The organism is Cupriavidus gilardii (assembly GCF_013314895.1).
GTDB lineage: Bacteria > Pseudomonadota > Gammaproteobacteria > Burkholderiales > Burkholderiaceae > Cupriavidus > Cupriavidus gilardii_C.
In genome coordinates, this window is sequence record NZ_JABTYE010000011.1 from 56,823 (window position 1) to 113,384 (window position 56,562).

At 66.7% G+C, this 56,562-nt stretch carries 50 protein-coding genes and 2 pseudogenes (1 of these 52 cut by a window edge); 25 read left to right on the plus strand and 27 right to left on the minus strand.

Going from position 1 to position 56,562, the window contains the following annotated elements; all coding sequences use genetic code 11:
- Positions 1-384 (plus strand): annotated as a pseudogene (locus HTY53_RS12700) (phage integrase family protein) (its annotated part extends 1,029 nt beyond the left edge of the window); the annotation flags it as partial.
- Positions 385-405: 21 nt separating this feature from the next.
- On the opposite strand, the gene HTY53_RS12705 reads toward HTY53_RS12700, so the two are convergent.
- Positions 406-1,575, minus strand: coding sequence for an NAD(P)/FAD-dependent oxidoreductase (locus HTY53_RS12705; RefSeq protein ID WP_103519529.1), 1,170 nt, complete (start codon positions 1,573-1,575; stop codon positions 406-408).
- Positions 1,576-2,200: 625 nt separating this feature from the next.
- On the opposite strand from HTY53_RS12705, the gene HTY53_RS12710 reads away from it, so the two are divergent.
- Both HTY53_RS12710 and HTY53_RS12715 read left to right on the plus strand, forming a co-directional pair.
- Positions 2,201-2,527 carry a four-helix bundle copper-binding protein gene (locus HTY53_RS12710; protein ID WP_012435770.1) on the plus strand — a complete coding sequence of 109 codons (327 nt, stop codon included), beginning with the start codon at positions 2,201-2,203 and terminating at the stop codon, positions 2,525-2,527.
- Positions 2,454-2,744, plus strand: a complete 291-nt coding sequence (locus tag HTY53_RS12715) for a hypothetical protein (RefSeq protein ID WP_162491053.1) — start codon at positions 2,454-2,456, stop codon at positions 2,742-2,744. The genes HTY53_RS12710 and HTY53_RS12715 overlap by 74 nt, the downstream gene beginning before the upstream one ends.
- 426 nt (positions 2,745-3,170) lie before the next feature.
- Here the strand turns inward: HTY53_RS12715 and HTY53_RS12720 are convergent.
- Positions 3,171-3,296: pseudogene (locus HTY53_RS12720) on the minus strand (twin-arginine translocation signal domain-containing protein); the annotation flags it as partial.
- A 189-nt stretch (positions 3,297-3,485) separates the two neighbouring features.
- On the opposite strand from HTY53_RS12720, the gene HTY53_RS12725 reads away from it, so the two are divergent.
- From HTY53_RS12725 to HTY53_RS12735, 3 genes are all read left to right on the plus strand, one after another.
- Entirely contained in the window at positions 3,486-4,172 is a 687-nt protein-coding gene (locus HTY53_RS12725; protein WP_012435768.1) for a heavy metal response regulator transcription factor, read from the plus strand.
- A complete protein-coding gene (locus tag HTY53_RS12730; protein ID WP_012435767.1) occupies positions 4,169-5,554 on the plus strand; it encodes a heavy metal sensor histidine kinase in 1,386 nt (461 codons plus the stop codon). Before HTY53_RS12725 ends, HTY53_RS12730 begins: the two co-directional genes overlap by 4 nt.
- Positions 5,555-5,711: 157 nt before the next feature.
- Positions 5,712-7,442, plus strand: coding sequence for a phage integrase family protein (locus tag HTY53_RS12735; RefSeq protein ID WP_438820952.1), 1,731 nt, complete (start codon positions 5,712-5,714; stop codon positions 7,440-7,442).
- An 84-nt stretch (positions 7,443-7,526) separates the two neighbouring features.
- On the opposite strand, the gene HTY53_RS12740 is transcribed toward HTY53_RS12735, so the two are convergent.
- Entirely contained in the window at positions 7,527-8,153 is a 627-nt protein-coding gene (locus tag HTY53_RS12740; protein ID WP_174106896.1) for a hypothetical protein, read from the minus strand.
- Between the two features lie 429 nt (positions 8,154-8,582).
- Between HTY53_RS12740 and HTY53_RS12745 the strand changes: the two genes are divergently transcribed.
- Positions 8,583-9,947: an ISNCY family transposase gene (locus HTY53_RS12745; protein WP_438820955.1), complete on the plus strand. Its 1,365-nt coding sequence runs from the start codon at positions 8,583-8,585 to the stop codon at positions 9,945-9,947.
- Between the two features lie 223 nt (positions 9,948-10,170).
- Here the strand turns inward: HTY53_RS12745 and HTY53_RS12750 are convergent, their stop codons facing one another.
- On the minus strand, positions 10,171-10,767 hold the full coding sequence (locus HTY53_RS12750) for an alpha-ketoglutarate-dependent dioxygenase AlkB (protein WP_254599934.1): 597 nt from the start codon (positions 10,765-10,767) through the stop codon (positions 10,171-10,173).
- A 264-nt stretch (positions 10,768-11,031) separates the two neighbouring features.
- On the opposite strand from HTY53_RS12750, the gene HTY53_RS12755 reads away from it, so the two are divergent.
- Positions 11,032-11,814, plus strand: a complete 783-nt coding sequence (locus HTY53_RS12755; protein WP_174106897.1) for a transporter substrate-binding domain-containing protein — start codon at positions 11,032-11,034, stop codon at positions 11,812-11,814.
- An 18-nt stretch (positions 11,815-11,832) separates the two neighbouring features.
- Here the strand turns inward: HTY53_RS12755 and HTY53_RS12760 are convergent, their stop codons facing one another.
- The 3 genes from HTY53_RS12760 to HTY53_RS12770 are packed head-to-tail and all read right to left on the minus strand — an operon-like array spanning position 11,833 to position 12,927.
- Positions 11,833-12,153, minus strand: coding sequence for a hypothetical protein (locus tag HTY53_RS12760; RefSeq protein WP_174106898.1), 321 nt, complete (start codon positions 12,151-12,153; stop codon positions 11,833-11,835).
- Positions 12,150-12,488, minus strand: coding sequence for a YciI family protein (locus HTY53_RS12765; RefSeq protein WP_368040985.1), 339 nt, complete (start codon positions 12,486-12,488; stop codon positions 12,150-12,152). Before HTY53_RS12765 ends, HTY53_RS12760 begins: the two co-directional genes overlap by 4 nt.
- Before the next feature lie 40 nt (positions 12,489-12,528).
- Complete coding sequence (locus tag HTY53_RS12770; RefSeq protein ID WP_174106900.1) at positions 12,529-12,927, minus strand: DUF1801 domain-containing protein; 399 nt, start codon at positions 12,925-12,927, stop codon at positions 12,529-12,531.
- Positions 12,928-13,002: 75 nt separating this feature from the next.
- Between HTY53_RS12770 and HTY53_RS12775 the strand changes: the two genes are divergently transcribed.
- Entirely contained in the window at positions 13,003-13,380 is a 378-nt protein-coding gene (locus HTY53_RS12775; RefSeq protein WP_174106901.1) for a YnfA family protein, read from the plus strand.
- Positions 13,381-13,411: 31 nt separating this feature from the next.
- Here the strand turns inward: HTY53_RS12775 and HTY53_RS12780 are convergent, their stop codons facing one another.
- Entirely contained in the window at positions 13,412-14,845 is a 1,434-nt protein-coding gene (locus HTY53_RS12780) for a PepSY-associated TM helix domain-containing protein (protein ID WP_174106991.1), read from the minus strand.
- A gap of 221 nt (positions 14,846-15,066) precedes the next feature.
- On the opposite strand from HTY53_RS12780, the gene HTY53_RS12785 reads away from it, so the two are divergent.
- Positions 15,067-17,184 (plus strand): TonB-dependent receptor, encoded by a 2,118-nt coding sequence (locus tag HTY53_RS12785; protein WP_174106902.1) that lies wholly within the window; start codon positions 15,067-15,069, stop codon positions 17,182-17,184.
- A gap of 40 nt (positions 17,185-17,224) precedes the next feature.
- On the opposite strand, the gene HTY53_RS12790 is transcribed toward HTY53_RS12785, so the two are convergent.
- Complete coding sequence (locus HTY53_RS12790) at positions 17,225-17,908, minus strand: hypothetical protein (RefSeq protein ID WP_174106903.1); 684 nt, start codon at positions 17,906-17,908, stop codon at positions 17,225-17,227.
- A gap of 235 nt (positions 17,909-18,143) precedes the next feature.
- Here HTY53_RS12790 and HTY53_RS12795 point away from each other — a divergent pair, with 235 nt between their 5' ends.
- Positions 18,144-19,685 carry a phospholipase D family protein gene (locus HTY53_RS12795; RefSeq protein WP_174106904.1) on the plus strand — a complete coding sequence of 514 codons (1,542 nt, stop codon included), beginning with the start codon at positions 18,144-18,146 and terminating at the stop codon, positions 19,683-19,685.
- Between the two features lie 110 nt (positions 19,686-19,795).
- Here the strand turns inward: HTY53_RS12795 and HTY53_RS12800 are convergent, their stop codons facing one another.
- From HTY53_RS12800 to HTY53_RS12810, 3 genes are all read right to left on the minus strand, one after another.
- Complete coding sequence (locus HTY53_RS12800) at positions 19,796-20,218, minus strand: VOC family protein (protein WP_064573579.1); 423 nt, start codon at positions 20,216-20,218, stop codon at positions 19,796-19,798.
- Between the two features lie 19 nt (positions 20,219-20,237).
- Positions 20,238-21,425, minus strand: a complete 1,188-nt coding sequence (locus tag HTY53_RS12805) for a DJ-1/PfpI family protein (RefSeq protein WP_438820956.1) — start codon at positions 21,423-21,425, stop codon at positions 20,238-20,240.
- Positions 21,426-21,611: 186 nt separating this feature from the next.
- On the minus strand, positions 21,612-22,520 hold the full coding sequence (locus tag HTY53_RS12810; protein WP_174106906.1) for a MurR/RpiR family transcriptional regulator: 909 nt from the start codon (positions 22,518-22,520) through the stop codon (positions 21,612-21,614).
- A 150-nt stretch (positions 22,521-22,670) separates the two neighbouring features.
- On the opposite strand from HTY53_RS12810, the gene HTY53_RS12815 reads away from it, so the two are divergent.
- From HTY53_RS12815 to HTY53_RS12825, 3 genes are all read left to right on the plus strand, one after another.
- A complete protein-coding gene (locus tag HTY53_RS12815) occupies positions 22,671-23,831 on the plus strand; it encodes a M20 family metallopeptidase (protein WP_174106907.1) in 1,161 nt (386 codons plus the stop codon).
- A gap of 52 nt (positions 23,832-23,883) precedes the next feature.
- A complete protein-coding gene (locus HTY53_RS12820; protein ID WP_174106908.1) occupies positions 23,884-24,882 on the plus strand; it encodes a Bug family tripartite tricarboxylate transporter substrate binding protein in 999 nt (332 codons plus the stop codon).
- 245 nt (positions 24,883-25,127) lie between these two features.
- Positions 25,128-27,446, plus strand: a complete 2,319-nt coding sequence (locus tag HTY53_RS12825; protein WP_174106909.1) for a glycosyl hydrolase family 28-related protein — start codon at positions 25,128-25,130, stop codon at positions 27,444-27,446.
- Positions 27,447-27,479: 33 nt separating this feature from the next.
- Here the strand turns inward: HTY53_RS12825 and HTY53_RS12830 are convergent, their stop codons facing one another.
- From HTY53_RS12830 to HTY53_RS12855, 6 genes are all read right to left on the minus strand, one after another.
- Entirely contained in the window at positions 27,480-28,241 is a 762-nt protein-coding gene (locus HTY53_RS12830) for a hypothetical protein (RefSeq protein WP_174106910.1), read from the minus strand.
- Positions 28,242-28,322: 81 nt separating this feature from the next.
- Positions 28,323-29,015 (minus strand): DUF2894 domain-containing protein, encoded by a 693-nt coding sequence (locus tag HTY53_RS12835; protein ID WP_174106911.1) that lies wholly within the window; start codon positions 29,013-29,015, stop codon positions 28,323-28,325.
- On the minus strand, positions 29,008-29,655 hold the full coding sequence (locus tag HTY53_RS12840; RefSeq protein WP_174106912.1) for an OmpA family protein: 648 nt from the start codon (positions 29,653-29,655) through the stop codon (positions 29,008-29,010). Before HTY53_RS12840 ends, HTY53_RS12835 begins: the two co-directional genes overlap by 8 nt.
- Positions 29,652-31,931 (minus strand): DUF802 domain-containing protein, encoded by a 2,280-nt coding sequence (locus tag HTY53_RS12845; protein WP_174106913.1) that lies wholly within the window; start codon positions 31,929-31,931, stop codon positions 29,652-29,654. The genes HTY53_RS12840 and HTY53_RS12845 overlap by 4 nt, the downstream gene beginning before the upstream one ends.
- A gap of 10 nt (positions 31,932-31,941) precedes the next feature.
- Positions 31,942-32,763, minus strand: coding sequence for a DUF3348 domain-containing protein (locus tag HTY53_RS12850; RefSeq protein WP_174106914.1), 822 nt, complete (start codon positions 32,761-32,763; stop codon positions 31,942-31,944).
- A gap of 91 nt (positions 32,764-32,854) precedes the next feature.
- Complete coding sequence (locus HTY53_RS12855) at positions 32,855-33,757, minus strand: LysR family transcriptional regulator (protein ID WP_174106915.1); 903 nt, start codon at positions 33,755-33,757, stop codon at positions 32,855-32,857.
- 94 nt (positions 33,758-33,851) lie between these two features.
- Between HTY53_RS12855 and HTY53_RS12860 the strand changes: the two genes are divergently transcribed.
- Positions 33,852-35,162, plus strand: a complete 1,311-nt coding sequence (locus tag HTY53_RS12860; protein ID WP_368040988.1) for an amidase — start codon at positions 33,852-33,854, stop codon at positions 35,160-35,162.
- A gap of 14 nt (positions 35,163-35,176) precedes the next feature.
- Complete coding sequence (locus tag HTY53_RS12865) at positions 35,177-36,160, plus strand: Bug family tripartite tricarboxylate transporter substrate binding protein (protein ID WP_174106916.1); 984 nt, start codon at positions 35,177-35,179, stop codon at positions 36,158-36,160.
- 48 nt (positions 36,161-36,208) lie between these two features.
- On the opposite strand, the gene HTY53_RS12870 is transcribed toward HTY53_RS12865, so the two are convergent.
- Together HTY53_RS12870 and HTY53_RS12875 are read right to left on the minus strand one after the other, a co-directional pair.
- Positions 36,209-36,463: a hypothetical protein gene (locus HTY53_RS12870; protein WP_174106917.1), complete on the minus strand. Its 255-nt coding sequence runs from the start codon at positions 36,461-36,463 to the stop codon at positions 36,209-36,211.
- Between the two features lie 180 nt (positions 36,464-36,643).
- A complete protein-coding gene (locus HTY53_RS12875) occupies positions 36,644-37,399 on the minus strand; it encodes an NADPH-dependent F420 reductase (protein ID WP_438820957.1) in 756 nt (251 codons plus the stop codon).
- Positions 37,400-37,746: 347 nt separating this feature from the next.
- Between HTY53_RS12875 and HTY53_RS12880 the strand changes: the two genes are divergently transcribed.
- Entirely contained in the window at positions 37,747-39,165 is a 1,419-nt protein-coding gene (locus HTY53_RS12880) for a PLP-dependent aminotransferase family protein (RefSeq protein ID WP_174106918.1), read from the plus strand.
- 148 nt (positions 39,166-39,313) lie between these two features.
- Positions 39,314-40,528 carry an NAD(P)/FAD-dependent oxidoreductase gene (locus HTY53_RS12885; RefSeq protein ID WP_174106919.1) on the plus strand — a complete coding sequence of 405 codons (1,215 nt, stop codon included), beginning with the start codon at positions 39,314-39,316 and terminating at the stop codon, positions 40,526-40,528.
- Between the two features lie 34 nt (positions 40,529-40,562).
- Here HTY53_RS12885 and HTY53_RS12890 read toward each other — a convergent pair whose 3' ends face one another.
- Positions 40,563-40,916: a hypothetical protein gene (locus tag HTY53_RS12890; protein WP_174106920.1), complete on the minus strand. Its 354-nt coding sequence runs from the start codon at positions 40,914-40,916 to the stop codon at positions 40,563-40,565.
- Positions 40,917-41,258: 342 nt separating this feature from the next.
- Here HTY53_RS12890 and HTY53_RS12895 point away from each other — a divergent pair, with 342 nt between their 5' ends.
- Both HTY53_RS12895 and HTY53_RS12900 read left to right on the plus strand, forming a co-directional pair.
- Positions 41,259-42,080: a class I SAM-dependent methyltransferase gene (locus HTY53_RS12895; RefSeq protein ID WP_174106921.1), complete on the plus strand. Its 822-nt coding sequence runs from the start codon at positions 41,259-41,261 to the stop codon at positions 42,078-42,080.
- A 133-nt stretch (positions 42,081-42,213) separates the two neighbouring features.
- Positions 42,214-43,293, plus strand: coding sequence for a LacI family DNA-binding transcriptional regulator (locus HTY53_RS12900; protein WP_174106922.1), 1,080 nt, complete (start codon positions 42,214-42,216; stop codon positions 43,291-43,293).
- On the opposite strand, the gene HTY53_RS12905 is transcribed toward HTY53_RS12900, so the two are convergent.
- The 4 genes from HTY53_RS12905 to HTY53_RS12920 all read right to left on the minus strand — a co-directional run bounded on the left by HTY53_RS12905 (position 43,279) and on the right by HTY53_RS12920 (position 48,120).
- On the minus strand, positions 43,279-43,989 hold the full coding sequence (locus tag HTY53_RS12905; protein ID WP_438820958.1) for a sulfite exporter TauE/SafE family protein: 711 nt from the start codon (positions 43,987-43,989) through the stop codon (positions 43,279-43,281). The two genes, HTY53_RS12900 and HTY53_RS12905, sit on opposite strands and share 15 nt — an antisense overlap.
- Positions 43,989-45,455 carry an amidohydrolase family protein gene (locus HTY53_RS12910; RefSeq protein ID WP_174106924.1) on the minus strand — a complete coding sequence of 489 codons (1,467 nt, stop codon included), beginning with the start codon at positions 45,453-45,455 and terminating at the stop codon, positions 43,989-43,991. Before HTY53_RS12910 ends, HTY53_RS12905 begins: the two co-directional genes overlap by 1 nt.
- Before the next feature lie 201 nt (positions 45,456-45,656).
- Positions 45,657-46,988 carry a uracil-xanthine permease family protein gene (locus HTY53_RS12915; RefSeq protein WP_174106925.1) on the minus strand — a complete coding sequence of 444 codons (1,332 nt, stop codon included), beginning with the start codon at positions 46,986-46,988 and terminating at the stop codon, positions 45,657-45,659.
- A 250-nt stretch (positions 46,989-47,238) separates the two neighbouring features.
- On the minus strand, positions 47,239-48,120 hold the full coding sequence (locus HTY53_RS12920; protein ID WP_174106926.1) for a LysR substrate-binding domain-containing protein: 882 nt from the start codon (positions 48,118-48,120) through the stop codon (positions 47,239-47,241).
- Positions 48,121-48,229: 109 nt separating this feature from the next.
- On the opposite strand from HTY53_RS12920, the gene HTY53_RS12925 reads away from it, so the two are divergent.
- The 4 genes from HTY53_RS12925 to metC all read left to right on the plus strand — a co-directional run bounded on the left by HTY53_RS12925 (position 48,230) and on the right by metC (position 52,834).
- Positions 48,230-48,829 (plus strand): cysteine dioxygenase family protein, encoded by a 600-nt coding sequence (locus HTY53_RS12925; RefSeq protein ID WP_174106927.1) that lies wholly within the window; start codon positions 48,230-48,232, stop codon positions 48,827-48,829.
- Positions 48,830-49,013: 184 nt separating this feature from the next.
- Positions 49,014-50,597, plus strand: a complete 1,584-nt coding sequence (locus tag HTY53_RS12930; protein WP_174106928.1) for a rhodanese-like domain-containing protein — start codon at positions 49,014-49,016, stop codon at positions 50,595-50,597.
- Positions 50,598-50,647: 50 nt separating this feature from the next.
- Positions 50,648-51,628, plus strand: a complete 981-nt coding sequence (locus tag HTY53_RS12935) for a Bug family tripartite tricarboxylate transporter substrate binding protein (RefSeq protein WP_174106994.1) — start codon at positions 50,648-50,650, stop codon at positions 51,626-51,628.
- Positions 51,629-51,649: 21 nt separating this feature from the next.
- Positions 51,650-52,834, plus strand: coding sequence for a cystathionine beta-lyase (metC, locus tag HTY53_RS12940; protein WP_174106929.1), 1,185 nt, complete (start codon positions 51,650-51,652; stop codon positions 52,832-52,834).
- Between the two features lie 98 nt (positions 52,835-52,932).
- Here the strand turns inward: metC and HTY53_RS12945 are convergent, their stop codons facing one another.
- Positions 52,933-53,934 carry a tripartite tricarboxylate transporter substrate-binding protein gene (locus HTY53_RS12945; protein WP_174106930.1) on the minus strand — a complete coding sequence of 334 codons (1,002 nt, stop codon included), beginning with the start codon at positions 53,932-53,934 and terminating at the stop codon, positions 52,933-52,935.
- Between HTY53_RS12945 and HTY53_RS12950 the strand changes: the two genes are divergently transcribed.
- The gene (locus tag HTY53_RS12950) at positions 53,933-55,570 is read left to right on the plus strand and encodes an NAD(P)/FAD-dependent oxidoreductase (RefSeq protein ID WP_254599940.1); all 1,638 of its coding nucleotides are present in this window, start codon (positions 53,933-53,935) and stop codon (positions 55,568-55,570) included. The genes HTY53_RS12945 and HTY53_RS12950 overlap by 2 nt on opposite strands.
- Here the strand turns inward: HTY53_RS12950 and HTY53_RS12955 are convergent.
- The gene (locus tag HTY53_RS12955) at positions 55,546-56,469 is read right to left on the minus strand and encodes a LysR substrate-binding domain-containing protein (protein ID WP_174106932.1); all 924 of its coding nucleotides are present in this window, start codon (positions 56,467-56,469) and stop codon (positions 55,546-55,548) included. The genes HTY53_RS12950 and HTY53_RS12955 overlap by 25 nt on opposite strands.
- Positions 56,470-56,562 lie beyond the last annotated feature (93 nt).

The window sequence follows — 56,562 nt, forward strand, 5'->3', positions numbered from 1 at the left end:
GCACTCGATCAGCATCTTGTACAGCGCGGACTGCCGGTGACACCAGCCCGTTGGGACCCCAGGACACCCTTGATCGCCAGCCTGGAGCAGGACAGCGTCACTAACATCACCGGCACCCGGCTGTGGATGGTAATGCGGCGCTTCTTTGGCCAGGCCGCGGACATCATCGCCGGCGACCACCCGACACTCGCCGAAAAGCTGCGCCGAGCCAGTCCCCACTGGACGCGGCATACCCACGCTACACACGCCCTCGCTCGCGGCGCGGAACTGACCACCGTGCGCGATAACCTACGCCACGCGTCGGTGGCCACCACCTCGATTTACTTGCAAAGCGACGAAGTCAAGCGGGCACACCAAATAGGTCAGGCCTTTGCCGCTCGGTAGCCGACGTCCGTGCCGACTGGCTTAGCGTGCAATATTTTCCGTTTTCTGAAGCGACCCCAGGTACAGCGAACTCCAACGGCTCTGCGCGCCGATGATCTGATCAGTAATGATGTGGGCCGCGACTGTGCCGTACACCAGCCCGTCGGTGGAGAAACCAGTGGCGATGAAAGCCCCTGACTCGTCCCGGCCGATGTAGGGAAGGCCGTCCGGAGAATGAAAGTGTTGTGCCGACCAGCGCTGAACGGGTGAACCGACAGCCAGGTATTCCTGCGCGGCCCGTTCAAGTTGAGCGAGTGCCGCGGCTGCATCATGCCTTCCCGTTTCGTGGTGTTCACCGATGCAAAGCAAGTAATGCTTGCCGTTTGCCTCCAATCCGCGGACCGATAGCCTGGGATGGGCCTGCGCCCAGAAGATGCCAGCCGGAACGGCTTGTTCGTGGAAGGCCAAACCATATTCGCGGCGCACAGCCATGCCGGCTTGCACCAAGTGAAAACCCAGCGGGGAATGGGTGGCCAGCACAATATGGTGGCCGAAGGCGGTACCGGTCCGTGTGCGAACGACGCCGACTTCCAGGTCCAGCTCGAGGGCAGGGGAGTTTTCGAAGAGGCGGGCGCCGGCGTGTTCGGCTTGCAGGGCCAAGGCGTGCAGATAGCCGATCGGATGGAACTGCGCTTGTGCCGAAAGCAGAAGCACCGCGCCCTTTGCGGCGGGCAAGCCGGGGGGCATCTCAGAGGCCAACTGCGCGTCCAGACCTGCTGCGCGCAATGCCTTCAGCTCCCCCAGTATGGTCGGCTCGGCATCCGGGCTTAGCGGATACTGGTACATCGGGCAGCGGCGGAAGCCGCTGCTCGGCCCCATCGCCTGCGCTTGCTGCTCGATCCAGGCGATCGCTTCCCCGCGAGACGCTACGACGGCGCGGGCGGTGTCCGCTTCGCACTTAGCCGCCAGCGTTTCGAGGCCACCGGTGACGGTCTGATACAGGTTACCGGTGGAGCCGCCGCTATCACCCGCGCCTACGGCACGGGCTTCGATCGCCGCCACCGACCGGGCGGTCTTTGCGAGCAGCAGGGCGGCGGTCAGGCCCGTGATGCCGGCACCGACGATCACCACGTCGACGCGCAGGTCGCCCTCAAGGGCCGGTCGAGGCCGACGCGGGCGCGTGGCCGCCCAGATGGAGATCGAGCCCATCATGCCTCCTTGTACCGAGTTTCATGGCGGCACAGGTTATCGGCGCAGGCGTCCAGGACTTCCCGACATCGCGGGTCAACGCCATGGTGCTTGCGTGCGCCGGGCGCCGTCCCTTGGTGGCGCGGCGGCACTGGCAGCCCAACAGATAGCAAAGCAGATAGCAAAGCGCGTGCCGTGATTGGATAGCCCGCGCGTGAATGCTGGTCTCAAATTGAGCGCCGGGCATCGCGCGGGAGAACGCTCGTCGGCGAAGGCAACGCGAGAAGAGGCGCGTGTGCGGGACGAACTGGTCAGCCCGAGCAATGTTGGCATCGCCCCTCCCAAGGAAGCGAATCAAACGGAGTCATCCGCGCATGACCAGCGAAATACTAAGTCGCCATAAACTCGAAGTGCCGGCAGGCCACGACATTACCGGGCTGTAATCAACGCGCAAGCTTATTCCTGAAAGATATTCCTCGCCTTGTAATTTGGCCTCAATCTTTAAGCGGAAATGAGCGCGGTCATAGCACCGTCGCGAGCAAAGGGAGGGCAAAACGTGCGAGCGCTGCGGCCTCGCGGTGCGGCCGGTCCAAATATTGCTGTGACGACAGCGGCGCCGACGTGGCGTCATCACTTCAAGGAGCCGACCATGCCGCATCAGAATTTTCAACACTGTATCGACGAGTGCAATGCTTGCGCAGTGGCATGCGAGCACTGCGCCGCCTCGTGTCTAAGTGAGCCGAACGTACACGAGATGGCCGAGTGCATTCGCCTGGATCTCGATTGCGCCGCAATGTGCCGGATGGCCAGCGCCTATATGGCGCGGGGAAGTCGCTTCGCCAAGGATCTGTGCAACCTTTGCGCGACCGCTTGCGAAGCATGCGGTGCCGAGTGCGAGCGACATGCGGCTCAGCATTGCCAGGAATGCGCTCAAGCGTGCCGGCGTTGTGCGCAGGCATGCCGCGCCATGGCGTAGCACGATCGGCTGCCAACGGCAGAACGGCCATGACGCTAACTTTTTGGCTCTCTACGGTCACGCGAAAGCCCGCGCGGACTACAGGACTGCAACGTCGCTGTCATTAAACGCGTCGGTTCTTCCGGCCGCCACCAGCGGCGACGGGATGCCGTCTCAGCGTCCGGTCGAGCATGGCGAAGACATCCCTAGCGTCGATTCGTTGCGCCGTCACCGTTGACGAAGTCGCTCATTCGTGCCGGCGGCTGCGGCGTGCCACCCATCGCGGGTCCATCGGAAGAGCCGCCTCCGTGCGAGTTGTGTGCACAATCATCTGCGTGATTGCCATCCTGGCTGTGGTAGGCATGCTGTTGATGCATAAGCGCATGATGGGCGGGCTAAGTTGTTGCTGGACCGGCGGCCGCGTAGTGCGCCGGATAAGGGCGGTGGCCGCCTAGTTGATGCCCGCCCGGAGATCGCTCCGGCGACCGCGCGCACGCAGCGCACCGGAGAGCGGCTGGGTTACTTGGTCTGATCCATCATTTCGCGACACTTTTGCATCATGGCGTCATGGTGGCGCAACATCGCCTTGGAGTCGTCCGGCTTCTGTGGCTTGTGTTGCTGCGCTTCAGCCCGTTTGGCGGTACGAGCGCGGCTTGTCTGATGCTTGGGCCCACGCGATGCCCCCAAGACCGGACAATCCTGCCATCACACCCCCCGCAGCCAGACCCTGCACGAAGCGGCGGCGCGGTAGGTTGGCCAGCACAATGCCAGACTGTCGATCACGTCCCATGAAATAGTCCTTTTTGCTTGAATGGCCGCATCGGACAGCGGCAAAGAGAGAGTAACGAGGACGAGGCTACCGACAACTTACCTGAACATTACATTCCGGTAATGTCCGGGCCACTCGGAGCAGGGCTGCGTAGACTCGCCATGGGCTGACCCAAGCGCAGCCATACAATCGGAAAAAGGAAGCTCGAACATGAAACTGCTCGTCGTAGAGGACGAATCCAAGACAGGCCAGTACCTGCGCCAGGGATTGACCGAGGCCGGATTCGTTGTCGACCTGGTTGGCAACGGGCTTGATGGACAACACCTGGCGCTCAACGAGTCTTACGATCTGATTATTCTCGACGTCATGCTGCCGGACCTCGATGGCTGGAGAATTCTGCTGAGCCTGCGCGCGGCCGAGAGCGCGGTTCCGGTCTTGTTCCTTACTGCCCGCGACAGCGTCGCTGATCGGGTCAAGGGACTGGAGCTCGGCGCGGACGATTACCTGGTAAAGCCATTTGCATTCTCCGAACTGTTGGCTCGCGTCCGGACGCTGCTGCGCCGCGGCACTGTGCAGATGGGGCTGGACCGCATTCAGGTGGGCGACCTGGTGCTTGATCTTAGTCGACGTCGCGCTTCGCGCGGAGGTCGCCGGATAGCGCTGACCAGCAAGGAGTTTGCGCTGCTCGAACTGCTCGCCCGCAGGCGGGGAGAAGTTCTGCCCCGCTCGTTGATTGCGTCCCAGGTGTGGGATATGAACTTCGACAGCGACAGCAATGTGATCGACGTTGCGATTCGCCGCTTGCGAGCCAAGATCGACGACGACTTCGACGCCAAGCTGATTCAGACGGTGCGAGGCATGGGGTACGTGCTGGAAGCGCCCGAGGGGCAAGAATGAAGCGCCGTATGTCGCTGACCATGCGGCTGACGTTGTTGTTTTCTCTGACGTCGGCATTGGTGCTACTTGGCCTCGGAATACTGATCTGGCTTTCCATGGACCGGCATTTTGCCGACGAAGATTATGTGGTGCTTGGGGACAACGTTCGTCTGATTCAAAAGATCGCTCAGGAGCAATCCAGCACGCACCTGCCGAGCCGTCTTGCGGAAATGGTGGAACATCACCCCGGTTTTGTCGCCCATGTGAGCACCGCGAAAGGTGACGTCATTTACCGCACCAATGGGTTCGATTTTGGCGCCATGCTCAACGTTATTGGCCGGCTTGGACCGGATGAGACGACCTTGAGCTGGCAGCAGGGAGACAAGGAATACCGAGGTATGCGCGCGCACGCGACAGTGCCCGGCGAGTCGGTGCCCTTGGCGGTGATGGTCGGCATGGACACCGAAATCCATGCCCACTTTATGCACGCGTTTCGTCGCTCGCTGGCCTTCTATACCACGTTGGCGGTGCTCGCCAGCGGCTTGTTCGGCTGGTGGGCAGCCAGGCGCGGTCTGGCGCCGTTGCGAACGATGGCCTCTCGCGCCAAGGGTGTCACGTCGAATCACCTTGACGCCCGCATGCCCGTGGAGACCGTGCCGGTGGAGATGGCCGATCTGGCGGCGACGCTGAATGCCATGCTCGAGCGCTTGCAGGACGATTTCCGGCGATTGTCCGAATTCTCGTCCGACCTGGCTCACGAATTGCGCACGCCGATCACCAACCTGATGACCCAGACCCATGTCGTGTTGTCGCAGCCGCGCGAGGCCGCCAAGTACCGCGACGTGTTGGCCTCCAACGCCGAGGAGCTGCTGCGCCTTGGCCGCATGGTGTCCGATATGCTTTACTTGGCCAAGATGGAGCACGGCATCACGCTGCCCAACGAGGAGTCGATCCATGTCGGCGACGAGGCCCGCGCGCTGTTTGATTTCTACGACGCCTTGGCCGAGGACAAGGGTGTGCAGCTGCGCCTGCAGGGCGACGCCAGCATCGTGGGCGATCGCCTGATGTTGCGCCGCGCACTGAGCAATCTGCTGTCGAACGCACTGCGGTATACGCCCAGCGGCAAAGCGATTGTGATCAAGGCATGCGAGCAAGACGGCGGCGCCACCATCGTGGTCGAGAACCAGGGCGAGGGGATCGATCCCGAGCTGTTGCCGTCGTTGTTCGACCGGTTCTTTCGGGCCGACAAGTCCAGGGCGCGCGCTGATTCGGACAGCGTGGGGCTTGGCTTGTCGATCACGCAAGCCATCATGGTGGCGCACCGCGGTGGAATCTCGGCTGAGTCGTCAGGCGGTCTCACCCGCTTTATTCTGACCTTCCCGCGGCGCCAGCCACGAGCTTAGGGAGGCCGGTCCCCCATGGCGAGCTGCGAGGCACGTGCTGATGCCAGCAAGATCGGCATACTGTTAGGCCATGTGCCGGATCCCGCTGCCAATAGCGACGCTATTGAGATAAGTGTTCTTATCGTAATAGCTATTTTGCTGCGCTAAACTGGCGCCCATGAAAGCGCGCCTGACCCTACCGAGCCCCGCATCTGCCGCCAGCACGGGTATGGATACGTCCTCCGCCGATGCCTGCACGGCATTTCCCGATGCCGCCTCCCTGGCCGCGCTGCGCGCCTGGCATGCCGGCCTGAGCTCCCGGCAAGCCGTGGCGCAATACCTGGGGCAGGAGAGGGCGCGCGGCCAATCCTCGCGCGCCGTGCTGGGCCGCATTCGCCGCCAGCTGGCCGCGCTGGCACGCGAGCGCGGCCGCGACGATCTGGCCTCGTTGTTCGAGATGCCGGCGTCGGCGCGGGTGGCGCAGGGCAGGGCGGCTGACCGTGCCATCGAGGTCTTGCGCACGCTGCCGCCGCCACAGCCTGCGATCACCGACGACATCGGCCGCTGGCTGCCGGCCCGCGCCGTCGCCGCCTTGCGCGCCCACGGCATCGAGACGCTGGCGGCGCTGACGGTGCGCGTGCCCAGGCGTCGACGCTGGTGGGCAGCCATCCCAGGGCTGGGCGCTACCGGTGCCAGACAGATCGAGGCGTTCTTCGCCGCGCATCCCGAGTTGACCGAGCGGGCCCGCGCGCTGATCGTGCAGGAGCGGCGCAGCAGCGTCGTGCCGTGGGAGCAGCTGCGCTTGCCCCATCAGGTCGACGGCTCCGAAGGGCGCTTTCGCGCCCCGCGCGCGACGTGCACCTTGACCGCGGACAACGACTACGAGGCGGTGCAGGCCTGGCTGGCACTGCACGAGTCGCCCGCCACTCATCGCACCTACCGCAAGGAAGCGGAACGGCTGATGCTGTGGGCCATCGTCGAGCGTCAGCGGCCGCTGTCGTCGTTGACCACCGAAGACGCCGTGGCCTACCGCACCTTCCTGCGGCGGCCCATGCCGCGAGAGCGGTGGGTCGGGCCCCCACGCCCGCGCTCGTCGCCGGACTGGCGGCCGTTCACCGGTGCGCTGGCCGCACGCTCGGTCGCCCATGCGCTGTCGATCCTTGGGGCGATGTTCCGCTGGCTGGTCGAGCAACGCTACGTGCTGGCCAATCCCTTCGCCGGCATCAAGGTGCGCGGCGGCGGCCGCACCGCGGCGCTGGACAATTCGCGCGCCTTTACCGACGGAGAATGGAAGTTAGTGCGGACCATTGCTGACGGGCTCGAATGGTCCCACGGCTGGGAGGCCGCCGCGGCGCAGCGCCTGCGCTTCGTGCTGGATTTTGCCTATGCGACGGGGCTACGTCGCAGCGAGCTGGTAGGGGCCACGCTCGGGGATATCTGGACCGACGCGCAAGGCGACGAATGGCTCGAGCTGACCGGGAAGGGCGGGCGCATCGGCAAGGTGGCCTTGCCGCCGTTGGCCCGGCGGGCCTTGGAGCGCTATCTGTCCGAACGCGGTTTGCCCATCAGCCGGCGCTTGTGGCGTCCGGAGATTCGCCTGGTCGGTGACCTGAGCGACGAGTCCGGCTCAGGAATCACGAGCACGCGCCTTTGGCAGGTCGTGAGGCGGTTCTTCAAGCTGGCCGCTGACATCATTGGTTCGGACCATCCTGCGGCTGCGGACAAGCTGCGCCGTGCCAGTCCGCACTGGATGCGGCATACGCACGCCACGCACGCTCTGGATCGGGGCGCCGAGTTGACCATCGTCCGGGACAATCTGCGGCATGCGTCGGTGTCGACGACTTCGGTCTACCTGCATAGCGATGAAGTCAAACGGGCTCGGCAGATCGGAGAGGCATTTGGGGCTTAAATGACACCGCAAGGGCGCCACAGCGGGCTGTACGGACGAACAAGGGGGGCGCAATCTTGCCCTTAGTTGCCGAGCGGTTCTGGCTCAAAACACGGAGTCCTTCAAGCCGAATCCCCTAGTTGGCATCACGGCGATCGTCATGCTGTCGGCGTGCGGCCCCGCCGCGCACAGGGCGATCGCGCGCCGTGCATGGTGACGACTGCGCAGATCGACGAACTCGAGCATCAGAAAGGCCAAGCAGATGGCCGCCAGCACCAAACCGCCCACGCCGCCGGAAGTCTTGCCATAGGTGAATGCCGCGACGGCCAGGCTGAACATGGTCACGGTGCCAAAGCAAAATGCCCAGAAGCTAGGCGTCACCTGACCTGGTCGGAGCTCGACGTAAGTGGGCCCGGCGGTAAAGCCAAGGTCCTCATTGAACCGCAGATAAGGCCAACCGGAGGCCGCCCAGCGCGCCAGCAACAGCGCTGCCGAATGCTGCGCGATGTAGCGCAGTTGGGCGACCGAAAAGCTCCGGCCATAGGCTGCATACATCCGCCCGCAATCGGCCAGCGTCGGTGCGGCAGGGGCCATCACCTCCCACGCGCGCGATACCGCATCCGGATTTCGCAGACATGGCTCGCGCGCCAGCCAAGACAGTAATTGCACGCCCTGTGACCAGGGCTCCGCCGAAGATTCCATGTCCGCCCCCGGAATTGTCTGCCACGCCACGGCAGTGTCCTAAAGTAACTTTGCGTCACTTTACACGGCTAGCAAAGAGGCCGACAACTCGGACAGGGGTATCTCGCAGACGGGGGCGCGAGCACGTGCAAACGGTAGAGAGAGCACACGGTGCTCCCGGCATAGTCGCCGGCTGTGCCGTCATCGAAACTGCCAGCCTCCGAAAGGTGAGCGCCTAGGGGCGGGTAACAAATTTATGCAAAAACCGGTAACAAATTTATGCAAATTAACGGGACCAGGACCGCACGCGCTGTGGCGATATCCGTCATTTAACATAACAAACATTATCGGAAGTACGGATGTTGAGGCCAGATGCTAATGTCCTGATTCAGCTAGATAGAGATGTCCGATCTTTGGTGTCAAGGTCCCTCTTTGGCAGAAGCCATAGAGGCAGCGATGACCAATCGGGACTTAGTGACGATGAGCGGCCGCGAGCTGGACCGGTTCAAAGTAATCGAGGCGGTTGTCCGGGGCGAATTGAAGCCATGGCGGGCCGCCGAGAAGCTGGGCTTGAGTACCCGGCAGATTGGCCGATTGGCCAACCGCTTCCGAACGGACGGGGCTGCGGGTCTGGTCTCTCGCAAACGTGGCTGTATGCCAGGCAATCGGGCATTGCCACGCGGCTTGGAGACGCGCGTACGCGGCCTGATTCGCGACACCTACGCCGATTTCGGTCCCACGCTGGCCTGCGAGAAGCTGCGCGAGCGGCATGGCATTGACTTGGCCAAGGAGACGGTGCGCCGGATCATGATCGACGCCGGCTTCTGGGTCCCAAGGAAGCTGCGCCAGCCCAAGGTCTACCAGCCGCGGCACCGGCGCGCCTGTTATGGCGAGCTGATCCAGATCGACGGCAGCGACCACCGCTGGTTCGAGGATCGGGCGCCGGCCTGCACGCTGCTGGTGTACGTCGATGACGCCACCGGGCAGGTGATGCAGCTGTCGTTTGTGCCGACCGAATCGACCTTCGCGTACTTCGAGGCGACGCGCGCCTACGTGGAACGCCACGGCAAGCCGGTGGCGTTCTACAGCGACAAGGCCGGCATCTTCCGCGTCAATGCCAAGGACGGCCCCGATGGGCGCGGCTATACGCAGTTCGGGCGTGCGCTGTTCGAGCTGAACATCGACATCCTGTGCGCCAATTCGAGTCAGGCCAAGGGGCGCGTCGAACGGATGCACGGCGTGCTGCAGGACCGGCTGGTCAAGGAGCTGCGGCTGCGCGGTATTGCCACCCTGCCCGCCGCCAACGCGTTTGCCGCGAGCTTCATGGCCGAATTCAATGCGCGCTTTGCCAAGGTGCCCAGGAGCGAGTTCAATGCGCACCGGCCGGTGCGCGCCGATGAAGACCTCGAGCGGATCTTTACCTGGCGCGAATGGCGCAAGGTCTCGCAGAGCCTGACCTTGCAGTACGACAAGGTGGTCTATCTGCTGGCCAACGTACCCGAACATCGCCGGCTGATGGGCCGCACCATCGAGGTAGCCGAGTATCCCGATGGACGGATCGAGCTATGGGCCGATGGCACGGCCCTGCCCTACAGCGTGTTCGATCCGAGGGAAACCATCCGGCAAGGCGACATCGTTGCGCACAAGCGGCTGGGGCATGTGCTGGACATCGCGGCCAAGGTGCAGGCGCTCAGAGATGACCGGCAGACCGCGGGGCCGTCGCGCACGCTCAGTGGCCAGGCCCCGACGTCAACCAAAGCGGCACCCCATACCAAGCGCAAGCGACAGATCAATCGGCTGGATCTGGAGCGGGCGATCGCCAGCACGACCGCCCCACCTTGTTGAGTCGGCATCGAGAAGCGGCCAGCTTGACTGCGTTACGGACAGCCCACAAAAAGCACGGTCGGACTGACATTTGAAAGTAGCCAGCGCTCAGACCTTTGAAAACCGGCTGGACAACGGACGTTAGGCATGAATAGAAATGTCCGCTTCCGGATGATTAGAGATGTCATGTCCGAACTCCCTGGCCCGCCTCAGCCAAATGCACGCCGGATCTTCCCCGCGATCCTCAGCGCCCACGTACCACGCCGCGCCGTTCCCGGAACGTGATCGACCAGCGCAATTCCTTGGTTGGCTCGACGCTGTGTTGCCACTGCCAGCGTGCGTCGCCTTCTATCCGGTAGATCGATCTGGGCTCCACGTCGAGCGCCACAATTTGGCGTCGTAGCGACGTGCTGTATGGATAAGGACGGAAGCGCAGTCGCGCGACACCACCGAGCGATACGCCGAAGATGCGCTCGAAATCGGGCACGTCACGGTGCCAGCCCAAGGGAGTGTCCGGCGCGTATTCCGCCACCAGGGCATGGGCCAAACGTTCGGGCGACATTCCGGCCCATTGCGCGACGCGTCCGCGCAGCGGCAGCAGCCGTGCGTCAAGAGGCTGCGCGGGCAGCAGCTCGTTGCTGTCGAAGTCGTAGCTGCCGCCGAAGCTGACCACCCGGCGCCGGGCCAGATAGCCCTTGTACCGCGCGGCCTTCAAAGGCAGAGATCGAATGATGTCGATCAGGGACGCTTCTTCATCGGGCGAAAGGAAATCGGGCTGGTAAATCAGCCCAGGAATCGAGGCCTCGATCGGGCCCTCGCCGAACAGGCTGAATTGATCCATCACGTTCCTTTTGAATCCCGCTGCCGCATGCGCGGCGGACCGCCGTTTCGCGCCCATGGGGGCGATGCAGGTCAAAAAAGGTTAGCACGTCGCGTCGCCTCGATTCGGCCGGGTCGGCTTCGATCTCTGCCTCGCCGATTCCACTTCGCCAGCCAGCCAATAAGGATCGCTATGAAAGTGTGGCGATGGCCGCCGTGGCGTGTTCCGTTTCGTGCACAATCGCGCTTCGAATACCGCAAAAGCCGCCGCCGAGGAGATTCCACGATGAAGAGAACCCAAAACGCCCTGGCCGTCCTTGCCTTGGTCTGCCTGCCCTGCTCTGCCTTGGCCCAGCCGGCCAATTCGACCTTGAACCGCATCAAGGACAGCGGCACGCTGCGGATCTGCACGCCTGGCGATTACAAGCCATTCAGTTTCGAGAAGGCGCCCGGCACGTTCGAAGGTCTCGATGTCGATCTGATGCAGACGCTGGCCACGGCCCTGCAAGCCAGGCCGCAATACGTCAAGACGAGCTGGGCGAACCTGATGCCGGATTTCGTCGCCGGCAAGTGCGATATCGCCGTCGGCGGTATTTCGGTCACGCTGGAACGCCAGCGCCAGGCTTATTTCAGTGCCCCTTACATGATCAACGGCAAGACGCCGTTGACCCGCTGCGAGAACGCCGCCAGGTTCCACACGATCGAATCGATCAATCAGCCGGCAGTGCGCGTCATTGCCAATCCGGGCGGAAGCAACGAGCGCTTTGCGCGAACGCATTTCGATCGGGCCCAATTGAAGATCCATTCCGACAACCTGACGATCTTCGACGAGGTCATCAAGAAGAATGCCGACGTCTTTGTCACGGAAGCCGCGGAAGCGATCGTGCAAAGCAAGGCGCATCCCGAATTGTGCGCGGTCAATCCGCAGAAGCCGCTGCAGTATGCGGAGATGGCTTATCTGCTGCCGCAGGGCGACGAGGTGTTCAAGCACTTCGTCGACCAGTGGCTGCATCTGAGCACCGCTAGCGGCGATTTCGGTCGTGTGCGAGCCAGGTGGCTGCCTGAGTAAGAGGCGGTCCGTGGATGGTCAGCCGCGACGGACTACAAACTGGTCCAATCTGCCTCTTCGCTCGTAAAGGAGCCCGATCTCATCGCTGACGACCTTCATCAGGCCGACTGGAGAAAGGGGATGCGTCGCAAAAACGCTGTTGTTATTGTCGGACGAAAGACGAAGTCTGATCTGGTTCACCGTTTCGCCGGGGCCTTCTACGCGAAGTACTCTCGTCGTCGACCCCGGCCTCCAGTCCACCTGTTTCAGGAAGTAGGTCTTGCCATTGCCGCGTTCGATTGGGTCGACGACAAGATCGAAGGTGGATGTCAGAAATTCGTGTAGCTCTGACTTGGTCATATCGTGACGGGGTCAGAGAATGCCCGATGCCATGAATGAATCTCGACCTTTTCTCGCAAACCATGCACCCAGAATGGGTCTGACTGTATCAATGCTTCGACCTCCAGCTTGTTTGGCGCGCTAACGATCCATAGGCCCCCGATCGGAGCTTCACTGCCAGCCTCTCTTAGGGAGCCCGCAATGAGGATCTGGTCGCGATTCCGGTCAAGCCAATCAATGTGGGCTTTGAAGTGGGTGGTTCGGACGCGTGCTTGTCCGGGAATATCATGAAAGCGCACTGCGAATAGCACTTTGCCTCCTTCCCTTTTATGTGTTCTGGAATTCGTTAGCTGCACCGATCGAAGGATCGCGGCTCGCCTCCGGCTTGATGATTACCTACTTCTTTGCCTTTGCGCTGTTCAACACAACCGCCGCCCGCACCAGCTCCTTCAACGCCTTCTCGTCGATGTGCGCGCCTTGCTGAAAATCGATCGCACGCCTGGTATTGCCGTCCAGGCTTGCATTGAACAGCCCGGCGGGATCCGGCAACGCCGCCCCTTTGGCGAAGGTCATTTTCACGACGCTCTTGTAGGTCTCGCCGGTGCAGAGGATGCCGTTGTGCGACCACACGGGAACGCCGCGCCATTTCCATTCTTCGATGACGTCGGGAGCGGCTTCCTTGATCAAGGCGCGGAGTCTGGCAAGCAATTCGCCTCGCCAGTCGCCCAGCTCGTCGATGCGTGCATCGATCAGCGCCGACGCGGATGGGTCTTGCGGTAATTCGTTGTTCTTCATATCGGATTCTCTTCAAACTCGCAGCGCGCCGAGCGCGGTGTTCGGGCGGCCGGGGCACGGCATCGCCGTGGGACAATGCGGACCACTGCCACCCTGCCCGCTTCGACCGTGACCTTTCTTGCCTATACGGCGCTGTTCGTGCTGACCGCGTTGGCCGAAATCGTCGGCTGCTATTTGCCCTACCTGGTATTAAAGCAGGAAAAGAGTCCGCTGCTGCTGATTCCCGCGGCGCTGGCATTGGCGGCGTTTGCCTGGTTGCTGTCCTTGCATCCCACGGCCGCGGGGCGCACGTATGCAGCCTATGGCGGCGTCTATATTGCGGTCGCGCTGCTGTGGCTTCGCATCGTGGATGGGCTGCCGTTGACACGTTGGGACGTCCTGGGCGCGGCTGTCGCGTTGGCCGGCATGGCCATTATTGTGCTGCAGCCGACGCCGGGCGCCGGCACGGGTTGACTGCCGCTCGCGCTGCGGCATCCGATTCCGATCATCGCCGTAACGGTTGCGACGGCACGCCGGCTGTCCTGGCAACAAGCCGATCGATCATCCAGACGACCAGCATCGTGATCCCCATCAGCGGGAATATCGCACCCAATACCGCCAGCCCTGCCACCCATGCACGCATCGGTGGCGGGCTTGCCGGGCGGGACGGCGCCCCCAGCGCATTGGCCGGTTTCCGCTTGATCCACATGATGAAGCCCGTGATCGCCAACGCCATCAGGCCCAGCGAAATCACCGCGCATGCGATCTGATTGGCGAGACCGAAATACCGGCCCATATGGAGCGAGGTGCCGTACGACACGGCCTTGGCGATGGGGCCGTAGTCGTCGTAGCGGATATCGCGGACGATGTTTCCGCCGTGCGGATCGATATGCAGCGTTCGTTCTCCCCTGGGATCGTTGGGGAAGCAGGAAACCGCGTAGACCGAGCCGGTGCCTGCCGGCAGCGCGACCTGGCATCCCGGACCGGCACCGCGCGCGCGGACGATGGCCAGTACCCGATCCAGCCCGATGGCTGCATGGCCGGTGGAGGCGACGGAACTGGCTGGCACGGCGGTCAATCCCGTTGCCCATGGCACATCGCCAAGCGGCAGCGACTCCATGGTCTTCGTGTGGCCCCGATGGTCTTCCTGGCCGGCATCGCCCCCATTGCTTCGATCGCGGGCCGGTGCATGCATGTGCCCCGCTCCGCCATCGGCCGGCCGTCCCAGATTCGCCGCGGTGGTGATGGCCTTGAATTGCTTGCCCCAGAGAGCGGTCCACGGCAGACCGGACAGCACGAACAGCAGCGCGCCGATCGCGAGCGACACGCCGAGCAGTAGATGGATTTCCTTCCACCGCCCTCGCCTTCCGCTTGCCGGCCGCATCCGAAACGCGGCAATGCCTGATTCGCGCAAGCGCGGCCACCACATCGCCAGGCCGGTGGCGATCATCACCAGCGTCCAGCATCCGGCCAGTTCCATCAGCACTTCGCCGGGCTTGCCCGCGAGCAATGCGCGATGCAGCATGCGGACCTGCTTCATCAAGCGGTCCTCGACGCTGAGGCTGCCCAGCGCCGCGCCGGAGTAAGGGTTCAGATAGAGGCTTTCGCTGTTGCCCGAGGGGAGCCGGAAGATGAATTCGGCGCTGGCGCGCGGGTCATTGCGCAACGTGTAAGTCGTGGCGACTGCCCCAGCCGGCGCGGCCGCTCTCGCCCGCTCCAGCAGCGCTTGCGCCGGAAGCGGTTCGCCCTGCGGCGTTACGCGCAATAACTGCGGATACAGCCATGGCTCGATTTGCGGTTGGAAGCAATAGATCGTGCCGGTGATTGCCAGCACGATCAGAAACGGCATCACGAACAGGCCGGCATAAAAATGCCAGCGCCAAAGCGTGCGGTGGGCGGCAGAGGTTCCGGTACGGGTTTGCGAAATCGATACGGGCATCGGAGCGCGGTGATGGCATGAATCTCTTGCGGATTGCGCCATTGCGGCGCCATTGCGGCGCGATTTCGGCGCGAGTGCGTACTTTGCGACGAAAACCTGCGCGGGTCCTGCGGCATGGTGTCGCATGTACCGCTAAAGGCGTGGCAAATAGAATCGGGCAGCAAAAAAACAACCGCCCTCTCTTGGTCGCGCGCCTTTTCCGCCGACACATCCATTTGCCCATGGCCCGATTTCTTCCACGCGAGGTGGCGCTAGCCGCTGCCGCCGTTTGCCTGTCCGCGCAAGCCGCCGACCCATCGCCCGAGGTCCACGAACTGGCACCGGTCACCGTCCATGCCGCCGGCCAGACCACGCTGGACGAACCGGCTTCCACCGGCTCGAATCTCGGCCTGACGCCGATGCAGACGCCGGCCAGCGTGGACGTCATCGCCCGCGATCAGCTCGAGATCCGAGGCGATGTGTCGCTGGTCGATGCCATTACCCGCGCCCCGGGGCTGTCCGGGCTTGGCCATCCCGGCAATGGCGGCGCTTCGCTATCCGCGCGCGGCTTTACCGATGCGGCTTCGGTCATGCGGCTCTACGATGGCGTGCGCCAATACGGCGGCATCGGTGTCACCTATCCGTTCGACACCTGGTCGGTGGAACGCATCGAGGTGCTGCGCGGTCCTGCCTCGGTGATCTATGGCGAGGGAGCGATCGGCGGCGTCGTCAACGTGGTGCCGAAAAAACCGACGCGCGGGCCAATCGAGAACGAAGTCCAGGCCACGATTGGCACGGACAACACCCAGTGGCTGGCCTTCGGCAGCGGCGGCGCCATCGACGAACGCTGGTCATATCGCTTCGATGTCAGCGGCAATCGCACCGATGGGTCGGTGGATTTCGGGGATTCGCGCAATCTGTCGGTGTCGGGCGCGCTGCAATGGGATCCGACGCCCGAGCTTGCGCTCAAGCTGAGTTACGCCAAGGGCTGGCAGCAGCCGGCCCGCTACTTCGGCGTGCCGCTGGTCAATGGACGCCAGGACCCGTCCTTGCGAACGCGAAACTACAACGTCAGCGACAGCCGCATCCAGTACGACGACCAGTGGACCGAACTGTCGGCGCGGTGGACGCCGAGCGCCGATCTGACGGTTCGCTCGCGGGCCTACTACATCGACAGCAAACGCCATTGGCGCAATGCCGAGTACTACGACTATCTGCCGGCGAGCGGCCTGATCCAGCGCTCGTCCTATGTCGAGATCCTTCATGACCAGTGGCAGGTCGGCAATACGACCGACGTGGTCTATCGCCATGCGCTGTTCGGCATGAACAACAGCCTGTCGGTCGGCTTCGACATCAATCGGGCATCGTTTCGCCATACCAACAATTCCCCCTACTCCGGCAGCACCGTCGTCGATCCCTACACGTTCGAGCGCGGCCAGTTCATCAACGTGGCCGGCACAGCGCCGCGCTACAGCAACGAGGCGGTCCAGTACGCCTTGTTTGCCGAGAATCGGCTCGAAATCACGCCGCGCTGGTCGGTGTTGGGCGGTTTGCGCTATGACCATGCGAGGATCGAACGCCACGATCTGATGGCCCATCGCGAGGCGTTCGACAGGACCTTTTCGCACGTCGGCTGGCGCGCCGGAACGGTCTACAACCTGACGCCGAATCTCGCGCTCTACGCGCAATACTCGGAAGCCGCCGATCCCGTCAGCGCGCTGCTGATGCTGTCGTCCTCCAACAGCAATTTCGACCTGTCCACCGGCCGCCAGATCGAAGCCGGCGTCAAGCAGGACTTCTGGAACGGCAAAGGGGAATGGACTGTCGCGGCTTATCACATCGTCAAAAAGAAGCTGGTCACCCGCGACGCAGCCAATCCCGCGCAAAGCGTACAGGTCGGCGAACAATCGTCGCGTGGAATCGAGGCCAGCGTCGGCGTCGAATTCCTGCCCGGCTGGCGGCTCGATGCCAATGCGGCGCTGCTGCAGGCACGCTATGACGACTTCACGGAATCGGTGAATGGCACGGCGGTCTCACGGGCCGGCAACGTGCCGACCGACGTGCCCGAGCGGCTGGCCAATGCCTGGCTGACCTGGCGCTTCTTGCCGGAATGGACAGCAGGCGCCGGCATCCGCTATGTCGGCCGCCGTTTTGCCGACCGAGCCAATACGCTGGAAATGCCGACCTACACCACCACGGATCTGCTGCTGCAATGGCGGCCCCGCAAGAACACCACGCTGTCGCTGCGCGGCTTCAATGTGTTCGACCGGCACTATGTCGCGACGGCTTACTACAACCCCACGCAGTGGCTGCAGGGGGCAGGACGGCGGGTCGAATTAACGGTCAATCACCGGTTCTGAGTCGTCGTACGGTTGCAGCCGGTCCGTCGGAACGCCGAGCCTAATACCGGACCAATTCCACAATCGAAGTGCCCATCCAGCTATGGCGGATCACGGCTCTGTACTCGTCCTCGTTGAAGCCGGGCGGGCGGACGCGGCCCCAGGAAGAGGCCGACTCAGTCGTGTCGAACTCCAGGCCTTTTGCCGGGCCATCGACAATCTCGAAGGTCCATGAGTTTGTCCGGTGACGCCCCTGCTTGGAGATGGAGGTACTGGTCTTGATCAACCGTGCCTTGGCCGTTATGGGGGCAGCCCAGCTGGCATTGTAGACGTCTACTAGATGGTGACCTGCAAAGGCGATGACGACGACGAAATAAATCGGAAGCATCCCGGCAATCATGTCTATTGTCGATCCATTGGACTTGCTTTGAATGCCGCAAAGGCTCAAGACGATCATCAGTCCGATCACGGCCAAAAGAGCGATGCCAAAGCCAAGCGGGAGGCGAAGCAGGATCCAGAACCAGCTTGAGTCCGCGTCCATCGGATAAGGATCAATCGTGGCCAATGCGACCCAGAAGATGGCAGAGAACAGGAAACAAAGGACTATGTCCAAATAATCATCGCCATCTGATTTTTCTCTGCTCACGACCGCATCGGCGCTGCCGGCTCCAGCGTCGATGGAGATAGGCGCATCGCCTTGTACGCTTTGAGAATCGGCATTGTCTCGTAAGGACGGTGGCTGCATAGCAAAGTATTGCAATGGCGATACGGCATCATAATGCTTGGGCGCGGAAGAAAAAACCTACCGCAGATGGGCCTGGCCCCTCCCATGCGGAGACCATGGGGCCGAGGCTGGCGGGAACCATGCGCGTGGCACTATCGACCGTATCGCCTAGTCTCAGTCCATCGGAATCGCGTCCCTCATGGCTTCCCTGTTTGATCGTGTCCTTGCGCCTTTGTGCTTCATCGCCGTTCCCGCCATGGCAACGCTGCTGCTCGGCGGATGCGCCCTGCCACCGCTCGAGGACCGGACGCCTTCCCACGCACTGACACCAGAGCAGTCCCGCGCTACCGCACTCGGGCGTGCCTTGGCGCCGGCCCTGTCCCAGCGCCCGGGTCTATCGGGCATTCACGCACTGGCCGATCCGCGCGAGGCCTTCGCCGCGCGGGTCCATGGCGCCCGGATGGCCGAGCGCACGCTGGACGTGCAGTACTACATCTGGCGCCGCGACACCACGGGCACGCTGCTGCTCGATGCGCTGCATGAAGCGGCCCAGCGCGGCGTGCGGGTGCGTCTGCTGCTGGACGACAACGGTATTTCGGGGCTGGACGAGATCCTGTCCGCGCTGGATGCCCATCCCAACATCGAGGTCCGCCTCTTCAATCCATTCGTGGTGCGGTCGCCGAAATTCATCGGCTATCTGACCGACTTTCCTCGCCTGAACCGGCGCATGCACAATAAATCGTTCACCGTGGATGCGCAGGCCACCATCGTTGGCGGTCGCAACGTCGGCGACGAATATTTCGGCGCCACCGATGGCGTGCTGTTTTCCGACCTGGATGTGCTGGCCGTTGGGCCGATTGCGGCCGATGTCGAACGGGAGTTCGATCGCTACTGGGCCAGCGCCAGTGCCTATCCGGTCAATGCGATCGTGCCACCTGTCGCTCCGGACAGGCTCGAGCAGCTGACCCGGGAGGCGGCCGTCGCGCGGCGCGACCCGGCCGCCGAGGCCTACATGAACGCCCTGAAGGCGATGCCGGCATACCGCCGCATCCTCGATGGCACCTTGGCGTTCGAGTGGGCAAAGACGCGGATTGTCAGCGACGATCCCGCCAAGGTCCTGGGCAAGGCGCCGCGCCATGCGCTGATCGGGCACCAGCTGATGGAGACCATCGGCGTGCCGGCGCGGGAACTCGATCTGGTATCCCCCTACTTCGTTCCGACCAAGTCCGGCGCCAACGCCTTCGCGAACCTGGCGGCCAAGGGGGTCAATGTGCGCGTGCTGACCAATGCGGCCGAGGCGACGGACGTCAAGGTAGTGCACTCCGGCTATGTCAAATGGCGCCGTGCGTTGCTGGAATCCGGCGTGCAGTTGTTCGAGTTGAAGCGCGAGATTGCGGCGCCGGCGGACAAGGCCGATACCACGCCGCCGACCAGGCCAGAGGAGCGCGCCGGACCGTTCGGCAGCTCCGGCGCGAGCCTGCACGCGAAGACGTTCGCCGTGGACGCGCAGCGTGTCTTTGTCGGCTCGCTGAACTTCGATCCCCGCTCGGCGAATCTGAATACCGAACTGGGCTTCGTGATCGAGAACCCCACGCTGGCGGGCCGCATTGAATCGGCGTTTGGCACCAGCGTCCCGCAGAACGCCTACGAGGTCCGGCTGTCCGACAACGGCAGCCTGTACTGGCTGGAACGGCGCGGCAACGACACGATTCGCCACGATACCGAGCCCAACACCAGCTGGCTGGAGCGCGTCTGGATCCGCGGGCTGTCGTGGTTGCCGATCGACTGGATGTTATGACGGTGTGATAGGCGAGCACTGACGGTAGCGTGCAAGGCCGCTACGGCGGGAATCCCTGCGAGCGGCCGCCGCATTGCGCCAATGGGCTATTGCGCTGTTGCGCTACTGCCCTATTGCGCGCCCTGCTCGCCCATCATCGCGTCCGGATTCATCCATACCGGCTCGAACAGATGGCCGTCCGGGTCTTCAAACGTGCGCAGATACATGAACCCCATGTCCTGCGGTTCACGAATGTCCGCGCGGCCGCCAGCCGATTTCGCGGCCTCGACGATGGCGTCCACATCCTCGCGATTGTCGATTGTCAGCGCGATCAGCATGGCGCTGGTTTCGCGCCCATCGGCGATCGGCTTGCTGGTGAAGGTCCCGTAATAGGCGTGCGTCATCAGATGGAACGTGATGGTGTCCGACCACACCATCGACGACGTCTGGTGGTCGCTGAACTGCTCGTTCTTGACGCAGCCGATCGCCTCGTAGAACCGCGTCGCCGCGGCGAGATCGCGGACCGGCAGGTTCAGGAAAATCATCTTTGCCATCGTGTCTCCTCCGTTGGTTTTACTGCAGGGGGCGCGTGCGCGCCTCGGGTTGCTGATGTCCGCCTGGATTCTCGCGGGGATATTCGAGCTGCATCGCGACCAGGGATTCGGTTCGCGCGCCATAGCGCTGGCCGATGCCGTTCAGCGCCTCGTCCAGCGCCCGCGCCGGCTGCGATTCCGCGGCGAGCGCTATGGTCCGGCCTCGATCCCAGTCCGTGCCGACGTGCTCGGGCACCAGGCGAATGCCGTTTCTCGTCTGGATCGGCCCCGCCCGCTGGGCGAACGATACGGCCTGCGAACGGTATGTCCGCGACCACGCGTCGGCCACCAGCGCCAGCGACACCTCGTCGACGCCAGGCCGTAGCGCGATGCCCAGCCGCTCGCGATTCCAGAACGCCATCGTATTGCCGATCGCCGTCAAGGCGAATGGGCGCGTAAAGGTGAAGGCATCGCTGTCGTGGCGCGCATCCCAATGCGGCAGGCCCAGGTCGCGGGCCACGGCCTGTGCCCTGTCGCGGCCCGCCACGGCTTCGATCAGCGTCAACGTCATTGGCATCGACGCGGAAATGCCGGTGGTCGTGGCGACACGGCCATCGACGACGATGCGCCGGTCGGCAACGTAGCGCACGGTCGGATGCTTGTCGAGCAAGTCTTCCAGGTAGTACCAATGGGTGGTGGCGCGCTTGCCGTCGAGCAGCCCAGCCGCGGCCACGACCTTGGCGCCGGCGCAGATGCCGATGACCGTTGCGCCTTTGGCCGCCTGGCTGCGGATCCATTGCAGCACGGCCGGATCGTCGTCGCGGCTCATCGCCGGCACCAGCACGTAGTCGGCGCCCTGGGGATGCTGTGCGTCGAACTGCGCGATCGTCGCGTCCGGCTCGACCTGCAGCACGGGATAGAGCTTGACCGGCCCCGGCTGCGTCGCCAAGGCAGTCACCTCCCCGATGTCGGCGCGGCGCAGGATGCCGTAGGGCATCAGATAGTCGGTGGTCTCGGTCGCGTCATTGATGCCGACGATGGCAATCACCGGGCGCGGCCGCTTCTGGGGCTTCAGAGCGGCCAGCGTGGCTGTCCGCTCCGCTTCGGCGATCGCCGGCGGTTCAGCGGGAGCGGTGGCGGGCGGCAGGGACAGCAGCCACGCCGCGCCGGCGGCCAGCGCGACGGCCGCGATACCGAGCGCGATCCATGCTGCCAGACGTAGGTTCAGCAGGTTCAGCGGGTTCAGCCGGTTCCACCGGTTCATCGTCGTGGTCTCCTCCTTGGCTTGAGCCAGACCACTAGCTTAGGCGGAGGGAATCCCGACGCCAAGCCACGCCAAAGTGTCCACATTGGGCGAGATCGGCCGATGCCGGCATGGCGCGTCGGCAGACGGTAGCCGTTGCGCCATCGCGCCCTACCCCTTTCGCAATCCTTCCACCGGGTCGGTCTCGAACGCCTGCCACAGCGCATCGCGCCGCTGCAGCGCCTCGATCACGGCAGGCTGGCGTAACTGCGCGACGGCGGATACCAGTGCATTGCACAAGAAAAACGCGGCGGTGTACGAATCGAATGGCGATGCGTTGGCGGTGCGTACCAGCAGATGGTGATCGGACAGCGGCACCAGCGGCGCGGCCGGGCTGTCGCAGATCGCGACGACGCGGGCGCCCCGTTCGCGGAAAGCACGGGCGATGCTGACCGGCGCGCTCGAATAGCGCCGGACGCTGAAGGTCAGCAGCACGTCTTCGGGCTGGACCCACAGCATGGCGTCGGTGGCCGTCACCGCGCCGGCCCCGAGCTCCTGCACATTGGGCCGGCACATGTTCAGATGCAGCGCCAGCCAGGCGCTGACCGGTGCGCTGTTCTTCTGCGCCAGGATGTACAGGCGCCCTTTTCCTCCGGCCAGCAGCCGCGCGATCGCTTCGAACGCGGCGATGTCGAGCGATTCGTGCGTGGCCGTCAGGTTGTGCTGGTCATGCATCAACGCGTCGTCGAGGCACGCCCGCAAGGTTCGCTTGCCGCCGATCAGCGCTGGTGCGCGCTGACCCGCGGTCGGCAGCGCGGCAGTCACGCTCGCCCGCGCTTCGCGCTGGGCGTCGGCATAGCTGGCATAGCCGAGCTTGGCGAACAACCGCACCACGGTCGACGCGCTGGTGCCGTGCTGCCCCGCCAGCGCGGTCGCCGATTCGAGCAGCACGTGCGGATAGCCGCGCGTCAATGCATCGGCCAGTTCGCGCTCGCGCGCGGTCAGCGTGGCCGCCTCGCGCGCCAGCCGGTCCAGCAGCGTGGCGCCATGATCGGCGGTCTCCTTGCGGGAATTCGTCATATTGACACCATGCAATGCGTATTGCATGATGATATCACCATTGCAACGATCGTTTCATCGCCTGTTACCCGGCCCATTCACGCACGTTGCACAACGCGTTTCATCACGCCTTTCATCGCGTACCGTTCCCCGGCCGCGAACAGGAACCCCATGCAGGATAGAGAAGTAGCCCAGGGCGAACAGGCCCTGCTGGACTGGCTGCAAGGCCAGCAACAGGCGATGCAGGACTTGCTGCAGAAGATTGTCGACATCGACAGCGGCAGCCGCCATGAAGCCGGCGTGCAGGCCGTGGCCGAGGCGCTGCGCGCGCATCTGGAAGCGGCCGGCATTGCCGTGCATTTCCATGCGGTGCCCGGATACGGCGTCTGCCTCGATGCGCAGGTGTCCGGCTCCGGCGAGGGCCTGCCGGTCCTGCTGATGGGGCATATGGATACGGTCTATCCCGAAGGCACCGCGGCCAGGCGGCCCTTCCGCGTAGAGGACGGACGCGCCTATGGTCCCGGCGTCGCCGACATGAAATCCGGCCTGGTGCTCAATGTGTTCGTTGCCGAGGCGCTGGCGCGGCTGGGCCGCCAGGCGCCGCCGGTGCGGCTGTTCTTCTCGTGCGACGAGGAGATCGGTTCGCCGGCGACCCGCGAGCGGATCATGGCGGTTGCCCGTGAAGTTCGCGCCGTGTTCAACGCCGAGCCGGGCCGCGTCAGCGGCAACCTGGTGACGGGTCGCAAGGGTTCGATGGTGGTCAAGTTCGAGGTCGAGGGTGTGGCCGCGCACTCCGGCATCAACCACGCCCATGGCGCGAGCGCGATCGATGCGCTGGCGCGCAAGGTTCTCGAACTGCATGCGCTGACCGACCCATCCTCCGGCGTCACCACCAATGTCGGTTGCGTGCAGGGCGGCATCGTGCCGAACATGGTGGCGCCGCATGCCAAGGCACAGCTCGATGTGCGGTTCACCGCGGAAACCGATATGGACGCGCTTTACGGGCGCATCCGCGACATCATCGAAGCCGAGTCGATCCCGCGCACGCGCGGCCGCATCACCGACATGCGCCGCACGATGCCGATGGCGACGACGCCCGCGTTCCTGCTGTCGCTGTATCAGCGCAGTGCCGAACGTGTCGGCTTCACCGTCGACGGCGAGTTCACCGGCGGCGCGGCCGACAGCGGCCTGACCAGCTCGGCCGGCACGCCGACGCTGTGCGGCACCGGCCCGGTCGGCGGCCATCCGCACACCGAGCGCGAATACTGCGAACTCTCCACCTTCGTGCCACGGGCCCAGGCTCTGGCGCTTGCCGTTCTCGGACTCCGATGAGCGGCAGGCCCGCCTTCGAGCCAATTCACAAAACCATCCTGCCTTTCTGATCATGCAGAATCTGCCCTTCTCCCGCCGCCGTTTCGTTTTCGGCCTGAGCGCCGCCGCCATTGCCGCCGCCGTGCCGCTTGGCGCCGTGGCGCAGGAAACCTGGCCCTCGCGTCCGATTACGCTGGTGGTCCCCTTCCCGCCCGGCGGATCGGTAGACATCATGGCGCGCCAGTATTCGGAGCCGCTGTCGCGCATTCTCGGCGTGCCCGTGGTCGTCGACAATCGTCCCGGCGCGGGCGGCTCGGTCGCGACCCAGGCGGTGGCCCGCAGCAAGCCTGACGGCTATACGCTGGTCGTCTCGTCCCAGAGCAGCCATCTGGCCAATCCGCTGACCCAGCCGCGGATCGGCTACGACCCGATCAAGGACTTCGAGAACATCGCGATCCTGGGCCGTCAGCCCAACGCGCTGGTCGTGCATTCCAGCCTGCCGGTGCGCACGTTCGCCGAGTTCGTCGCCTATTCGAAGAAGAACCCGGGCAAGCTGGACTACGGCAGCGGCGGTGTCGGCAGCATGGGGCAGCTGAACGTCGAAATGTTCAAGGCCAGCACCGGTGCCGTTGCCACCCACATCCCCTACCGCGGCGGCTCGCAGCTGATCACCGCGGTGCTGAGCAACGAGGTGCAGTTCATTCTCGACAACCTGGTCATCATGCTGCCGCACGTCAAGGACGGCAAAGTCCGCGCGCTGGCAGTGGCCTCCGAGCAGCGGCTCGAGCAGCTGCCCGACGTGCCGACGCTCGCCGAACTGGGCCATCCGGAACTGAACCTGAGCTCGTGGACCGGCATCGCGGCCCCTGCCGGCACGCCGCAGCCGGTGGTGCAGAAGATCTACCAGGCGGTGCGCAAGGCCGCCAGCGATCCCGCCATGCAGGCCGCCCTGCGCTCGCGCGGCGTGGTGCCGCCGGAAGACATGGCGCCGGCCGCCTTCGAGCGCATGATGGCCGACCGGCTGCAGCGTTACGGCGAGGTGGTCAAGCGGGCGAAGATTTCGGCGGAGTAATTGCAATCGGCCCGGAAACGGGCCGATGTCCGTATGTCGTCGTGTGCCACAGCATCGTGGTCAAACGACGATGCCGATATCTCGCATCAGCCCTATTACCGGACTTGGCCCGGCGGCCTGTGTGTCGTTTCGCACCGTCCTCGCCTTGATGATCTGGCTTCAATAGCGAGTGGCCATGGAAAGGCAGAACCGGGGGACTCATGAAGCCAGCGTTTCGGATGCGACACCACGTGTGGACAGCCGCCTTGGCGCTGCTCGGGTGCTGGCAAGCGGTGGCAAGTGGCGCCGAGCCCCGCGCGGCTTCGGCGCCCGCCGTCGCGCCGGGCACGACGGTCTCGCCGATCACCGAAGCCGGCACGCTGACCGGTTGTACCAATCCGATGATCGGCAGGAACGGCGACACCGGCAGCGGCAAGCGGGCGGTGTTCGTCGACGTCAACCGGATGCGGCCGGACAGCGATCCGGTTTACGAGAAGAACGCCATTTTCTGGATCTCCCGAGAAAACCGGCCGGGCCAGAGCGTGTTGATGAGCGGCGCGTTTACCGCGAACCGCAAGACCGTGCGTCTGGTCGCCCTGACACCCGGGATGACCGACTGGCGCACCGCGGTCCGTGCCAGCGCGATCACGGTGCCGGCGGTCAATCTGAGTTCGACGGGTTTGACCTTCACCATCCCGGTCAATCTGAAATACGGTCCCTACGCCTACCGCATCGAGGACCAGGACCGCGCGGTGCCGGCGCTGGAAGGCATCGTCAATCGGCCGGAGATCCAGTGGATTCTCGGCACGCCCGATACCGATTCCAGTCTGGAGGCGCCGGCGCATGAACTGGTCAATTGCGGCGCCGAGGCCGGCGGCAAGCTGCGGCTGTTCGGCAAGAACTTCAACGGCAGCAAGGAGGCCTATCTGCAATCGGCCGACAACCGGCTTTATCCGCTGGCCGTCGAGCACGCGGACGATACGGCGTTGGTGGCGGGCGTGCCCGCCGGCATGGCGCCCGGTTCCTACCACGTCTGGATCGGCTCACAGCACAAGGACCTGACCGCCGCGCTGCCGGTGCCGATCCGCATCCAACCCGCGCCAAAGCCGCCTGCCGTGGTGTCGTGCCCCGGACTGACGGGCGATGGTGTCACCGACAACGCCGTCGTGCTGCAAAGCTGTCTCGACAAGAACCGCAGCAATGGCGTGCGCACCGTCTTCAAGCTGCCGGCCGGGCAGTTCGCGATCTCGAGGACGATCGTCTTGCGTCGCTATCAGTATCTGGCCGGCGAGTCGGAGGACACAACCACCCTGCTTGGCAAGGCGAACAGCGCGGCGGCCACCCCCGCGTCATGGATCACGGGCGAGAGCCATTTCGGCATCGCCTCGCTGACGCTGCGCGCGCCGCATCGCGAAACGATGCTGCGGGCCGCCGATCTGGGCAGCGACCCGCGCGCGAACGGCCATATCCTGATCCAGCGCGTCAATTTCGTCGTGTCGGCCGACTACACCAACGGCGCGCAAGGCGCGCAGCTGATCAAGATTGCCGGCCCGGACCTGCGCATCGTCAATTCGACGTTGAGCTCGCGCAAGACGATGTCGATCGACTACGGCGACGGCGTGCTGATCATCGGCAACCGGGCGACCAAGGGCGATTACGGCATCGCCAACAGCCAGAACGTCGTCGTGACCAAGAACCTGTTCGGCGCCCAGGACGAAATCAACGAGGGCGTGGTGATCGGCGCGAGCCGCCCGATGATCAGCGGCACCACGGCCAACGCCACGCGCAACTTCTATCTCGGCTACAACCTGTTCCGCAACATGACCTACACGCCGACCAACCAGTTCTTCACGACGGACGGCGGCGGCGGCGCGTATCTGGGCAGGCTCGCCGCCAGCTCGGCCAGTTCGGTGACGCTGGCGCGCGATCCGAACTGGGACATGGTCGGCACCAGCAATCCGGAAAACGTCGTGATGTCGATCGTCGCCGGCACCGGAGTCGGCCAGTACCGGCATCTGAAATCGATCAAGGGCCGCATGATGGAATTGGCGGCGCCATGGGATGTGGTGCCCGATTCGTCCTCTGTGGTCAACATCACCACGGGCTATCTGCGCATCACCGTCAGCCATAACGAGTTCCGCAACATGCATGGCCGTGCGCTGAATTCGATCCTGTTCTTCGGTGGCGTGTTCGACAGCGTGATCGACCACAACTACAACATGAACGCCGGCGACGGCATCGCCATCGCGGCCTATGGGCCGTATGGCGACAACACCTATCTGCCGACCTTCAATATCGATTGCCTCGATAACACCGTCGCCGAGGATGGCGACCCGGTCTTCGTGATGCGCACGGCCGCGCGCAACGTCACGCGCGGGCTGGCGGTGCAAGGCATGCCGGGGGCGACACTGTCCGGCATTCTGGTTCGGGGCAATCGGGTCGCCAGTCCCGGCATGATCTTTTTCCCGAACAGCTTCAAGGACAATTACTCGATTCTGGTCGAACAGAACCAGGCGCGGGTCGAGCCGTGGTTCGGCGGGTCGAGCGGGCCGCCGGGGGCGATGATCCGGAACAACCGGCCTTGAGCGCGGGCGCCCTGCCCTCGGCGAACGCCTTGCTTACGGCTGCGCCGCGGTGGTGCCGGCCGCTTGCGTGCGCATCGCGGTCAGCGCCCCCAGCGACAAGTGTGCGAACCAATAAACGAGAAACAGCATCCCTAGCACGCGGCCGATGGTGACGCCGGCAAAGGCTGCCGGTCCGGGCATCAGGAATGCGATCGCGCCGGAGATGGCCGCGGCGATCAGGCCGCTGAGGACGATGCCGGCCAAGGCGACGCCGGCAAACGGCAGCCGCCACTGTTTCGTCAGCGCCGCAAATTCGCTGGCCGACGCGCGCCGGCGCAGCGCGACGTATGGCAGCAAGCGCATTGCCAGCCAGGCCTGCGCAGCGAGGTTGGCCGCCGCGTACAGCAGCGGAAAGTTGCCCAGAAACTGAATCAGCGCACACAGCACGATATAGGTGCCGATGTTGTTCGCCATCGCGCCGCGCAGGCCCGGCATGGCCTCCGGGGACCGAGTCGCCCCCGGGTAGTTGCGGTCGATCTGCGCCATGGCGCCCGGCATCGTCCATAGCGCTACCAGCAGGATCAGCCCCAACTGGTACAGCACCACCAGCAGTGTCTGGGCGACCCCGCCCGCGCCGCCGTACAGCGCCTGGAGCCACGGCGGCACGACACCGGTCATCAGCATGACCAGCGGCAAGCCCACATAGAGCGCACCGGCAATCAGCAGCACCACGACCGGGCCGAGGGCAAGCCTCAGCGCGCTCGAACTGACGAAACTGGCAAGCGCGGCACGAAAGGCGGCGAGCGAGGGCTGCATTGGCAAAAGCTTCAAGGGCAAAGTGCGGGAGCCTAGCACATCGGCTCTGCTCCAACGCTGGCGAGCGAGCCGTGCGGCGCCCTAATCTTTCGGCTGCGTCGCTGGCCTGGCGCGCGATGGGCGCGTCTTGCCGCGCACAGCCTTGGCCGGCCCATTGGCCGGCGGTGGGCCCCTGGTGTCGGCCGCACTGTCCCCCTGCAAGCGCTCCAGCCGCGACAGCGTATCGACATAGGACAACAAGTGCTGCAGATAGCCGGGCGACAGCTCGCGCATTGCCGACAGCGCGCGGTGGATCAGGTGGTTCGAGTTCAGCGGTCCGGCGTTTTCCGGCACGCGTTCGAGCGACTGCCGCCAGGCGCGGTCGGCGCTGAGTCGGGTCCAGGTCCGACGGACATAATCGACCAGCTCCGGGTCGGGCTCAGGCGGGTGCCGGGGCGCGCTGGCGCCTGCTGCCGTGTTCGGGTCCTGCTTATCGGCGTCGCCTCGGAGTTCGCGCACCAATGCCGCCAGAGGACCGGCCGCGCGCCGGTTTTGCGCCGGCACCTGCTCTGGCTGGGCCGACTTGCCTGCCGCGCGATCCAGCACGGCCTGATAGTCTTGTACGAGACCGCTCAACTTGTCCTCGAGCCGGCGCCGCGCCTCGCCGCTGTGGGCCGGTACACGGCGGGCCAGTGCCTCGAGCAGGCGAAAGTGGACCGGGTCCGCCCGATCGGCGCCGCTGTCGCGCCATGCCGCGATCCGCGCGAGCATGTCGTCGATGCCGAGGCTAGCCACCGGACTTCCCTGTTCCCATCGACACGCGCGGGATCGGCGCGATCTCGACGCGGCGATTGCGCGCGCGGCCCTGGGCGTCCTTGTTGGAGGCAACCGGCTGCTGCGAGCCGAACGCCGCGGAAAAGACCAGCGACGCCGGCACGCCGGCATCGATCAGCGCGCGGGTCACGGTCAGTGCGCGCTGGGCCGACAGCTCCCAGTTGTCCGCGAACTGGCGATTGCCGTCGCGCACCTGGCGGTCGTCGGTGAAGCCGCTGACCATCAGGATCTCGTCTCGATTGCGCAGGTAGGTCTTCAAGGGTGCGGCCAGGCTCTTGAGCACCTCCTGGCCTTCCGGCTGCAATTCGGCCGAGTTCAGTTCGAACAGCACGCTGCCGCTGATGCCGATGCGCCCGTTGACCAGCGTCACGCGCCCCGCCGCCAGCGGCCCGGCCAGCGCCTTTTCCAGGCTTTCGCGGCGATGCATTTCCTGCTGGCGCTGCTTGACCTCGTTGTCCAGGCGCGAGGCGAGTTCGAGCTGGATGCCGATCACGCCAAGCAGAATCAGCACGAAGGCGCCGAGCACCACCGACATCAGGTCGCCGAAGACGGCCCATGTCGGTACGGTCGGCTCGACGCCGGCGTCGATCTCCTCTCTCATGCCGCCTCTGCGTTCGGTGCCCGTTGGCCGGCGACCTGCTGCAGGTCTTCGAGGATCTGCTTCTGCGAACGCATGCTCAGGTCGACCACTTCGCGGGCCTGCGCCACGTAGTAGGCCAGCTGTTCGTCGCTGCGGGCCATCGACTTGTCGAGCGCGGACTCGATGCGCTGCAGGTGTGCGACCAGCTTGTCGTTGGACTCGCTGAACAGCTGCACCGCCGCGCCGAACGCTTCGCCCAGGCTGGCGACCTCGACCGCGCTGCCGGTGACCTGCGCCGCGACGTCGGTCAGCTTGCCGGTCTGCGCCTCCACCTTGTCGGTGAAGCGCGAGCCGATGCGCACCAGCAGTTCGGCGCTGGTGCCGACCAGCGCATCGATCGCCTCGCGTTGCGAGGTGGAGGCCCGATTGACGCTGTCGAGCAGCGTGGACAGGCTCTCCATCAGGCGCGTGCGCTCCTCGAGCATCGCGTTGTCGCGCGCCATTTCATCGGAGAGCTTGCGCCGCAGTTCGGCGATGGCGTCCGCCGCCACGCGGGGCGCTTCGCCGGCGACCTGCGCCAGCTGCGCGACCTCTGCAATGGTGGCGCTGGCCTGGGCCTGCGTCTGGGCGGTGATTTCCTGTGCGGTGCGCTCCAGCGTTTCGCAGATCTGTTGCTGCCGGCTCGCGATGTCTGCACCAGTCTGTTCCCATTGCTGGCGCAGTCCGGCGGCGATGCCGTCCAGCGTCGCGCTCCAGTTGGCGAGCCGCTGTTCGTCCTGCGCGGCCAGTTGCGCGCGCAGTTCGGCCTGCGCCTGTGCGACCGCGGTCAGCAGCGCGCCGGCATTCCGTTCGAAGGCGCCGGCCGCGGTCGCCAGCGCCTGCTGGTTCTCGGTGGCGATCGCCCCGATGGCGCGTTCGTGGCTGGACAGCGTCGCGCCCCAGTTGGCCAGACGTTGTTCGTCCTGCGCGGCCAGCTGCGCGCGCAGCTCGGCCTGCGCCTGCGCGACCGTGGTCAGCAGCGCGCCGGCATTCTGTTCGAAAGCGCTGGCCGCGGTCGCGAGCGCGTGCTGGTTCCCGGCCGCGATCACGCCCACCGTGCGTTCGTGCTCCGACAGCGCCTCCTTCCAGCGCGCCGAGGTATCCGCTGCCGCGGTGTCCATGCGCTGGGCGACCTGTTCCAGCAGGCCGGTCGAGCGCTGCTCGAAGTTGGCGGCGAAACCGTCCAGCGTCTTGCGCAGATCGCTGGCCAGTACCGCGCTGGCGCTCCGATGCTCGGTCAGCGCCTCGTTCCAGAGGCCGGCCACCTGCGTGGTGGTGGCATCGAAGCGGGACGCCAGGGCTTCCAGTTGCTGCCGCATCGACTCGGTGACGGTCTCGCGCAGACCGGCAGCCTCGCGCGCCAGGCCGCTCATGGTGGCTTCCACCGCCGGCTGGATCGCCGCGCTGGCGGCACGCGCGCTCTGGGCGACGCCGTCCTTCAGCGATTGCTCGACGGATGCTGCCAGGCGCGTGTAGACCGCTTCGGTCTTGCCGTGGAACGCGTCCTGGCTGGCGGCGAGCCGTTCTGTCAGCGCCTGGCTCTGCTGCTCCATCGCGGCCATCATCGCGTTCAGCCGGTCGACCAGTACCGGCATCGTCTCGGCCTGGCGCTGCATCAGCTTGAACGCCTGCTCCCGCTGATGGACGCGCGAGTGGACGCGCAAGGTCGTCGCGATATGGACGTCCAGCGCCTGCGCCGCCTCGATCCGCTCGCGCCGGCACAGCGCCGACAGCAGCCCCAGCATGGCCGAGGTCGCCACGCCCGCTACCGAGGTGCCGAAGGCGAAGCCCAGGCCCTTGACCGGCGCGGCCAGCGAGGCGCGGATCGCCTGCAGATCGGTCGCGGTTTCCAGCGCCAGGCCGGTGCCCTTCAGCGTGGCGACCATGCCCAGAAAGGTGCCCAGCATGCCGAGCAGCACCAGCAGGCCGACGAAATACGAGGTGAGCGCGGGTCCCGGCAAGGCGACGCGTTCGCCTTCGACGCGCAGCCGGACGGCCTGGCGCAGGCCCGGATCGATGCGATCGAGCCAGGGGCCGAGGCTCGCCGGCGTCTCCGACAGGCCGCCGACAGCCTGCGTCAGGCTCGCCGTTGCGCGGCGATAGCGTTGCAGCTCGTAGGCGCCCCCGACATAGAAGCCGCCGATCAGCAGCGTCACGGCGAACGCCAGCGCATTCGAGCCCGCATAGCCGGCACCGATCCAGCAGACGGCCAGCAGGCCGGCCAGGAACACAACAAGTTGAATAGGAAATCGGGTCATGATGTTCTGGTTAGCTGCCGGATCGATTGGCCCCAAGGGCCGCGACCAATCCCTCGACGGGTTGGAAACGCAAGTCCAGTTCGGCCAGCAGCAGGTCTTCCATATCGCGGCGGAACACGCGGCGCCATGCGCCGGGCGTGACAGTCGCCGCCACGCCGGCCGGCTCGGGCCTTTCGGTGGTGTGGGCGGTTCCGGCGGCGTCGGCCGTATTGTCGGTATTGGCGGTGTTGACGCTCGCGGCCTGGGCCAGCGCGCTTTCCTCCGCCCGCCGCAGCCGCTGGTAGTGCGCCTCGAGCAGGGTCGGGACGTTCGCCAGCAACGCCTGCTCGCGCGCGCCCATCACACGTTCCATCACCGTATCGAGCATGGCCAGCCTGCCCTGGCCGGGACGCCGGGCCAGCGCCGCGCGCAGGCGGCTGCGCAGATCGCCGATGGCGGTCTCCATGCGCTGCTGCAGCGTCTGATAGCGCTGGCGATAGATCGCGAAGTCGGCCGACGCATCGAGCGCCTCCTGCGGCAAGGGCCGGACCGGACTGCGCCGCCCCCTGGCCGAGGCCCGGTCGTCGCGGATGGCGTCGGCGAGCATCGCCCGCACCCGCGCGCTGTCGCCGGCTTCGTCGCTGACGGCCGCACGCGCGCCGGCCGTGGGTACGGCCGGCGGATTGCCGTTGAGCGCCGACGACAACGCGATCGCGTCGGTCCAGCCCAGCCATTGGCTCAACTGGCCCGACAGCGATGGGGCCGATTCGGGGGCCTGGGCTTCGGTCAGGTGCGCAAGCAGCCGGATCAGCGTCTGTCCGCCGGGGCCTGCGTTCGGGGGCACTTGCAACATAGCGCCTGAGTGAAAAACCCCGCAGTTTACACTGCCGGGGCGGCGTTTCGGACGCGCCGCGGGCAAGCCGGCCGCGAGCATCGTCCCTCGCTCATTCACGGGCCGGCCGGCGGTCCGCCTGGCGCAGCGCGGCGCGGAAATGATCGACGGCCGGATTGGCACGCCCGTGCAGGCTCGCGACCACGATGGTGGCCATCGCATGGGACGGGTCCTGCAGCGGCACGAAGGCGAGCGACTCGCTGCGCAGGCGCGACAGCGAGCGCGGCACGATGGCGGCGCCGACGCCGATCTCGACCAGCGTCAGCACCGTCGGTATCACGCTGTCCTGCACGAAGCGCGGCGACTTGCCCGCGTCCGCGAACATCGCCTGCAGCATGCCGCGGAAGTACGGCGACGCCTGCTGCGAATAGCCGATCAGCGGCAACGTCGCCGCCTCGCCGACGCTGACGCGGCGGCGGCCGGCCCATGGATGGTCCCGCCGCAGCGCCAGCATCATCGGTTCGCGGAAGACCTCCACGCGATCGAACTCCGGATCCATCGACATCGGCCGCATCACCGCGACATCGATCGTCTGCGCGCGCAGCATCGCCTCCATCGTCACCGAGTTCATCTCGCGCAGGTCCAGGGTAACCTGCGGATGCGCCACGCGATAACGGTACAGCGCCTCGGCGACGGGCGAATATGCGGCGGTCGGCGCGATGCCGACCACCAGGGAGCCGCCCTCGCCTTCGGCCGCCTGCCGCACCGCGCGCAGCATCACGCGAGTCTGCCCCGCGATGGTGCGGGCGTGCTGGTACATGACCTCGCCGGCCGGCGTCAGCCGGACCGACCGCGTGGTACGCACGAACAGCGGCGCGCCGACCATGGCCTCGAGGCGCTTGATCTGCTGGCTGAACGGCGGCTGACTCATGAACAGGCGCGCGGCGGCACGGCCGAAATGCAGTTCCTCGGCCGCCGCGCAGAAGCAGGCCAGCAATCGGTCGTCGAGAAACATTATGTCGCTGCTGGTCATAATTCAGGCTGGATTTGGAATTGGACGATACACAGTAGTGTAACTAGCATTGGGGCATCTTTTTTGGTGTCCCATCGTGAATCGCTATTCCGTTCCGCCCGTTTCTCCCTTCCCTGCCCTCGTCGACGCCGACGATCTGTCGCGCTGGGTCCGCCGCGTGGCCGAGCAGGATCGCGCCTTGCATGCCTGGGTTCGGCTGGCCGGCGATGCCGCGCTTCGCGACGCCGGCTTGCGGTCCGGCCCGCTGCAAGGCCTGCCCTTCGGCGTCAAGGACGTGCTCGACGTTGCCGGCATGCCGACACGGTGCGGCTCGCCCGCCAGTCCGGACGACCCTGCGCCGGCCGACGCCGATTGCGTGGCGCGCCTGCGCGCGGCAGGCGCCGTGCCGATCGGCAAGACGGTGACTGCGGAGTTCGCCCATGTGACACCCGGGCCGACAAGCAATCCGGCCAATCCCGGCCACACGCCGGGCGGCTCGTCGAGCGGATCGGCGGCGGCGGTCGCGGCCGGCATGGTTCCGTTTGCGCTTGGCACGCAAACCGGCGGGTCAATGATCCGGCCCGCTGCGTTCTGTGGGGTGGTGGGTTTCAAGCCGACTTACGGCATGCTGTCGCGCCGCGGCATGCGCGTGATGTGCCCCTCCTTGGACGTGATCGGCTGGCATGCCGACACCGTGGATACCGCCGGGCGCGTTGGTGCCGTGCTGCTGCCGGGCGGCGACGACACGGCCGACGCGACCGCTGATGTCGAGCGCCGATGTGCATTGCGCATCGGCTTCCTGCCCGAGCCGCCCGGATATCGGCTCGAACGGGAAGCCGCCAACGTTCTCGAGCAGGCGCGTCGCGACCTGCTCGAACGAGGCCATGCAGTGCCGGCCGTTGCCCCGCCGCCATCGTCGGCGCAGCTGCTGGACGCGCACGGCGTGCTGGTGGCCTATGAGATGGCGCGCCGACTGGCGCCCATCGCAACCGCTTGTGGCGCGCTGCTGAGCCCGGCGCTGCGCGACACGATCCGCCGCGGCCTGTCGCTGTCCGATGCCGATCATGCGCAGGCGCGACGCCTGCAGGAATCCGCGCGCGATAGCTGGGAGCATGGCTTCGGCGACATCGACCTGGTACTGACCAGCAGCGCACTGGGTCCGGCACCGGCCGGCCTCTCGCACACCGGCAATTCCGGCTTCAACAAGGCCTGGTCAGTGCTGGGCTGGCCCTGCCTGCATCTGCCCGTGACCGTCGATGCCGCAGGGTTGCCGCTCGGCCTGCTGGTGGTGGCCCGGCCTGGCGCCGACCGGCAACTATTGGCCTGGGCCCGCGGCCTGCATGCGGCGATCGACCGGCGCGGCACCGCGCTGCATACCAACCATCACGCTGACGCTTCCCTACCTTGACGGAGACCTCGACCATGATCCATGCCATCCGAAAACTGGCCGGCCATGTCGCCCTGCTGGCGACCGCCGCGCTGACCGTTGCAGCACCCGCCGCGCTTGCCGCCTATCCGGAGCGCCCCATCGCCATCACCGTGCCTACGGCGCCGGGTGGCACCGTTGACATCGTTGCGCGCATCATGGCGGAGCAGCTCGGCGGCACGCTGGGTCAGCCCCTGGTGGTCAACAACAAGGCGGGCGCCGGCGGCGTGGTGGGCACGCAAGCAGCCAGGCGGGAAGCGGCAGACGGCTACAACCTGCTGTTCACCGCCAACAGCAATCAGCTGATCGTGCCGTGGGTCTACAAGAAGCCGGGCTTCGATCCGATCAAGGACTTCGTGCCGATCGCTGCGGTCGGGGTGGTGCCCAACGTGCTGTGCGTCCATCCGTCGTTTCCCGCCAGGGACCTGAAGGGCTTCCTGGCCGAAGTGAAGGCGAATCCAGACAAGTACCGTTATGCCTCCGCCGGCAGCGGCACGCTGAATCATCTGCTGGGCGAGATGATGAACGAGAAAGGCGGCCTCAAGATGCAGCACATCCCCTACAAGGGTGTCGCGCCGGCGATGACGGACGTGATGGGCAATCAGGTGCCGATGCTGTTCGCCAGCCTGCCTTCCGCGGTGGAGGCGGTGAAGGCCGGCAAGCTGCGGGCCATCGGCGTCAGCAGCGCGACGCGTGCCCCGCTGCTGCCCGACGTACCGGCAATCGCCGAGCAGATCCCGGGCTTCAGCGGGGACCTGTGGGTCGCCTTCTACGCGCCGCGCGGGACGCCGCAGCCGGTGGTCGACAAGCTGCATGCCGCGATCAAAAGCGCGCTGGCATCGCCGGCCTTGCAGCAGCGCTTTCAGCAATTGGGCGTGACCGTGCTGCGCGATGGCCCCGAGCAGCTTGCAGCGCGGCAGCAGAAGGAATTCGCGCAATGGAAGCAGATCGTCGAGCGGTCCGGCGCCGCGGTGGACTGAGCGGGCGGCGCGGGCGTGGGCGTCGCCGGCGGTGCAGGCCGGTGACCGCTACGGACGGGTTTGCGCCTTGAGCTGGTCGTTCGCCAGTTCGAGCATGCGCAGCGCTTCGTCGAAGACGCCGGCGGTGCGTGGATCGGCCAGCCCCTGCGCTTGCGCGCCGTCCCGGTCCGCCGCGACACCGCGCATCAGCGCATCGAGCATGCCGGGCTGCTGCTGTTCCGCGCGCTGCAGCAGCATGTGCAGCAGATAAACGCAGGCGCCGAGGCGGCGCTCGTCGGGGTGCTGGGGAATTGGGGCGCTCATCGTCATCCTCCCTGGTCGGTGTCGCCGGAAATCTGGCCGTTGAGACGGACCGGTCCGGCGTGCAGGCATTCTATCGTCGCGCGGCACGGATCCACCTGCTTGCAACGGTCACCGTGCGCAATCGGACAGGTCCGCCGGTGGGATCGTCAGCGTCCCGGTATCGGCTCTGATGGCCGAGCGCTAGCGCCCGGCAGGCTCCGCCGGCACTGCGGCCCTCGCCTTCTGCCGCAGGTCCTCGGCGCTGCCGACCTGGCGGAACAGCGGCCCGCCGGGCGCGAAGCTGTCGGCGATCTTCAACGGACCGACGACGACGGGCTCGAAGCCGGCGGCCCGCACCAGGTCGGAGGCAGTGTCGAGCGCAACCCGGTCGTCGCCCGCGATCGGTATCGCGATCCGCGGCTCCTGATGGTGGCGGGTCGCGAAGTCGTTGGCGCTGGTGAAATTGAAGGCGCGCACGATGCGCGTGCCGGGCAGGTATTTTGCCGTGGTCGCACCGATGCCATTGGCCAGCGCCTCCTCGCCGGCGGCGCCATCGCGATGGCGATAGGCGTTGGTGGCGTCCAGCACCACCTTGCCGGCCATTGCGCGCCCATGCTCCTTGCCGATCTCGGGCAGCGCGCCGTAGGGCACGGCAACGAACAGCACGTCGCCGAAAGCGACCGCCTCTGCCACGGTGCCTGCCCGGGCGAGCGGACCTAGTCCGTCGACCAGCGGCTTCAGCTGCTCCGGATGCCGCGACGAGAACAAGACCGGATAGCCAGCCTTGACCCATAGCCCGCCGACGGTGCCGCCAATCCGGCCGCTACCGATCACGCCGATCTGCATCGGCTTGCTGCCAGATGGCCGGGGCACGGACTGTTGTGGCGATGGGGATGGCGATTGCGCCGAGGCCAGCCCAGGCCATGCCGCGGGCAGCAGCATCGCGCCGCCAGCCATCGTCAGCAGCCGGCGGCGACGCGGATCGAGCCGGCGGGCAGGGATTCGATGCAAGGGCAGCAAGATCGGCAACAGGCGCGGCAGCCGACGCAACAACGGACGGTCCATGGCGATGTCCTCCGAACGGCAGGCGGTGCAGGAAGCGATGCAGGGAGAGCGGCGCGTACGAAGCCCTCGGCGCGGCCACTGTCGCCACTCTAGGCCAAAACGCCGCCGCTCTCCATGTCCCCCCACCATGTCGCCCCATCATGTCGGCCCCACGATGGCTGGGGCTTAGAATGCCTGTCCCGAGCCGGCCCGTCGCGATGCGGCCCGGCACCGAGCGAAACACCGATCCATTCCCTCGCATGGACCCACGCCTCGATGTCAGCCTCGACCGATCGTCATCGGAACCCCTGAGCGCCCAGATCGCCAGCAATCTGCGCGTGGCGATCCGCGATGGACGGCTGGCGCCCGGCGCACGGCTGCCATCGTGGCGTGATCTGGCGGCCCGGCTTGGCGTCGGCCGCGGCACCGTCCGCAGCGCCTACGAGCGGCTGCTCGACGAGCGGCTGATCGTCACGGCTGGAGCCGCCGGCACGCGCGTGGTCGCGCAGCCGGCACGCGTCGATTCAGCGCCGCCGCCGGCGCCGACGCCGGCACTGAACGCTCCGCTGAGCGGCATCCTGCACGACTTTTCCGCCCCGCCGTTGCCGTTCGAGATGGGTGTGCCCGCGCAGGACGCGTTTCCGGCCAAGCTGTGGTCGCGGCTGCGCGCGCGTGCGCTGCGCACCGGCGCGATGTCGCCGGTCACCTATCCCGATCCGCGCGGCGCGGCGACGCTGCGCGCGCAGCTGGCCAGCTATCTGGCGATCGCACGCGGCATCCATTGCGCGCCGGATCAGATCATCCTGACCGCGGGCTATCGCGGCGGACTGGGGCTGACGCTGACGGCGCTGCAGCTCGCCGGCCGCACCGCATGGATCGAAGAGCCCGGCTATATGGTCACGCGCAGCGGCCTGGAGCTGGCCGGGGTTCGCGCGGTGCCAATACCGGTCGACGCGCACGGAATCGACGCGGAACGCGGCCTCGCACTGGCGCCGGACGCCGCGCTCGCGGTCGTCACGCCCGGCCAGCAGGCACCGACCGGCGTGCCAATGTCGCCGGCACGGCGCCAGGCGCTGCTGCGCTGGGCCGTCCGCGCGCAGGCATGGATCGTCGAGGACGACTATCTGAGCGAACTGCAATTGCAAGGGCGCGTGACGCCGGCACTGGCGGCCGGCGATCGGCATGGCCGCGTGATCCATATCGGGACCTTCAGCAAGACCATGAGTCCGTCGTTGGGGCTGGGCTTCGTGGTGGCGCCGCTGGCGCTGGCGGAACGCTTCGCCGAGGTCGCGGGCTGCCTGGCCCCCGCGCCGAATCTGGCCACACAACTTGCCTTCGCCGAGTTCATGGCCGAGGGCCACTATCTGCGCCATCTGCGTCATATGAAGGCCCTGTACGCACAGCGGCGCGATGCGCTGCTGGCCCGCCTCGGCCCGCACGCCGACATCGACGCGATGGGCGGGCTGGCGGTGCGGCTTCGTCTGCCGTCCGGCTGCGACGACCGCGCGATCGCCGCCGAAGCGGTGCGCCGGGGTATGGCGCCCTCGCCCGTGTCGCGGTGGTATGCGCACCCGCAGCAGCACGAGCGCGGCCTGTTGCTGGGCATCACCAATCTGAGCGAGGCCCGTCTGGCGCCGGCCTGCGACACGTTGATGGCGCTGCTGGCCGACATGCGCTGAGCCCCGGCCGCGGCGGTATCGTGCGCCTCGGCCCGATGGTGCCTGCATTTCGTCAGATCTTGGTACTGTTCCCGCGCACCTTGCCGCCCCTACCATCCCCACGTACCGTTCCGACCGGATCCTCTGTCGTAGCCAATCGTGGGGTGTCATGAGCAAGCAAGTCGTTATCGTTGGGGCCGGTTTTGCCGGCATGTATGCGGCGCTGGCCGCCGCCAGACTGCGCGATCGCCACGGCGTCGCGCCGGATGCCATCGAGATCGTGGTGGTGGCGCCCGAAGCGGCCCTCACACTGCGGCCCCGTCTCTATGAAAGCGCGCCGGCGCGGATGGCGGCGCCGCTCGATGCGCTGTTCGACACGGTGGGCGTGCGCTTCGTCGAAGGCTGGGTGGAAACCATCGACACGACCGCGAGCCGCATTGCGCTGCGCGATGGCGAAGGCCAGCGGGGCGAGATCGGCTACGACCGCTTGGTGCTGGCCGCCGGCAGCCGCCTGGCGATGCCGGCGGTGCCCGGCCTGGCACAGTTCGCCTTCAGCGTCGATCAGCGGGAAGACGCGGTCGCGCTGGAGCGGCATCTGCAGGCGCTGGCCGAGCGTCCGCGGTCGACATCGCGCAATACGGTGGTGGTGGCCGGCGGCGGCTTTACCGGCATCGAGACGGCCGCGGAACTGCCGGCACGCTTGCGCCTCGCGCTGGGCGACGACGGCGAAGTGCATGTCGTGATCGTGGAGCGGGCGGCGGCCATCGGCCCCGATCTGGGACCGGGTCCGCGTCCCGTCATCGAGCAGGCGCTGGACGCCCTCGGTGTGCAACGCCGGCTCGGCGTCGCGGTTGCATCGGTCGACGCGAACGGCGTGCTGCTGAGCGATGGTGCGCGGATCGATGCCGCCACCGTGATCTGGACCGGCGGCGTGCAGGCGACTGCGCTGACCCGGGAGACTCCGGCCGAACGCGATGGCGCCGGAAGGCTGCTGGTCGACCGCGACCTGCGCGTACCGGGCGCGCCGGGCGTGTTCGCTGCCGGCGATGCGGCCAGCGCGCAGACCGACGAGGCCGGCCACCGCACGTTGATGTCCTGCCAGCATGCGATGCCGCTGGGTCGGGTCGCCGGCAACAACGCGATGGCGGATCTGCTGGGCGTGCCGGCGACGCCGTACGCCCAGCCGCGCTATGTCACCTGCCTGGACCTCGGGCCATGGGGCGCGGTGCTGACCGAAGGCTGGCAGCGCGAGGTCCGGCTGGCCGGTGCGGAAGCGAAGACGCTTAAGCGGCAGATCAATCAGCAGTGGATTTATCCGCCGCTGGCACACCGTGGGGCGGCGTTCGAGATGGCCGAGCCGGGGTATCACCCGAAGGCCGAGTAGCCTTCAGGGCGCCGCGTTGCCGGGCCGCGACCGCTCATGCGCTCGACCCCGACACGCGGTTCAAGATGCAGCTTCCCACGCAGCCCATCAGGGCATTGCCCAGCCCGAATACCGCGCCCGTGGCGAGCCAGTCATGCGTGGCGGCGAAGGTGATGCCGCTCGCGCCGGCGACCAGGCCGAAGGCAACGGCGCCAGTCAGCACGCCGGTCAGTTTGGGATGAGTCAGCCAGAATGGCTCGCGCGGACCGTCCAGCCGCGCATCGGTATCGATGGTGATGCGGGTTTCGCGAAACTGTCCGTAGCCCCGCTCGTGGGGGCTGTCGATGTCGAGCGTAGCGCGGCTGGTGGCAAGGTGAGGCGAAAGCAGCGGAGTACGGGTGGTCTGCAAGATCAGGCTCCTGAGTGGATGGATGGTGCAACGATGGTTGGAACGACGCGGTGCGCCGATCGCCAGGGCCGCTCGGCATGGCGATGCTCCAGATCGTATGCAGCCGAGCCTGGCGGCCAAACTTCGACGCGCTCCTTCTCGTTCGAGAACGAACAAAGCGAGCACAAAAGCACAGATCGGGCTGCGCGGCTCGCGCCCGCCTCGGTGAAGCTGCGCTGCCTGCGCATTTCGCTGGAAGGTCATCGGTTCACACCGCCCTCGCCGTGATCGGCGACTAGCATGGACTGGCAGGACGAGTAAGCGCCGGGCGCCCCGCCCCCGCAGCCTGCCAGGAGACCCACCATGACCACACCGAACACAGACAAGCTGTTCACGGGCCCGATTCCCGAGCTGTACGAGCGATACCTGGTGCCGATGATCTTCCAGCCCTATGCCGACGACCTGGCCGGTCGCGTGGCGCAGCGGCGCCCTTCACGCGTGCTGGAGATCGCCGCGGGTACCGGCGTGGTCACGCGGGCGACGGCCAAGGTGTTGCCCGACGAAGCCGAGCTCGTCGTCACCGACCTGAACGCGCCGATGCTGGCGCGAGCCGAGGCGAGCGGCCTCGGCGGCCGCGTGGCGGAATGGCGGCAGGCCGATGCGATGCAGCTGCCGTTTGGCAATGGCAGCTTCGATCTGGTGGTGTGCCAGTTCGGCGTGATGTTCTTCCCCGACAAGCCGGGTGCCTTCGCCGAGGCGCGCCGGGTGCTGCGGCCGGGCGGCACGTTGCTGTTCAATGTCTGGGACCGCATCGAGGAGAACGATTTCGCCAACGCGGTCTCGCGCGCGCTGGCCGAGTGCTTTCCCGAATCGCCCCCGGACTTCATGGCGCGCACCCCGCATGGTTATCACCGGCGCGATGTCATCGAGCGCGACCTCAGCGCCGGCGGCTTCGCCACGATTCCGGGTGTCGACACCGTCGCCAAGCGCAGCCGAGCCGATTCGCCCCAGGTACCGGCAATCGGCTTCTGCCAGGCCACGCCGATGCGCGCGGAGCTCGAGGGACGCGGTGGCGATGCGCTGCAGCGCGCCACCGACTATTGCGAGGCCGCGCTGCGCAGCCAGTTCGGCGAAGGTCCGATCGAGGGCCGGATATCGGCGCATGTGGTGACGGTGACCGCTTGATGGCGCGACAAGCGCGAGGGAACGGCGAGATCGCTGGTGTATGCTTGCCACCGCATTGCCACCGCATTGCCACCGCATTGCCACCGCATTGCCACCGCATTGCCACCCTACCCTGCTCCGTCACCCATCACGCATGAAAGACCCGAGGCCGAGCGCATCCGCCCCGCACCGACGCATCACCATCCATGACGTGGCCCGCGAGGCCGGTGTCTCGCTGACGACGGTATCGCATGCGCTCAACGATCGCGGCGTCGTGGATCCGGCCACGCGGGCCCGGGTCAAGCAGATCGCGCAGCAGCTCGGCTATCGGCCCAGCGTGCGCGCGCAGCGGCTGCGCTCGGGGCGCGCCAACAGCATCGCGCTGGTGTCGTCGATGCCGTTCGCGGTGGCCGGCGGCACCTCGCGCCTGGGCTTCATGATGGAAGTGGCGGCCATCGCCGCCGAAGCGGCATTGGGCCGCGGTCTTGGCGTCGTGCTGGTGCCGCCGCTGGAGGGCGCGGGCGGCCTGCTGGACAGCCTTGACATCGATGGCGCCATCGTCATCGAGCCGGTCGCCAACGACGCGCATGTCGCGCTGCTGCGCCAGCGCGGCGTCAGCATCGTGTCGATCGGCCGCGAGCCCGGCACCGACGATCCGGTGCCCTATGTCGATCTGCAATCGGAATACACCGCGCGGCTGCTGCTCGAGCATCTGCACGCGCAGGGCGGACGCCGGATCGGGCTGCTGATCGGTGCCACCGCGCGGCAATCCTATGTCGAGACCGAACGCGCCTATCGCGACTTTGTCGCCGCGGCCGGCCTGCCCTGTCATATCGTCACCGCGCAGGAGAGCGAAGGCGAAGCCGGTGGCGCGGCCGCCTGCGCAGCGCTGCTGCGCGAGCAGCCGGACATCGATGCGCTGTGCGCGCCGGTCGATGCGTTCGCGGTCGGCGCGATCGCACACGCGCAGTCGCTCGGCAAGCGGGTACCGCAGGACCTGATGGTGGCGACCCGCTACGACGGCATTCGGGCGCGCAGTCACCAGCCGCCGATCACCGCGGTCAATCTGCATCTCGAACGGGTCGCGTCGCTGGCCGTCGAGCTGCTGTTCGAACATATCTCCGGCCGGCGCGAGCGCTCGTCGGTCGCGGCGCCGCTGCCGGAGCTGGTGCCGCGCGAATCGTCTTCCCGGTCTTCCCGGTCTTCCGCGTCTTCGGCCTCAGCCGCGCACTAGCACCACCAGACCTGACACCAGCGCGAATACCAGCACGCCGATGCGCAGCGCGCGCTGGTTGATGCGCCGGTGCACCAGATGGCTGGCCCACATGCCGGCGACGAGGACCGGCAGCATGCCGAGCGCGTAGTGCCATTGCGGCGCGCCGAGGCGCTCGCCCACCGCCAGCACGATCAGCGAGATCACCTCACCGACCAGAAAGCACAGCGCCACGGTGGCGCGCAGCGTCGCCACCGGCGCGTGCTGGTAGGCCAGTGCCAGCGGCGGCCCGCCAACGCCCGTGGCGGTTTCCGTCACGCCGGTGATCAGGCCGGTCGAGGCGAAGGTCAGCCGGCCCGGCGTGAAGGCCGGCGCGACCAGCGACACCAGCGCCGCCAGAATCGTGCTGCCGCCGACCAGCGCGTTGAGCCAGGCCATCGGCACCGCGACCAGCACCCACAGGCCGCCGAACGTGCCGGCCAGGCGTCCGGCGCTGATCCACTTCGCGCCGCGCAGATCGATCGCATGCCGCTCTCGCCAGGCCACATAGGCGTTCAGCGGCAGCATCGCGATCAATAGCGCGCCGGGCAGCATCGCCGGCGCGGCCAGCGCCAGCACCGGCACCACGATCAGCGCGAAACCCATGCCGGTGGTGCCCTGGATCAGTGCGCCGGCGAACACGGCGAGCCAGACGCTCAGCATCGTCGTATCGAACATCATGCCTGCGCCCCGCCCTTTGCTTCGCGGAACGACGCGCCGTAGGCGGCGCGATGGACGTCGGCCGGATCGTGCAGTTTGGTGATCGGCGCGTTCGCGATGGTCTGCTCCGCCATCTGGCGGATCTCACGCATCAGCGCGCGCGCGTCCCAGTCCAGCGGCCAGCCGTCCCACAGGCGCAGCCGGCCATCGACGAAGACGCCGCGGATCTGGTCGCGATTGGCCAGCCGCACCAGCTCCCAGCTCAGGTCCCACGACGGCGTCATCTCGGGCACATCGCAGTCGACCAGCAAAAAGTCCGCCTGCTTGCCCGCCGCGATCTCGCCGGTGATCTTGCCCAGCCCGGCCGCCTCGGCGCCATCGTGCGTTGCCATGTCGAGCCAGCGCCAGCCAGCGCCGCACGACGAGTCGCCGACGCCGATGCCGAAGGCGAAGCGCTGTGCCGCCTCGGCATAGTCGAGCAGGCGGAAGCCGTCGCTGCGCGTGCCGTCGGTGCCGAGTCCCAGGCGCACGCCGAAGGTCGCCATCGTTTCGGCCGGCGCCACCGCATTGCCCTTCCACGCGCTGGCGACGGGGTTGTAGGCCACCGCCGCGCCGCGCTCGGCCAGCAGCCGGATCTCGTGCGGCGTCACCAGCGTCGCATGCGCCAGCAGCGCCGCCGGCCCCAGCGCGCCGACCGCCTCCAGATGTTCGATCGGCCGCTGGCGCCTTGCATTCAGAGAGCGTTCGACCGCGACCAGATGCTCGTTGGCATGCGTCTGGAAGACGCGGCCCGCCTCCTCGCACAGCCGATAGACGTCGCGCAGCATCGTGTCGCTGGCAACCTCCGGAATCGAGATCGCCAGCGACGGCACCACCAGCGGATCATCGCCGTACATCGCCAGATGGCGCTCGGCACGGCGCAGGATCGGCGCGGCATCGAGAGTCTGGCCGCCGGGGCGATCGTTGCAGATCAGGCCCAGCACGCACCGTACGCCGGCCTCGCCCACCGCCTGCGCGATCGCCTCGAGGCCCGCATCGGCACGCGTGCCGGCATCGCAGACCGTGGTGAAGCCGCCGCGCAGCGCTTCGAGCGCGGCCAGCTTCGAAGACAGATACAGATGGGTCTCGGTCAGGCTGCCCTCGAGCGGCACCCAGACGCGCCGGAAGATTTCCGACGGCTCGCCGAATACCAGCGACTTGCCGAACGACTGCGTCAGATGATGATGGGTGTCGATCATGCCCGGCATCAGCAGCATGCGCGGCAGCGTCAGCGTGGGCAGATGCGGGAACTGCGCGGCGATCTGCGCGGCCGGGCCGACCGCGGCAAAGCGGCGGTCCTGCACCACGATCGCGTGGTCGCGCACGATGCCGTCGCGCAGCAGCGTCCACTCGGGCAGCAGGACGTGCGGGCGGTCGAAGGACGCGGGGCGCAGCGGGGGTTCCGTATCGGAAACAGGGGAAGAAGCGAAAAAAGCGGATGCCATACGAGCTACCAGTTGCGGCGCATGCCAAAGCGGCACGCGTCGGAAATGCGGGAGACCTGCTCCCTCTCCCGCTGGCGGGAGAGGGTTGGGGAGAGGGAAATCGGCGGTGGTTGATCCACCGGCGTCAGCCATGGCGGACGCCCTTGCCCTCTCCCCCGCCCCTCTCCCGCAAGCGGGAGAGGGGAGAAACGGTCGGCAAACTCAATGCGCGACCGGCACCTTGTCGATACCGCGCCGCAGCCCGGTATGGAAGAACAGGAAATTCATCAACGCCGCGGTGATGGCCCCCATCGCGACGCCGTTGCCCACCAGGATGCGGATGTTGGCCGGCACGCTGGCATAGATGCCTGGCACCAGAATCGGCAGCAGGCCGACCGCCAGCGCCACCGCGACGATGTACATGTTGGCGTGGTCGCGCAGATCCACCTTGCGCAGCATGTCGATGCCCATGGTGCCGACGATGCAGAACACGATCAGCCCGGTGCCGCCGACCACGGCTTCCGGAATCGCGGCGATCAGCGACGACACCGGCGCCAGCAGCCCGAACACGACGAGGATGCCGCCCGATACCGCGGTGACGAAGCGCGAGCGCACGCCGGTTGCTCGCACGATGCCGATGTTCTCGCCGCTGGTGATGATCAACGATGTCCCGAACAGGCCGCCGAGCAGCGACGTCAAGGCATCGCCGCGGATGGTGCGCGGCACGTCGCGCTGCTCGTCGATCGGCTTGCCGACCGCATCGCCGATCGCGATGGTCTGGCCAGTGGCCTCCACCATCGACACGATCGAGAACACCATCAGCGGAATCGCCGCGATCAGGTCGAACTTCGGCATGCCGAACGGCAAGGCCGACGGCAGCGCCAGCACGGGCCACAGCGACAGATGCTCGCTGTGGAAGGCGCCGATACCCACCGCCACCAGCGCCCCGCCGAGCAACCCCAGCAGGATCGCCAACTGCCCCAGCATGCCGGTCAGCACGCGCGAGAACAGCACGGTGAAGGCGATCGTCGCGAAGGCCAGCAACAGGTTCACCGGCATGCCGAAGCCCGGCGTCCCTGGCTGCCCGGCGATCAGCTTGCCCGATACCTGCGCCAGATTGATCGCCACCAGCAGCAGCATGGTGCCGACCACCGCCGCGGGGAAATAGCGCAGGCAGCGGCGAAATACCGGCAGCACCAGGAAATAGAACACCCCGGTCAGGATCACGGCGCCGGCGGCCGTCTGCACATCGGTCTGCTGCGCGATCAGGATGAACAGCACGATCGGCGCCCCGCCCGGCAGCATGATGAACGGCAACCGCGCGCCGATGCCCTTGGGCCCGAACGATTGGAGCAAGGTGCCCAGACCGCAGATGACGAAGGTCGCGCTGAGCAGCTGCATCGCCAGCGCGGGCGGAAAGTTGAGCGCCTTGCTCATCAGAAAGACCGAGGCGATCGGCGATGCGGCCATCACCAGTACATGCTGCATGCCGAAGGCGAACAGCCGCCGCCATGGCAATACCTCGTCGACGGCCGCGATTGCGGGTTGGGACATGGGGTCTCCTCCTGGGTGGAAAGCGGCGTCTATTGGTGCGCACGGTCGGTGCGCCGTGCCGCTGCGTCTATGCGCGCTTCTGTGCGTATTTCGCCGCCCAATGATGAAAAAGCACTTAACCAAAACGTTTTGGGTAGTCTATGCGAACGTCGGCGGGCATGCAAGCTGGCGGTCGAAACCAGCGGTATCGGCTGTGTTGCCCCGCCCTGCGCGACAGCGTGGACAAGCCGAGGGGGCAAGCGGGAGAAGGTCAGCCCTGCGACGCTCCGGCCGCGGTCGCATTCAGGCCCAGCGTGGACTTGAGCATCTCGTAGACCTGCCGCGTGGCCGGATTGATGACGTCGGGACGCATCCACAGGTAATACGCGACATCGGGCAGGCGCGGCATGCCGTCGTTCTCGCCGAGCACGCGCATATCGGGCCCGAGCAGCTCGATGCTGCGCGCGGTCACGCCCAGACCGGCGCGGATTGCCGCCTTGATGCCGATCAGATTGGGGGCCAGATAGCCCGGCCGCCACGGCACCTGCGCCAGTTCCAGCGCCTCCAGCGCCAGCCGGCGAAACAGGCTCGGTTCGTCGGCCAGGATCAGCGGCACCGGCCTGGAGACGTCGTGCACATAGTCCGCCGCGCAGATCCACACGGTCGGCGAGGTCCGCAGCACCACGCCCTCCAGCGTCGGATCGCTGCGTGTCGACAGCGTCAGATCGATCTCGCCGCGGCGCAGCGACTCCATCAGGAAGGGGCTGCGCCCTACATGGATTTCCAGCTGTAGCTTGGGCGAGCTGCGCGCGATATGCGCCAGCAGCGGCGGCAGCATGGTGTCGGCGATATCGTGCGGCGCGCCGATGCGCAGCGCCCCTTCCAGGTTGCCCTCGCGCAGCGCGCGCAGCGCCTCGTCGTTAATCGCCAGCATGTGCTTGGCATATTCGAGCAGCTTCTGCCCATGCGGCGACAGGCGCTTGCTGCGGCCATGCTTGTCGAACAGCGGCAGCCCGACCTGCTCCTCCAGCCGCTGCATCTGCTGGGTGACCGCGGACTGGGTCTTGTGGGTGGCCTCGGCGGCGGCCGCAAAGGTGGTGTGCTCGGCGATGGCGACCAGCGTCCGCAGCAGTTCCAGGTCGAGATGGCGCATGAACGATATATAAGGGATGCTTATATGATTGCGCAATATTCTAAGTTGTTCGGCCCGATCGCGTTCAGTACAGTGTGGCTCCAGACCCGTACCTTTCAGGAGTTGTTCGATGAGCCTCGCTCCAGCGCGCGCCGAAGCCCGTACCGCCGGCGTCCATCACGCCATTCAAAGCATTAAGGATATTGTTGAAAACAAGCCGCTGACGCGTGAGGCGCTGGATCAGGTGCTGACCGTGGTGAAGAGCCTGGCGGCTCATCGCGAATGGTGGAGCGAGGCGGATTTCGCGCCGCCCGAGGCCGGCGAGCGCCAGGCCCGCTATCTGATCAGCGAAGACCCGGACCAGCGCTATGCGCTCTATCTGAACGTGATGCGTCCGGGCAAACGGATTCCGCCGCATAACCACACCACCTGGGCCTGCATTGCCGCGGTCGAGGGTGAAGAAACCAACTACGTCTATCGCCGGCTGGACGACGGCTCGCAGCCCGGCGTCGGCCAGCTCGAAGAGGCCGGCACCGTGCCGGTCGGTCCGGGCGAAGGCATTGCGCTGATGCCGGACGACATCCACTCGGTCGAGATCCAGGGCGAGCAGGTCATCCGCCATCTGCACATGTATGGCCGCTCGCTCGAAACGCTGAAGGAACGCATCGCGTTCGACCTCGAGACCGGCCGCTATCAGGTGATGTCGGTCGGCGTGCAGACGCGCCGCTGATCCCGCGCGGACGTTCTCGAGCCGCGACAGATCGGCAGCAGCGCGTCGAGGACGGCCGCCACTTCCGTCTTGTCCCCCTCCCCTCGCCACGTATGGCTGTCCTCGGCCAGGGGAGCGTTTTGCCCGAATTCCGCCGGCCACCAGTGTCGCAACCGCTGGCCCATGAACCTGCAATGACCCCGCAATGACTCACTACGTAGACGCCCCGACCCTGAAGGCCTGGCTGCACGACGGCGCCGAGATCGCGCTGCTGGATGTGCGCGAGCACGGCCAGTACGGCGAATCGCATCTGTTCGTTGCCGTGCCGCTGCCCTACAGCCGCCTGGAGGTCGACATCGGCCGCCTGGTGCCGCGCCGAAGCGTGCGCGTGGTGGTCTACGACCATGACGAGAGCGTCGCCGTGCCGGCCGCCGCGGCATTGCACGCCGCCGGCTACACCGACGTGCATGTGCTGCGCGGCGGCACCGCGGCCTGGGCCGCGGCAGGCTATGCGCTGTTTGCCGGCGTCAACGTGCCATCGAAGACCTTCGGCGAGCTGGTCGAACACAAGCTGCATACGCCGCGCATCGGCGCGGAGCAGCTGCATGCGATGCAGGCGCGCGGCGACAAGGTGGTGGTGCTCGACGGCCGGCCGCTGTCCGAATACCGCAAGATGAATATCCCCGGCGCGATCTGCTGCCCGAACGGCGAGCTCGCCTACCGGCTGCGCGATCTGGTGCCCGACGACGACACGCCGATCGTGATCAATTGCGCGGGCCGCACACGCAGCATCATCGGCGCGCAGACGCTGATCAATCTGGGCGTGCCCAACCCGGTCTACGCGCTGGAGAACGGCACGCAGGGCTGGTATCTGGCCGATTACCAGCTCGAACACGGCAACGACCGGCACTATCCCGAGAAGACTTCCACGACGGATCTCGAACCGATGCGCGCCGCCGCGGCACGTGTGGCCGAACGCTACGGTGTCGATACCGTCGACGCTGGCACCGTGCAAGGCTGGGCGCGCGACACCACGCGCACGCTGTTCCTGTGCGATGTGCGCACGCCGGAAGAATTCGCGCGCGGCACGCTGCCCGGCGCGCAGCACACGCCCGGCGGCCAGCTGATCCAGGCTACCGATCAATACGTCGGCGTGCGCGGCGCGCGACTGGTGCTGTTCGACGACGACGGCGTGCGCGCGCCGGTGGTCGCGAGCTGGCTGCGGCAGCTGGGGCACGACGCCCATGTGCTGGCGGACGGCTTGCGCAGCGGCCTGGCGTTGACCGGGCTGACGCCGATGGCGCCCGCCGCGGCCGTGCTGCCGGCGCTGCCGACCGTCGATGCGGCGCGCCTGGCCCGCGCGCTCGACAGCGGCGAGATCGTCGCGATCGATTTGCGCGCCAGCATGGATTACCGCAAGGCCCACATCCCCCGTGCGCGCTGGTCGATCCGCCCGCGCCTGGCGCAGGCCGTGGCCAACGAGGCGCGCCCGCTGGTGCTGATCGCCGATCAGCCGGAGATCGCCGCCGCCGCTTCGCTGTCGCTGCCGGCGGAACAGCGGTCGCTGGCGCGCGTGCTCGACGGCGGCATGTCCGCGTGGAGAGCCGCCGGCTTGCCACTCACCGCCTCGCCGAACGAACCCGCCGACCGCGACTGCATCGACTACCTGTTCTTCGTGCACGACCGCCACGACGGCAACAAGGCCGCCGCCCGCCAGTACCTGGCGTGGGAAACCAATCTGATCTCCCAGCTCGATGCCGCGGAGCTGGGCAGCTACCGCCTGCCGTAGTACCCACCACGCCTGGAGGAGTCACCATGAAAAGAACCATATCCCTGTCGATGCTCGGCCTGCTGACCGCGGCGCAACTGACCGCGGCCCCGATCGCCACCGCCAGCGCGCAGCCGCTGGCGCCAGTCGGCGGCTATCCGAGCCAGCCGATCCGCTTCGTCTCGCCCTTCCCCGCCGGCGGCGGCAATGACGCGATCACCCGCATCGTCACCAACAAGCTGGCGGCCGTGACCGGACAGCCCGCGGTGGTCGACAACCGCGGCGGCGCCGGCGGCAATATCGGCGCGAAGCTGGTGGCCGAAACGAAGCCGGACGGCTATACGCTGCTGACCTCGCAGGTCTCGCTGATGGCGGTCAATCCAACGCTGTACTCGTCGGCCGGCTTCGATCCGATCAAGAGCTTCACGCCGATCACGCAGCTGAACGCCGCGCCGCTGGCCATCGTCGTGCCCGCCGAATCGCCGCTGAAGACCTTCGCCGATCTGGTCACGCAGGCCAGGGCCGAGCCGGGCAAGCTGACCTACGCGACGCCGGGCAACGGCACGCTGTCGCATCTGGTCGGCGTGGTACTCGACAAGGACCACAAGATCGCGCTGACGCACGTGCCCTACAAGGGCGCGGGGCCGGCCATCACCGACCTGCTCGGCGGCCAGGTGACGACGCTGATCACCTCGACCTCGTCGATCGCGGGCTTCGTGCAGAGCGGCAAGATGCGCGTGCTGGCGGTGACGAGCCCCAAGCGCCTGGGCGTGTTCGCCAAGGTGCCGACGCTCGATGAGCTCGGCTACAAGAACACCAGCTTCGAGGACTGGTACGGCATCTTCGCGCCGGCGGGCACCTCGCCGGAGCGCGTCGCCTATCTGCGCGCGTCGATCGCGCGGGTGCTGCAGTCCCCCGAGGTCGTCAAGCTGATCCACGACGGCGGCAGCGAAGTCGTCGCCAGCACGCCCGAGGCCTTCGCCGCGCAGCTCAACAGCGATATCGCGAAGTGGTCGCGCATCGTCAAGCTGTCGGGCGCGAAGATCGACTGATTGCCACCGCGCTCCGACGCCATGTCCCATTCCACCCTGCATTCGCCGCTGACCACGCTGATCCACGCCGGCAAGGCGCGCGATTACCCGGGCGGCCGTCCGGTCAATCCGCCGGTCGTGCGCAGCAGTACGGTGCTGTTCGACACCGTGGCGCAGCAGCGCGACGCGCGCGCACGACGTGGCGAGGAGCGCCTGTTCACCTACGGCGCCCGCGGCACGCCGACCAGCTTCGCCCTCGAGGACGCGGTCTGCGCGCTCGAAGGCGGCCATCGGACGCGGCTGTTCCCGACCGGGCTGGCGGCGATCGGCATGACGCTGCTGGCCTATCTGCGCCCGGGCGACCATGTGCTGATGGCCGACTGCGTCTACGAACCGGTGCGCCATCTGGCCAACACCTTCCTGCGCGACCACGGCATCCGCGTCGATTTCTACGCGGCCGACGGCAGCGATATCGAGGCCCGCATCGAGCCGGCCACGCGCATGCTGTACGCCGAATGTCCGGGCTCGCTGGTCTACGAGATGTGCGACCTGCGCCGGCTGTCGGCACTGGCGCAGCGGTACGGACTGCTGCTGGTGGCCGACAATACCTGGGGCTCCGGACTGCAATACCGGCCGCTGGCGCTCGGCGCCGATGTCTCGATCATGGCCGCGACCAAATACCTGTCGGGCCATTCCGACGTGATGATGGGCACGGTGACGACCACCGCGGATGCCTGGCAGCCGCTGTCCACACTGGCCGACAGCTTCGGCATCGCGGTCAGCCCCGACGACGCCTATCTGGTGCTGCGCGGCATCCGCAGCCTGGCGCCGCGGCTGGCGATGCACGAGGCCAACGCGCTGGCGGTGGCCGACTGGCTGACGCAGCGGTCCGAAGTCGCCACGGTGTTCTGCCCCGCGCTGCCGGATGATCCGGGCCATGCGCTGTGGCAGCGCGACTGCACCGGCACCAACGGCCTGCTTTCGTTCGAGCTGCGCGCGCACGATATTGCCGCCGCCGAGCGCTTCGTCGATGCGCTGACGCTGTTCGGCATCGGCGCCTCGTGGGGCGGCTACGAGAGCCTCGCCACGCTGTCCGACCTCAAGCGTGCGCGCAGCGTCGACGACTGGTCGGGCCGTGGCCCGATCGTCCGGCTGCATATCGGGCTGGAGGATCCGCGCGATCTGATTGCGGATCTCGAGCGGGGGTTGGCGGCGATGAGCCGATGAACTGCATGCCCGCCTCGCAACCGCCCGCCGTCGATCGCCCTAGATCCCCTTGATCGCCCTCGAGCGCGTTGAATCGCCCTGAATCCCCTTAAGCGCCCTCAATCACCCTTGTACCCCGAGGTCCGGACGATGGGCGTCCAATGTTCGCTCAGGCGCTTCCTGCGCTCGATCACCTGTGCCGGCGTTGATCCCGGCTGCGGCTCGTAGCCGATCGCGCGAATGCGCGCCTGCACGTCGGGCTGCGCGAGCACGGCGCGCATGGCCGTGTTCCAGCGCGCGATCTGCGCCGGCGGCGTACCGGCCGGCGCGTACAGCGCATAGCCGGAACTGGCCACCAGCGACGGGTAACCCTGTTCGCCAAACGTCGGCACATCGGGAAGCTGGCTGCTGCGCTGCCTGCCCGATACGGCCAGCACGCGCACCTTTCCTGCGCGGTGCTGCTCGACGAAGACGCCGAGCCCGTCGATCGCGGACCCGATCTGGTTGCCCACCAGATTGGTCACCATGGCGGGCCCACCCTGGAACGGCACGATCGACATGTCGACGCGGGTCTGCCGCGTGAAATCGAAGGCCAGGAAGTGCAACACTGACCCGAGCCCCGATACGCCCAGCGTGGCGGCGGCGGGATTCGCATGGGCGGCCTTCACGTAGTCGTCCAGCGTCCTGTACGGCGAACTGCCGCTGACCGCGATGCCATAGTCGAGCCCCGCTACCTCGGTGATCGGTGCGAAGTCTTTGTCTGGGTCGTACCGCAGATTGCGATAGACCAGCGGGGCAATGACCATCGTGTCGAACAGCGTCATCAGCACCGTATTGCCGTCAGGCGCCGCCTGCTTCAACCCTTCGGCGGCGACCCGGGTACTGGCGCCGGGGCGGTTTTCGACGATGACCGGCTGCTTCAGCTGGTCCTTCAGCCGGTCCACCAGCACGCGTGCCATCGCGTCGGCCGCGCCACCGGCGGGAAACGGAACGATAAAGCGGGCCGGCGCCTCGGCGCGGACCTGTCCCGGCGAGCCCAAACCCAGGACACAGCCCGCGGCCAGCGCGGAAATGGTGCCAATGGCGCGACGGCGCCCTGCTCGTGTTGCATTGCTCGACATGCTCGGTCTCCCCCTTGTCGTGTTCTCAAACAACGCGCGGTCCGGCCGGCAGGCCGCGGACCCCTCGACGATCTTTCGCGGATCCTTCGCGGGCCCTTTACCGACCCTTGCGGAGCCCTTCCCGGACCCTTCGCCGATTCGCGCATCGGATCGGTGGCGCGCTCCTGCGGCGACGCCAGGTCATCATGGTCAAGCCCGGCGGGAATGTCGAATCACGGTTCTGAATGCGCCATCACGAATCCGAAATGGCGGGATGGCGAGGCGGTGCCGCATGATGGCGATGCGTATTTCCACCGACTCATCGTCACGATCCATGTCCCTGTCATCGCCCTGCCGCCTCTCGACCACCGTTGTTCCGCCACGGCCGCATGCCGCGCCAAGCCGCCCGATCGCTTCCGCCGATATCGCTGTCGTCGGCGCCGGCATCGTCGGGCTGTGCATCGCGCTATCGTTGCGGCGCCTGGGCCGCGAGGTGGTCCTCTACGACGCGTTGCCCCCCGGCGGCGGCGCGTCGTTCGGCAATGCGGGCCTGATCAGCGTCGACAGCTGCATACCGATCGCGCTGCCCGGTATGGTATGGCAGCTGCCGAAGTGGCTGCTCGACCGGCATGGGCCGCTCGCGATCCATCCGCCGCGGCTGCTGGCCGCCGCGCCATGGTTGCGGGCATGGGTGCGTGCCAGCCGTCCGCGGCAGGTCGAGCATGCCTCGCGTGCACTGCGCGCATTGCATGCGCCGGCGCTCGACGGATATCGCGAACTGCTGGGTGACGCCGCGGCCGGCGCGGTGATTCACACCCGAGGCCAACTGCACCTGTGGTCGGCCCAGCGCCCGCCATCGCGCGCCGATCGGCTCGTCGCGCGGTTGCGGCAGGAGCAGGACGTGGCCACGGAGCCGTTGACGCAGGCCCAGTTGAAGGCCCTGATTCCGGACCTGGCCGATCACGTTCGAGGCGGCATCCGCTTTCCGCGGCATGCACACGCGATCGATCCGCAGCGGCTGACGCAGGCGCTGGCCAGCCAGTTCGAACGGGAAGGCGGCAAGATCCGCCTGCGCCGAGTCCAGCGGCTGCAACCTTGCGACGACGGCGGCTTCCGGCTGTGGACGCACCAGGGCGACGACCGTGCCGATCGTGTGGTGGTGGCGGCCGGCGCCTTCTCCGGGGAATTGCTCGACCCGCTGGGCGTGCGCCTGCCGCTGGAGGCCGAACGCGGCTATCACGTGCAATTGCCGAACCCGGGCGTGACGGTGCCGGTGCCCTTCATCTACAGGGATCAGGCGGTCGCCGTTACGCCGATGGAGGGCGGCCTGCGCTTTGCAGGCACTGTCGAAATCGCCGGGCTGCGCCATCCGCCCGACGAGCGCCGCACCGAAGCGATCCTGGCCACCGCGCGCAGGTTGTTTCCCGGCATCGATACGCGTGGCGCGAGCGTCTGGCTCGGCTTGCGCCCTTCCACGCCGGACAGCGTGCCGATCATCGACGAGCTGCGCTCGCATCCGGGCCTGTATGTCGCCTGTGGTCATGGGCACACCGGATTGACCGGCGCGCCGATGACCGGCCGGCTGATGGCCGCGCGCGTGGCCGGCGTGCCGTGCGCGCTCGATCCTTCGCCCTACCGGCTCTCGCGCTTTTCCTGAGTCCCCATCTGCAGCAGGATGTCTCGCGCCAGGTCGATCAGCGCGCGCGGCTGCAGTTCCTGCGTCCGCGATTTCAGCCAGTAGGCGCGGTACGACAGCCGGCGCGACGACGACAGCGGCAGCACGCTCAGGCGGGAAGCCCCGAACAGCTGCGCCGGCAGGCCATCGAACAGCATGAAGCCCAGCCCCTCGGCCACCATGCCGCACGCCGAGATGGCCGCGGGACACTCGGCGACCGGTACCGGCATGGCGCCGCAAGGTTCGAAAAGACGCTCGACCACGTCCTCGATGCCTTCGATCCGGGACAGCGAGATCATCGGCTCATCGAGCAACTGGCTGGGCTCCACCACCGCCTGGCGCGCCAGACGATGGCCAGGCGGCAGGTAGCAAACCATCGGCAGTTCGGCCAGCAGTTCGCTCTCGACCCCCGGGATATCCGGCACCTCCAGCGCGAAGCCGATGTCCGCCTTGCGCGAGCCGATCAAGGCGGCTACATGGTGCGCGACGCGGGAATGCACCGAGAAAAAGATATCGGGGTACTGCCGCGCATAGGTGGCGGCGAGTCGCGGCAGCACGGTCGCGCCAAAGGCCGGCGTGCACGCGATCGAAATGCGCTGGCGCTGGCCTTGCCCGATGCGCTCGCAGAAGGCGTTGATCGCATCGAGGCCGATGAAGGACTTCTCGATTTCCTCGAACAGCATGTCGGCACCGGGCGTCGGCACCAGCCGCCCGCCACGGCGATCGAACAGCAGGAAGCCAAGGCGCTCCTCGGCGTCGCGCAGCACGTTGCTGATGGCCGGTTGCGTGACATGCAGGCGGGTGGCCGCGCCCGTCACCGACCCGGTCAGGATGATCGCGTGGACCGTTTCGATATGGCGGAAACTGAGTTTTCTTCGCATGACGGTACCGGGAAATGGCCGGTGGCCCGCTGCCTGCGGCCGGGCCGGCGTGGGGCCACATGGTAGATGCCGGTGACCGCCATCACAATAGAG

Excerpts from the sequence above, each read along its gene's own strand:
- HTY53_RS12705 (WP_103519529.1), bottom strand. The coding sequence starts at position 1,575 with ATGATGGGCTCGATCTCCATCTGGGCGGCCACGCGCCCGCGTCGGCCT.
- HTY53_RS12710 (WP_012435770.1), top strand. The coding sequence starts at position 2,201 with ATGCCGCATCAGAATTTTCAACACTGTATCGACGAGTGCAATGCTTGC.
- HTY53_RS12715 (WP_162491053.1), top strand. The coding sequence starts at position 2,454 with ATGCGGCTCAGCATTGCCAGGAATGCGCTCAAGCGTGCCGGCGTTGTG.
- HTY53_RS12725 (WP_012435768.1), top strand. The coding sequence starts at position 3,486 with ATGAAACTGCTCGTCGTAGAGGACGAATCCAAGACAGGCCAGTACCTG.
- HTY53_RS12730 (WP_012435767.1), top strand. The coding sequence starts at position 4,169 with ATGAAGCGCCGTATGTCGCTGACCATGCGGCTGACGTTGTTGTTTTCT.
- HTY53_RS12735 (WP_438820952.1), top strand. The coding sequence starts at position 5,712 with ATGAAAGCGCGCCTGACCCTACCGAGCCCCGCATCTGCCGCCAGCACG.
- HTY53_RS12745 (WP_438820955.1), top strand. The coding sequence starts at position 8,583 with ATGAGCGGCCGCGAGCTGGACCGGTTCAAAGTAATCGAGGCGGTTGTC.
- HTY53_RS12750 (WP_254599934.1), bottom strand. The coding sequence starts at position 10,767 with ATGGATCAATTCAGCCTGTTCGGCGAGGGCCCGATCGAGGCCTCGATT.
- HTY53_RS12755 (WP_174106897.1), top strand. The coding sequence starts at position 11,032 with ATGAAGAGAACCCAAAACGCCCTGGCCGTCCTTGCCTTGGTCTGCCTG.
- HTY53_RS12760 (WP_174106898.1), bottom strand. The coding sequence starts at position 12,153 with ATGACCAAGTCAGAGCTACACGAATTTCTGACATCCACCTTCGATCTT.
- HTY53_RS12770 (WP_174106900.1), bottom strand. The coding sequence starts at position 12,927 with ATGAAGAACAACGAATTACCGCAAGACCCATCCGCGTCGGCGCTGATC.
- HTY53_RS12775 (WP_174106901.1), top strand. The coding sequence starts at position 13,003 with ATGCGGACCACTGCCACCCTGCCCGCTTCGACCGTGACCTTTCTTGCC.
- HTY53_RS12780 (WP_174106991.1), bottom strand. The coding sequence starts at position 14,845 with ATGCCCGTATCGATTTCGCAAACCCGTACCGGAACCTCTGCCGCCCAC.
- HTY53_RS12785 (WP_174106902.1), top strand. The coding sequence starts at position 15,067 with ATGGCCCGATTTCTTCCACGCGAGGTGGCGCTAGCCGCTGCCGCCGTT.
- HTY53_RS12790 (WP_174106903.1), bottom strand. The coding sequence starts at position 17,908 with ATGCAGCCACCGTCCTTACGAGACAATGCCGATTCTCAAAGCGTACAA.
- HTY53_RS12795 (WP_174106904.1), top strand. The coding sequence starts at position 18,144 with ATGGCAACGCTGCTGCTCGGCGGATGCGCCCTGCCACCGCTCGAGGAC.
- HTY53_RS12800 (WP_064573579.1), bottom strand. The coding sequence starts at position 20,218 with ATGGCAAAGATGATTTTCCTGAACCTGCCGGTCCGCGATCTCGCCGCG.
- HTY53_RS12810 (WP_174106906.1), bottom strand. The coding sequence starts at position 22,520 with ATGACGAATTCCCGCAAGGAGACCGCCGATCATGGCGCCACGCTGCTG.
- HTY53_RS12815 (WP_174106907.1), top strand. The coding sequence starts at position 22,671 with ATGCAGGATAGAGAAGTAGCCCAGGGCGAACAGGCCCTGCTGGACTGG.
- HTY53_RS12820 (WP_174106908.1), top strand. The coding sequence starts at position 23,884 with ATGCAGAATCTGCCCTTCTCCCGCCGCCGTTTCGTTTTCGGCCTGAGC.
- HTY53_RS12830 (WP_174106910.1), bottom strand. The coding sequence starts at position 28,241 with ATGCAGCCCTCGCTCGCCGCCTTTCGTGCCGCGCTTGCCAGTTTCGTC.
- HTY53_RS12840 (WP_174106912.1), bottom strand. The coding sequence starts at position 29,655 with ATGAGAGAGGAGATCGACGCCGGCGTCGAGCCGACCGTACCGACATGG.
- HTY53_RS12845 (WP_174106913.1), bottom strand. The coding sequence starts at position 31,931 with ATGACCCGATTTCCTATTCAACTTGTTGTGTTCCTGGCCGGCCTGCTG.
- HTY53_RS12850 (WP_174106914.1), bottom strand. The coding sequence starts at position 32,763 with ATGTTGCAAGTGCCCCCGAACGCAGGCCCCGGCGGACAGACGCTGATC.
- HTY53_RS12855 (WP_174106915.1), bottom strand. The coding sequence starts at position 33,757 with ATGTTTCTCGACGACCGATTGCTGGCCTGCTTCTGCGCGGCGGCCGAG.
- HTY53_RS12865 (WP_174106916.1), top strand. The coding sequence starts at position 35,177 with ATGATCCATGCCATCCGAAAACTGGCCGGCCATGTCGCCCTGCTGGCG.
- HTY53_RS12870 (WP_174106917.1), bottom strand. The coding sequence starts at position 36,463 with ATGAGCGCCCCAATTCCCCAGCACCCCGACGAGCGCCGCCTCGGCGCC.
- HTY53_RS12875 (WP_438820957.1), bottom strand. The coding sequence starts at position 37,399 with ATGGCTGGCGGCGCGATGCTGCTGCCCGCGGCATGGCCTGGGCTGGCC.
- HTY53_RS12880 (WP_174106918.1), top strand. The coding sequence starts at position 37,747 with ATGGACCCACGCCTCGATGTCAGCCTCGACCGATCGTCATCGGAACCC.
- HTY53_RS12885 (WP_174106919.1), top strand. The coding sequence starts at position 39,314 with ATGAGCAAGCAAGTCGTTATCGTTGGGGCCGGTTTTGCCGGCATGTAT.
- HTY53_RS12895 (WP_174106921.1), top strand. The coding sequence starts at position 41,259 with ATGACCACACCGAACACAGACAAGCTGTTCACGGGCCCGATTCCCGAG.
- HTY53_RS12900 (WP_174106922.1), top strand. The coding sequence starts at position 42,214 with ATGAAAGACCCGAGGCCGAGCGCATCCGCCCCGCACCGACGCATCACC.
- HTY53_RS12905 (WP_438820958.1), bottom strand. The coding sequence starts at position 43,989 with ATGTTCGATACGACGATGCTGAGCGTCTGGCTCGCCGTGTTCGCCGGC.
- HTY53_RS12910 (WP_174106924.1), bottom strand. The coding sequence starts at position 45,455 with ATGGCATCCGCTTTTTTCGCTTCTTCCCCTGTTTCCGATACGGAACCC.
- HTY53_RS12915 (WP_174106925.1), bottom strand. The coding sequence starts at position 46,988 with ATGTCCCAACCCGCAATCGCGGCCGTCGACGAGGTATTGCCATGGCGG.
- HTY53_RS12920 (WP_174106926.1), bottom strand. The coding sequence starts at position 48,120 with ATGCGCCATCTCGACCTGGAACTGCTGCGGACGCTGGTCGCCATCGCC.
- HTY53_RS12925 (WP_174106927.1), top strand. The coding sequence starts at position 48,230 with ATGAGCCTCGCTCCAGCGCGCGCCGAAGCCCGTACCGCCGGCGTCCAT.
- HTY53_RS12930 (WP_174106928.1), top strand. The coding sequence starts at position 49,014 with ATGACTCACTACGTAGACGCCCCGACCCTGAAGGCCTGGCTGCACGAC.
- HTY53_RS12935 (WP_174106994.1), top strand. The coding sequence starts at position 50,648 with ATGCTCGGCCTGCTGACCGCGGCGCAACTGACCGCGGCCCCGATCGCC.
- metC (WP_174106929.1), top strand. The coding sequence starts at position 51,650 with ATGTCCCATTCCACCCTGCATTCGCCGCTGACCACGCTGATCCACGCC.
- HTY53_RS12950 (WP_254599940.1), top strand. The coding sequence starts at position 53,933 with ATGCTCGGTCTCCCCCTTGTCGTGTTCTCAAACAACGCGCGGTCCGGC.
- HTY53_RS12945 (WP_174106930.1), bottom strand. The coding sequence starts at position 53,934 with ATGTCGAGCAATGCAACACGAGCAGGGCGCCGTCGCGCCATTGGCACC.
- HTY53_RS12955 (WP_174106932.1), bottom strand. The coding sequence starts at position 56,469 with ATGCGAAGAAAACTCAGTTTCCGCCATATCGAAACGGTCCACGCGATC.